Annotated in this window: 49 protein-coding genes and 1 pseudogene (2 of these 50 cut by a window edge); 19 read left to right on the top strand and 31 right to left on the bottom strand. The window is 60.8% G+C overall.

The window, feature by feature from the left end; genetic code table 11:
• Both H8F22_RS13920 and H8F22_RS13915 read left to right on the top strand, forming a co-directional pair.
• Positions 1–1070: the 3' portion of a DUF1254 domain-containing protein gene (locus H8F22_RS13920; protein WP_027924821.1), read on the top strand. 412 nt of this gene lie to the left of the window's left edge; the window shows 1070 of its 1482 coding nt (coding positions 413–1482); its start codon lies beyond the left edge, outside the window; it ends in the stop codon at positions 1068–1070.
• Positions 1071–1223: 153 nt separating this feature from the next.
• A complete protein-coding gene (locus tag H8F22_RS13915) occupies positions 1224–3224 on the top strand; it encodes a peptidase U32 family protein (protein ID WP_027924820.1) in 2001 nt (666 codons plus the stop codon).
• Between the two features lie 54 nt (positions 3225–3278).
• Here the strand turns inward: H8F22_RS13915 and H8F22_RS13910 are convergent, their stop codons facing one another.
• From H8F22_RS13910 to pdxR, 3 genes are all read right to left on the bottom strand, one after another.
• Positions 3279–4544: an MFS transporter gene (locus H8F22_RS13910; protein ID WP_027924819.1), complete on the bottom strand. Its 1266-nt coding sequence runs from the start codon at positions 4542–4544 to the stop codon at positions 3279–3281.
• A 33-nt stretch (positions 4545–4577) separates the two neighbouring features.
• Complete coding sequence (locus tag H8F22_RS13905; protein ID WP_194940331.1) at positions 4578–5648, bottom strand: sugar phosphate isomerase/epimerase family protein; 1071 nt, start codon at positions 5646–5648, stop codon at positions 4578–4580.
• A 112-nt stretch (positions 5649–5760) separates the two neighbouring features.
• Complete coding sequence (gene pdxR, locus H8F22_RS13900; protein WP_194940330.1) at positions 5761–7266, bottom strand: MocR-like pyridoxine biosynthesis transcription factor PdxR; 1506 nt, start codon at positions 7264–7266, stop codon at positions 5761–5763.
• Positions 7267–7453: 187 nt separating this feature from the next.
• Between pdxR and H8F22_RS13895 the strand changes: the two genes are divergently transcribed.
• A complete protein-coding gene (locus tag H8F22_RS13895; protein ID WP_027924816.1) occupies positions 7454–7891 on the top strand; it encodes a DUF6130 family protein in 438 nt (145 codons plus the stop codon).
• A gap of 457 nt (positions 7892–8348) precedes the next feature.
• Positions 8349–8741, top strand: coding sequence for a DUF6124 family protein (locus tag H8F22_RS13890; RefSeq protein ID WP_059182639.1), 393 nt, complete (start codon positions 8349–8351; stop codon positions 8739–8741).
• 63 nt (positions 8742–8804) lie between these two features.
• Here the strand turns inward: H8F22_RS13890 and H8F22_RS13885 are convergent, their stop codons facing one another.
• Positions 8805–9707 (bottom strand): LysR substrate-binding domain-containing protein, encoded by a 903-nt coding sequence (locus tag H8F22_RS13885; protein WP_027924814.1) that lies wholly within the window; start codon positions 9705–9707, stop codon positions 8805–8807.
• A gap of 106 nt (positions 9708–9813) precedes the next feature.
• Here H8F22_RS13885 and H8F22_RS13880 point away from each other — a divergent pair, with 106 nt between their 5' ends.
• Both H8F22_RS13880 and H8F22_RS13875 read left to right on the top strand, forming a co-directional pair.
• On the top strand, positions 9814–11211 hold the full coding sequence (locus H8F22_RS13880) for an MFS transporter (RefSeq protein ID WP_194940329.1): 1398 nt from the start codon (positions 9814–9816) through the stop codon (positions 11209–11211).
• Positions 11208–12482, top strand: a complete 1275-nt coding sequence (locus H8F22_RS13875) for a glucarate dehydratase family protein (protein WP_194940328.1) — start codon at positions 11208–11210, stop codon at positions 12480–12482. The genes H8F22_RS13880 and H8F22_RS13875 overlap by 4 nt, the downstream gene beginning before the upstream one ends.
• A gap of 59 nt (positions 12483–12541) precedes the next feature.
• Here H8F22_RS13875 and H8F22_RS13870 read toward each other — a convergent pair whose 3' ends face one another.
• From H8F22_RS13870 to H8F22_RS13845, 6 genes are all read right to left on the bottom strand, one after another.
• On the bottom strand, positions 12542–14101 hold the full coding sequence (locus H8F22_RS13870) for an amino acid permease (protein WP_027924811.1): 1560 nt from the start codon (positions 14099–14101) through the stop codon (positions 12542–12544).
• A 147-nt stretch (positions 14102–14248) separates the two neighbouring features.
• Complete coding sequence (locus H8F22_RS13865; RefSeq protein ID WP_027924810.1) at positions 14249–15409, bottom strand: iron-containing alcohol dehydrogenase; 1161 nt, start codon at positions 15407–15409, stop codon at positions 14249–14251.
• A 3-nt stretch (positions 15410–15412) separates the two neighbouring features.
• Positions 15413–16804 (bottom strand): aldehyde dehydrogenase family protein, encoded by a 1392-nt coding sequence (locus tag H8F22_RS13860; RefSeq protein ID WP_194940327.1) that lies wholly within the window; start codon positions 16802–16804, stop codon positions 15413–15415.
• A gap of 7 nt (positions 16805–16811) precedes the next feature.
• Positions 16812–18185, bottom strand: coding sequence for a glutamine synthetase family protein (locus H8F22_RS13855; protein WP_194940326.1), 1374 nt, complete (start codon positions 18183–18185; stop codon positions 16812–16814).
• A gap of 116 nt (positions 18186–18301) precedes the next feature.
• Positions 18302–18826, bottom strand: a complete 525-nt coding sequence (gene mug, locus H8F22_RS13850) for a G/U mismatch-specific DNA glycosylase (RefSeq protein WP_027924807.1) — start codon at positions 18824–18826, stop codon at positions 18302–18304.
• A gap of 8 nt (positions 18827–18834) precedes the next feature.
• Entirely contained in the window at positions 18835–19458 is a 624-nt protein-coding gene (locus H8F22_RS13845; protein WP_027924806.1) for a TetR/AcrR family transcriptional regulator, read from the bottom strand.
• A 227-nt stretch (positions 19459–19685) separates the two neighbouring features.
• Between H8F22_RS13845 and H8F22_RS13840 the strand changes: the two genes are divergently transcribed.
• From H8F22_RS13840 to H8F22_RS13820, 5 genes are all read left to right on the top strand, one after another.
• A complete protein-coding gene (locus H8F22_RS13840; RefSeq protein WP_059182651.1) occupies positions 19686–20819 on the top strand; it encodes an HlyD family secretion protein in 1134 nt (377 codons plus the stop codon).
• Positions 20819–22288, top strand: coding sequence for a DHA2 family efflux MFS transporter permease subunit (locus H8F22_RS13835; RefSeq protein ID WP_194940325.1), 1470 nt, complete (start codon positions 20819–20821; stop codon positions 22286–22288). The genes H8F22_RS13840 and H8F22_RS13835 overlap by 1 nt, the downstream gene beginning before the upstream one ends.
• A gap of 19 nt (positions 22289–22307) precedes the next feature.
• Positions 22308–23774, top strand: coding sequence for an efflux transporter outer membrane subunit (locus H8F22_RS13830; protein WP_194940324.1), 1467 nt, complete (start codon positions 22308–22310; stop codon positions 23772–23774).
• 31 nt (positions 23775–23805) lie between these two features.
• Positions 23806–24756 (top strand): aldo/keto reductase, encoded by a 951-nt coding sequence (locus tag H8F22_RS13825; protein ID WP_027924802.1) that lies wholly within the window; start codon positions 23806–23808, stop codon positions 24754–24756.
• A 76-nt stretch (positions 24757–24832) separates the two neighbouring features.
• Positions 24833–25771, top strand: a complete 939-nt coding sequence (locus H8F22_RS13820) for a LysR family transcriptional regulator (protein WP_194940323.1) — start codon at positions 24833–24835, stop codon at positions 25769–25771.
• Positions 25772–25822: 51 nt separating this feature from the next.
• Here the strand turns inward: H8F22_RS13820 and H8F22_RS13815 are convergent, their stop codons facing one another.
• Positions 25823–26095 carry a DUF2790 domain-containing protein gene (locus tag H8F22_RS13815; protein ID WP_059182654.1) on the bottom strand — a complete coding sequence of 91 codons (273 nt, stop codon included), beginning with the start codon at positions 26093–26095 and terminating at the stop codon, positions 25823–25825.
• Between the two features lie 224 nt (positions 26096–26319).
• Between H8F22_RS13815 and H8F22_RS13810 the strand changes: the two genes are divergently transcribed.
• From H8F22_RS13810 to H8F22_RS13795, 4 genes are all read left to right on the top strand, one after another.
• On the top strand, positions 26320–27333 hold the full coding sequence (locus H8F22_RS13810; protein WP_194940322.1) for a helix-turn-helix transcriptional regulator: 1014 nt from the start codon (positions 26320–26322) through the stop codon (positions 27331–27333).
• 131 nt (positions 27334–27464) lie between these two features.
• Positions 27465–29312 (top strand): amidohydrolase, encoded by a 1848-nt coding sequence (locus tag H8F22_RS13805; protein ID WP_194940321.1) that lies wholly within the window; start codon positions 27465–27467, stop codon positions 29310–29312.
• A 109-nt stretch (positions 29313–29421) separates the two neighbouring features.
• Positions 29422–30834, top strand: coding sequence for a purine-cytosine permease family protein (locus H8F22_RS13800; RefSeq protein WP_194940320.1), 1413 nt, complete (start codon positions 29422–29424; stop codon positions 30832–30834).
• A gap of 152 nt (positions 30835–30986) precedes the next feature.
• The gene (locus tag H8F22_RS13795) at positions 30987–31994 is read left to right on the top strand and encodes an Ldh family oxidoreductase (RefSeq protein ID WP_194940319.1); all 1008 of its coding nucleotides are present in this window, start codon (positions 30987–30989) and stop codon (positions 31992–31994) included.
• A gap of 114 nt (positions 31995–32108) precedes the next feature.
• On the opposite strand, the gene H8F22_RS13790 is transcribed toward H8F22_RS13795, so the two are convergent.
• The 15 genes from H8F22_RS13790 to H8F22_RS13720 form a co-directional block, all read right to left on the bottom strand.
• Positions 32109–33689, bottom strand: a complete 1581-nt coding sequence (locus H8F22_RS13790) for an aldehyde dehydrogenase (NADP(+)) (protein WP_194940318.1) — start codon at positions 33687–33689, stop codon at positions 32109–32111.
• A gap of 74 nt (positions 33690–33763) precedes the next feature.
• Complete coding sequence (gene abaF / locus H8F22_RS13785; protein ID WP_059182656.1) at positions 33764–35161, bottom strand: fosfomycin efflux MFS transporter AbaF; 1398 nt, start codon at positions 35159–35161, stop codon at positions 33764–33766.
• A gap of 70 nt (positions 35162–35231) precedes the next feature.
• Positions 35232–36149 (bottom strand): dihydrodipicolinate synthase family protein, encoded by a 918-nt coding sequence (locus H8F22_RS13780; protein ID WP_027924793.1) that lies wholly within the window; start codon positions 36147–36149, stop codon positions 35232–35234.
• A gap of 118 nt (positions 36150–36267) precedes the next feature.
• The gene (locus tag H8F22_RS13775) at positions 36268–37296 is read right to left on the bottom strand and encodes a trans-3-hydroxy-L-proline dehydratase (protein ID WP_027924792.1); all 1029 of its coding nucleotides are present in this window, start codon (positions 37294–37296) and stop codon (positions 36268–36270) included.
• A 134-nt stretch (positions 37297–37430) separates the two neighbouring features.
• The gene (locus H8F22_RS13770) at positions 37431–38153 is read right to left on the bottom strand and encodes an amino acid ABC transporter ATP-binding protein (protein ID WP_027924791.1); all 723 of its coding nucleotides are present in this window, start codon (positions 38151–38153) and stop codon (positions 37431–37433) included.
• Positions 38146–38796, bottom strand: a complete 651-nt coding sequence (locus H8F22_RS13765; protein ID WP_027924790.1) for an amino acid ABC transporter permease — start codon at positions 38794–38796, stop codon at positions 38146–38148. The genes H8F22_RS13770 and H8F22_RS13765 overlap by 8 nt, the downstream gene beginning before the upstream one ends.
• Before the next feature lie 10 nt (positions 38797–38806).
• Positions 38807–39472, bottom strand: a complete 666-nt coding sequence (locus H8F22_RS13760; protein ID WP_027924789.1) for an amino acid ABC transporter permease — start codon at positions 39470–39472, stop codon at positions 38807–38809.
• Positions 39465–41240: a cis-3-hydroxy-L-proline dehydratase gene (gene lhpI, locus H8F22_RS13755; protein ID WP_059182657.1), complete on the bottom strand. Its 1776-nt coding sequence runs from the start codon at positions 41238–41240 to the stop codon at positions 39465–39467. Before lhpI ends, H8F22_RS13760 begins: the two co-directional genes overlap by 8 nt.
• 10 nt (positions 41241–41250) lie before the next feature.
• Positions 41251–42069, bottom strand: coding sequence for an ABC transporter substrate-binding protein (locus tag H8F22_RS13750; protein WP_027924787.1), 819 nt, complete (start codon positions 42067–42069; stop codon positions 41251–41253).
• 233 nt (positions 42070–42302) lie between these two features.
• Entirely contained in the window at positions 42303–43052 is a 750-nt protein-coding gene (locus H8F22_RS13745) for an AraC family transcriptional regulator (RefSeq protein ID WP_027924786.1), read from the bottom strand.
• Positions 43053–43126: 74 nt separating this feature from the next.
• A complete protein-coding gene (locus tag H8F22_RS13740) occupies positions 43127–44383 on the bottom strand; it encodes an NAD(P)/FAD-dependent oxidoreductase (RefSeq protein ID WP_027924785.1) in 1257 nt (418 codons plus the stop codon).
• A complete protein-coding gene (locus H8F22_RS13735) occupies positions 44380–44616 on the bottom strand; it encodes a (2Fe-2S)-binding protein (RefSeq protein WP_027924784.1) in 237 nt (78 codons plus the stop codon). The genes H8F22_RS13740 and H8F22_RS13735 overlap by 4 nt, the downstream gene beginning before the upstream one ends.
• A complete protein-coding gene (locus H8F22_RS13730; protein WP_194940317.1) occupies positions 44609–45724 on the bottom strand; it encodes an NAD(P)/FAD-dependent oxidoreductase in 1116 nt (371 codons plus the stop codon). Before H8F22_RS13730 ends, H8F22_RS13735 begins: the two co-directional genes overlap by 8 nt.
• Entirely contained in the window at positions 45721–46653 is a 933-nt protein-coding gene (locus tag H8F22_RS13725; protein WP_027924782.1) for a 4-hydroxyproline epimerase, read from the bottom strand. The genes H8F22_RS13730 and H8F22_RS13725 overlap by 4 nt, the downstream gene beginning before the upstream one ends.
• 114 nt (positions 46654–46767) lie before the next feature.
• On the bottom strand, positions 46768–47439 hold the full coding sequence (locus tag H8F22_RS13720; RefSeq protein ID WP_027924781.1) for a GntR family transcriptional regulator: 672 nt from the start codon (positions 47437–47439) through the stop codon (positions 46768–46770).
• Positions 47440–47867: 428 nt separating this feature from the next.
• Between H8F22_RS13720 and H8F22_RS13715 the strand changes: the two genes are divergently transcribed.
• Together H8F22_RS13715 and H8F22_RS13710 are read left to right on the top strand one after the other, a co-directional pair.
• A complete protein-coding gene (locus tag H8F22_RS13715) occupies positions 47868–48227 on the top strand; it encodes a DUF6124 family protein (protein ID WP_059182660.1) in 360 nt (119 codons plus the stop codon).
• A 397-nt stretch (positions 48228–48624) separates the two neighbouring features.
• Positions 48625–50592, top strand: a complete 1968-nt coding sequence (locus H8F22_RS13710) for an alkyl/aryl-sulfatase (RefSeq protein ID WP_059182661.1) — start codon at positions 48625–48627, stop codon at positions 50590–50592.
• Positions 50593–50651: 59 nt separating this feature from the next.
• On the opposite strand, the gene H8F22_RS13705 is transcribed toward H8F22_RS13710, so the two are convergent.
• From H8F22_RS13705 to H8F22_RS13685, 5 genes and pseudogenes are all read right to left on the bottom strand, one after another.
• On the bottom strand, positions 50652–51359 hold the full coding sequence (locus H8F22_RS13705; RefSeq protein ID WP_059182662.1) for a potassium channel family protein: 708 nt from the start codon (positions 51357–51359) through the stop codon (positions 50652–50654).
• Positions 51360–51487: 128 nt separating this feature from the next.
• Positions 51488–52678, bottom strand: coding sequence for a cation:proton antiporter (locus H8F22_RS13700; RefSeq protein ID WP_059182663.1), 1191 nt, complete (start codon positions 52676–52678; stop codon positions 51488–51490).
• 339 nt (positions 52679–53017) lie between these two features.
• Positions 53018–53851, bottom strand: a complete 834-nt coding sequence (locus tag H8F22_RS13695; RefSeq protein ID WP_371258954.1) for a DUF2950 domain-containing protein — start codon at positions 53849–53851, stop codon at positions 53018–53020.
• 80 nt (positions 53852–53931) lie between these two features.
• Positions 53932–55509, bottom strand: a complete 1578-nt coding sequence (locus H8F22_RS13690; RefSeq protein ID WP_194940316.1) for a DUF3300 domain-containing protein — start codon at positions 55507–55509, stop codon at positions 53932–53934.
• Between the two features lie 132 nt (positions 55510–55641).
• Positions 55642–56643: pseudogene (locus H8F22_RS13685) on the bottom strand (tyrosine/phenylalanine carboxypeptidase domain-containing protein); the annotation flags it as partial.
• Between the two features lie 197 nt (positions 56644–56840).
• Between H8F22_RS13685 and H8F22_RS13680 the strand changes: the two are divergent.
• Both H8F22_RS13680 and H8F22_RS13675 read left to right on the top strand, forming a co-directional pair.
• Complete coding sequence (locus tag H8F22_RS13680; RefSeq protein WP_059182664.1) at positions 56841–57500, top strand: VIT1/CCC1 transporter family protein; 660 nt, start codon at positions 56841–56843, stop codon at positions 57498–57500.
• A 75-nt stretch (positions 57501–57575) separates the two neighbouring features.
• On the top strand, positions 57576–57671 hold the 5' portion of the coding sequence (locus H8F22_RS13675; protein WP_027924775.1) for a SulP family inorganic anion transporter. The gene runs 1668 nt beyond the window's last position; the window shows 96 of its 1764 coding nt (coding positions 1–96); its start codon is at positions 57576–57578; the stop codon falls past the right edge of the window.

Raw genomic sequence — 57671 nt, 5'->3', positions numbered from 1 at the left:
AGCGCTATTACTCGGTGCAGCTGATCGACGGCAACACCTATAACTTTGGCTACATCGGCAGCCGGGCAACGGCCAGCGCGCCCGGGAGCTATCTGATTGCAGGCCCTGACTGGAAAGGGGCGACACCGCCTGGCATCGATAAAGTGTTCACCTCCACGACCCCCTTTGCCCTGACGTTGATCCGGACCCAGTTGTTCAATCCAGCCGACATGCCCAATGTCGAGAAGGTTCAGGCGGGTTACAAGGTCCAGCCGCTTTCAGCCTTCCTCCATCAACCAGCGCCGCCCGCGGCCCCGAAGATTGATTTCGTACCGGCCACCACGGCGGGGATCAAGGACAATTTCTTCGAGTACCTGTCGGCCGCGTTGGAGTATGTGCCGCCATCGGCTGACGACAAGCAGATCCGGGCGAAGCTGGCCAGCATCGGCGTAGGCCCCGGCCGGCGCTTCGAATTCAAAGACCTCTCGCTCGAACACAAAGCGGTAGTCTTGCTGGGAATGAAGGCCGGCGATGAGAAGGTGGACCAGTTTCTCTCGAGCGGCATGAAAAACATCAATGGCTGGAACGTCGGTGCGTTCTTCGGCGACCAGGCGTTCTACAAGGCCGACTGGCTGATGCGTGCCGGTGCCGCGAAGGGCGGCCTTTACGGCAATGACGCCGTTGAGGCGATGTACCCCTATACCCGCACCGACGGCAACGGCCAGACGCTGGATACCAGCAAGCGCAACTACACGCTTACCTTCCCGGCCGGCAAGCTGCCGCCGGTCAATGCCTTTTGGTCGGTGACCCTGTACGACGGCAAGAGCCAACTGCTGATCAAGAATCCGCTCAACCGTTACCTGATCAATTCGCCGATGCTGTCGGCCATGAAGAAAAACACGGATGGCTCACTGACGATTTACATCCAGAAGGACTCCCCCGGCAAGGCCAAGGAAGCCAACTGGCTGCCGGCACCTGACGACACGGTCTATCTGGTGATGCGTCTCTACTGGCCGAAGACCGCACCGCCTTCGATTCTTCCCCCTGGCGAAGGCAGCTGGCAGCCACCGGCGGTGGTGGTATCGAAGTAGTGCGACCCCTTGCTGACACTCGCTGCAAGTGGGTGTCGGCAAGTGCTGCTTTTGCTGTGCAGGTGTGCAACAACCCTCATTCCGTCGCCCCACGTGCCCATCTCGTTTTTGCCCGCTACAATGCGCACCTACCGTGATAACCAGATAAAAAATATGTCTCTTCCCAAACATCACCTGGAATTGCTCAGCCCCGCCCGTGACGTGAGCATCGCTCGCGAGGCCATCCTGCATGGCGCCGACGCCGTGTACATCGGTGGCCCGAGCTTCGGCGCCCGGCACAATGCCTGCAACGAAGTCAGCGATATTGCGCAACTCGTGGAGTTCGCCCGTCGCTATCACGCCCGCGTGTTCACCACGATCAACACGATCCTGCATGACAACGAACTGGAGCCGGCGCGCAAGCTGATTCACCAGTTGTACGATGCCGGCGTCGACGCGTTGATCGTTCAGGATCTGGGGGTGATGGAGCTGGATATCCCGCCGATTGAGCTGCACGCCAGCACCCAGACCGACATCCGCACGCTGGCACGGGCGAAGTTTCTGGACCAGGCGGGTTTCTCCCAACTGGTATTGGCCCGCGAGCTGAACCTGCAAGAGATTCGCGCCATCGCCGACGAGACCGATGCCGCGATCGAATTCTTCATCCACGGCGCGTTGTGCGTGGCGTTCTCCGGGCAGTGCAATATTTCTCACGCCCAGAACGGTCGTAGTGCCAACCGGGGCGACTGCTCCCAGGCCTGTCGTTTGCCTTATACCCTCAAGGACGACCAAGGCCGCGTCGTCGCCTACGAAAAACACCTGCTGTCGATGAAAGACAACAATCAGAGCGCCAACATCCGGGCGTTGGTCGAAGCCGGGGTTCGCTCGTTCAAGATTGAAGGGCGCTACAAGGACATGGGCTATGTGAAGAACATCACGGCCTATTACCGTCAGCGTCTGGACGACGTGCTGGAAGACCGCCCGGACCTGGCGCGGGCCTCCAGCGGCCGCACCGCGCACTTCTTCGTGCCCGACCCGGACAAGACCTTCCACCGTGGCAGCACCGATTACTTCGTCACTGATCGCAAGATCGACATCGGCGCCTTCGACTCACCGACCTTCACCGGTTTGTCGGTGGGCGTGGTGGAGAAGGTCGGCAAGCGTGATTTGCAGGTGGTGACCTTCGAGCCGCTGTCCAATGGCGACGGCCTTAATGTGCAGATCAAACGCGAGGTGGTGGGTTTCCGCGCCAACATCGCCGAGCCCAAGGGTGAATTCCTCGAAGACGGCCAGAAGCGCTATCGCTACCGGGTCGAACCCAACGAGATGCCAGACGGGATGTTCAAGCTGCGGCCCAACCATCCACTGAGCCGCAACCTTGACCATAACTGGCAGCAAGCCTTGCAGAAGACTTCTGCCGAACGCCGTATCGGTTTGAGTTGGGTGGCCCGTCTGGATGAGCAGCGCCTGCAATTGACCGCCACGAGCGAGGAGGGCGTCAGCGCGAGCCTGTCGCTGGACGGTCCGTTCGGTCTGGCCAACAAGCCGGAGCAGGCCTTGGAGCAACTGCGCGACCTGCTCGGTCAATTGGGCACCACGGACTACCACGCCACTGCCATTGAGCTGGATGCACCCCAGGCGTTTTTCATTCCCAACTCGCAGCTCAAAGCCTTGCGTCGCGAAGTGATCGAGGCATTGACCGCGGCCCGGCTGCTCGCCCACCCGCGAGGTCACCGCAAGGCCGAAACCACGCCGCCGCCGGTGTATCCGGAGTCGCACCTGTCGTTCCTGGCCAACGTCTACAACCAGAAGGCCCGGGACTTCTATCACCGCCACGGCGTCAAGCTGATCGACGCGGCGTTTGAGGCTCATGAAGAAACCGGGGAAGTGCCAGTGATGATCACCAAGCACTGCCTGCGGTTCTCTTTCAATCTGTGCCCCAAGCAAGCCAAAGGCGTGACCGGTGTGCGCACCAAAGTCGCGCCAATGCAACTGGTGCACGGTGACGAAGTGCTGACCCTGAAGTTCGACTGCAAGCCTTGCGAAATGCACGTCATCGGCAAGATCAAGGGCCACATCCTTGACCTGCCACTGCCGGGCAGTGGTTCAGAGCCGGTGGTGGGTTACATCAGCCCTGAAGACCTACTGAAGACGATTCCTCGCGCGCCGCATTGAGTGACGGGCGAGGCAGAGGTCATCGTCAATGCCGATGACCTCTGCACTCGACGATCAGGCTTGCGCCGCACTCATGCCGTCAGTGGTCACGGATTTTTTGCGCACCGCTTGATAAAGCAGGCTCGACACCATGAAGCCCACGACGGCCAGCAGGCTCATCAAGGTGAAGACATAGTTGTAACCCTGTTCACCGGGGAAATGATCGAGGATCGCGCCGTAGATGACGTAGGCAAACATGCCGGGCGCATAGCCGATCAGGCAACCGATTCCGAAGGCCGAGCCGGTGATGTGTTGGGGAATGCCGACTTCACCCATGGGCGCCCAGAACACCCCGCGCATGGAGAACACGATCAAGGCGAAGGACAGGGTGGCAGCCATGCCCGCATAGATGAAGCCCGGGCTTTTCGGAATCAACATAATTACGCCCATCAGCGGCAACAGCGCCAGGAATGCCCACTTCAGGTAGCGACTGGTGCTCTTGAATTGCTTGTCGGCAATAAAACCGCCGGCAGGTCCGCCGAGGATCTTCAGGAAGTACTGGTTGATGATGCCGTAGGCGCCCACCAATGCCACGGGCAACCCGTACATTTCCTTGAGGTAGGGAATGAAATAGGTCAGGCCGCAATAGACGATGTAGACCATGAACACGTTGAGGCTGACCAGCCAGATGCCTGGAACCTTGATCGCTTCCATCAGGTTCGCCAGGCCATTCTTGGGCTTGGCCACCGACTGCGCGTTGCCGCTCTTGAGCAGGAACCAGGTCAGGGTGCCGGCCAAAATGTCGATGACCGAGTAGAACAGGATCGCCGACTTCAGGCCGGTTTCGCCCGAACCCATGGCGACGAACACGCCCAGCGCCGAAAACGCCACCAGTGTATCCACCACGCCACGCCCGCCTTCGAGCAGGCCGAACAACCGGCCTTGCTCCTGATCGTCACCCAGGTTGCGGATGGCTTTGAGCAGCGATGGCCAGAACAGGCAGTCGGCGCACACGGCTAACAGACTGAACACGATCAGTAAATTGCTGAAGGGCGGAAAGGTCGCCAGGTACAACCCCAGGCCACCGGTGCCGATCAGGCCGAGGGGGATCAGCTTGCGCGTGTCGTAGCGATCGGCGAGCAGGCCGCCCAGCACAAACAGCGCAGTGGCGATGATCGCGTTGGCACTGAGCAGCATGCCGATTTCAGTGTGGCTCAACCCCATGAATTCCTGCATGGGCACGTAAAAGGCGTCCTTGAGGTTGGCCAGTTTGTAGATGGTGCCGCCCCCGAGGATGAGGATCAGGAATCGGAGCCACTTGGCCTTGTTTTGAGTTGTCATTATTGTTCTCCGGGCGTAATCGGGTCGTCAGGGTCAGGCGTTGGAAGGGCTGGCCAGGGTCAGTTCGGCCAAGGTGCGCAGTTCGGCCAGCAGGCTACGGACATAGGCGACCTGGTTGTTTGCCCAACGGTGTTCATCGGCCAGCATTTGCTCCAGCGAGAAGCCGTTCGGGAGCGGCGTTTCGCTCATCTCCCGGTAAGCAATAAACGGATCAGCGGCCTCGATGCTCTGGCGGAAGGCGGGGGCCACGTAGTGGTTTTCCTGCTCGAGAATGAAGGCGATCACCTGTGGGGTGGCTTCGCCCAGCATCAACAATTCGAACAGCAGGCGGGCGCTGGGTAGATCGTCTTCGTCGCTGCCCTGCAGTACACCGTAATGGCCGAAACCGTTGTGTTCGGGGACGATGCGTACGCCTTTCATGTGCGTCTGGCGGATGTGCGGCCCCAGGTTGCGCAGGGCCTGCAAAGGCTGTTCGCAGGCATTGATCATGTTGCCGAAGTCGAACAGGGCATGCAGGCGAGGGTGGTTGAGGCGATTGAGCAGTTGCGCGATTTCGCCGCTCTTGAGTTCTTCATGCTGCTCGAAGTCAAAGAACAGGTCGTGTTCATCGGCTTGCTGCGCGAGGTACTGCAGGTCGGTTTCGATGATCTCCATGACCTGTGACAGCATGCCCTCGTAACGCGAGTAAACACGGATGTTGCGCACCCCCAGCGCCCTGGCGATGGCGATCACCTGGTTGACATCCTTTTTCCGCGTGCTGCTGATTTCCAGGTGTACATCCAGCCCCAGCGCCTTGGCCTTGGCGGCAAACGCCTGGAGTTGCACGGGTGACATCTGGCTCAGGCTGTTTTCCTCGCCGTCGAGCAAGTGCAGGCTCAGGCCTTGCAGCTCGTGGCGATAGGCGAAGTCCAGCAGGTCGGCCGGGGTCACACGGCCGTGGGTGAGGTTGGTCAGTAGCGGGTAGGCGTGGGCAAACAGACGCAATTGCCCCAGACGCTCAAGCAACCGCCGGGCCAGTGCATCCGTGAGCACGGGGACAGCCCCGTCTTCGACCACTTTATGGCTCAGCAAGGCGTTGAATCGTTCCTGGATCTTATTGTTCATTAGAGTCGTTCCTGGTTCAGACACCGGGTCTGCCGGCGCAGCCTTTATCGCGCCAGTCAGGAACTCTCGATAGATCCACTATCAGTTATTTGATAAGACCACTTGCCTCGCCTCAAGTGGTCGGCGGCAGATAACCCAATGCGCGCAAGGCTTGGGCCAGCGCCTCGACACGCTCCCGGGCCTGGTGTTCGGGTGTGCCGGCAAAGCCGATCAACAGCGCCGGCGGCAGGGCATGCTGGATGCGGTAGTCGCTCAAGGCGTAGGTGTGGATGTTGCGCTGGGCCAGTTGCCGGGCAACTTCGATGTCACTGAGTTCGGCGGGCAGCCAGGCGATCAGGTGCATGCCGGCGTCCGCCGGGGTGATCCTGAAAAAGCTGCCAATCTGCTTTTCAAGCTCTCCGATCAAGGCCTGCTGGCGCGCCTTGTACAGCGCACGCATGCGGCGGATGTGCCCCAGAAAGTGGCCTTCGCCCATGAAGTCTGCTGTCGTCGCCTGAAGCAGGGTGGGCGGGCTGCGATCCATCACCGCACGCAACGTGCAAAAGGGTTCGACCAGTGCCTGCGGCAGAATCACGTAACCCAGTCGCAGTGACGGGAAGAGCACTTTGCTGAACGTACCGACGTAGATCACCCGGGCCATCTGGTCCATGGCATACAGCGCCGGCAGGAGGCGGCCACTGTAGCGAAACTCACTGTCGCAATCGTCCTCGATGATCCAGCTCTGATGCTGCGCCGCCCAGTCGATCAGCGCCTGGCGCCGCGCATAACTGAGGGTGACACCCAACGGGTGCTGGCGCGACGGCGTACAAAACACCAGGCGGGCATCAGGGCACTCGGCCAGGCCTTGCTGGACGTCGATCCCCTGTTCATCTATACGCAAGGGAATCACCTGCGCCCCTTGGGCCTGCAACGCAATGCGCGCGGCGATGTGCCCCGGATCTTCCATCCAGACGCTGTCCTGCGGATTGAGCAGCAACATGCCCAGCAGGTTGAACGCTTGCTGCGCGCCGGAAACGATCACGACTTGCCCGGCATCGCAGTCGATGCCCCGCGCATCGAAAACGTATTCGGCAATCGCCGCGCGAAACGCCTGCAAGCCTTGCAATTCGCCATAACCCAGAATGGCCTTGGTGGGCTTGAGCAGATGACGGTTCATCAGGCGCCGCCAGATCGCCTGCGGGAAGGCTTCATAGGTGCTGTGGCTGGGCAGGAAAGAGGTTGGGGTCGCAGGGTCCCAGTCGGCATAGGACACCCCGCGAAAATGATCGCTGCGCAGCGACAGCATTGACTGGCTCAGGTCCGACAGGCGCGGTGGCTGGGACGTTTGCTCGTCCTCGATCCCCCGGTTTTCCCACTCCGTGCCGACGTACGTACCGGCACCGGTGCGCGAGGCCAGAAAACCTTCGGCAATCAACTGATCGAACGCATTGAGAATGGTGATCCGCGACAGCCCCAATTCCTGGCTCAAGGTCCGCGTCGACGGCAGACGCACGCCGCCCTGGATTCTGCCGTTGAGTATCTGTTTGCGAATTTGCAGATACAGTTGGCGGTACAGGGGAATGGCGCTGGTACGGTCCAGTTCGATAGCCGACAGCAGCAAACCTGCGGGGGATTTCATGACATGCTCGCCTGGGTGAAAGGGGCGTTGGGCTGGGAACTGGGAGGTAGGGTATCGAGCGATACTCGATAAGTCATCCATCGGGCGTTGAGGGTGTGCGGCGTTCGAGAGGATGCGGCACGTTCTGTGCCATATCGACAACTGCCAAGTTTGATCTAGCCTTAAGTTATCTCACGGGAGAACAATCATGCCCGTCGCGCTCAGAAATGCCTTGGCCGTTGCGTCGGGATTCTTTCTTTACATCGCCGCAAGCGGTCAAGGCATTGCAGCCCCCCAGCAGCCACCGGCAATCCTCCCGCTGGAATCCGAGGCGGTGCCCACGCTCATCGCCTATCCGCCGCTTGCCGAGCCGCTCGCCCGCGGGGTTGTCATCATCCAGTATCAAATAGAACACGCCAGGATCATGCCGGTGTTTGGCAAAACGGCTGCTGACGTATCACCCCGTCTCGCTCACCTGCATGTGACCGTCGACGACTGGAAAGGGACATGGGCGCACACCAGTGAAGATCCGATTATCGTGGTTGGGCTGACGCCCGGCACGCATAAGGTGCTGCTTGAAGTGGCGGATCCGACTCACAAGATTCTCACCCATACGGAAGTGAGTTTTGTCGTTCCGCAGAAGTGAGCGGCTTCAGACGGCAGGAACAATAAAGCCGTCCCCCTCGTCACAGGTTATTGATCATTCCCACGACAGGAGTCTTTAGGAACTACGTGTCGGCTCATTCAACAACTTTTGAAAGCGCGTGTTTAAACGCCCTCCAGGTTACGTCCTGAAAGCTACAAAACCTTGCGCCGTTGCCTACGGCTACGCCAGAATCCGCCGGCTTGTGCGCCTTGGGCTCCCTCGGTAATTTGATTCCCGTCACTGCCCATCAGTGATCGGGTTTAGTCGCCCGTTGATGTCAAGACGCACAGTGTCCCTATCAGTCAGGTATCCCATGCCTGCACTTGATGGCGGTTGTGCGCAGGGCGCTTCGGCGCGCCGATTTCTTGGCTCATCGGTCGACTAACCTGTGCACAGCTGCCTCCCTATCGTTTAGTCGCGAGCGGGTTGCAGCCTCACTCTTATGAGGTTAGAGCCAATGTTCAAAGTAACGCCCAATCCACCAGATACCGAATCGCCAGAAACCGATCCACCAGATACCGACCCCGCATCCCCATACGAAACCCTCGACTCCAAAAAACTCCACGCCGCCGCCGAGCGCGCGCTCAATTTTCACTTCCCGTCAAACGCGGACATCAAAGCCACCCAGCGCACGCGCAGTACGCTGTTTTCCGTGGACCCGGCGGCCACGACCGAAACCCTGGCCGTGTTTTTGGTCGAAACGTTGGCGTCGGTCGATGTGATGGTCCATCAATTGGTGGATCACCTGGAGGGTGAGTCACGCTACGCCTTGCTGGGTATTTCCAACAGCATCATGGTGGCGGAGATCACGGCGAACCGGGTGCTGGATAAGGTTGAGCCCTCTGTGTAACCGCTGATTGTGGTGAGGGGGCAAGCCCCCTTGCCACAGGTATTCATCGTTTGATCGATGCTTTCACACGCCCCATCCCTCCCTCACAGCCTTCCTGATCCCCTCCAGCAACATCGCAAACGCCGGGTTGTCATTGTTCTCGCGCCAGATCAGATGCAGCTCACTCTGCACGCCTTCCCCCAGATCGATATCCCGGAACACCACGTTCTTGAACACCACGCTGGTGGCGCAACGCGGGACCAGGGCCAGGCCCATTCCGGCGTTGACCAGCGCCAGAATCGTCAGTGACGAACCGAGCCATTGCACGTATTCCGGGGCCACGCGGGCGGAGCGCAGCATCCCGGTCAGCAGTTCGTTGAAGGGCGGGTAGGCGGCGTGGGAGTACATCAGGAACGGTTGCGCGTCGAGGTCCTGGACGGACACGGTGTCGGCAGTCGCCAGCGGGTGGCGACTGGGGACGGCGAGCACGAACGGCTCACGCACCAGGCACTCGGTGGCGTAGCCCGGTTCCAGCAAGGGCGCGCGGACGATGCCCAGATCGATCCGCCGAGCGCGAAGGGCTTCGTGCTGTTGGTAGGTGTTCATTTCCGACAGGTCGATTTTGACGTGGGGCTGTTTGAGCCGTGCTTCGGCGATGACCTTGGGCAGGAATTCGTACACCGCGCTCCCGACGAAGCTGATGTTGACCGAGCCGATGTCGCCTTCGGCAAAACGCCGGGCGGTGACGGCGGCTTGCTGGGCGCGCTCCAGCAGGTTCTGCGCTTCGATGAAGAAGGCACGACCGGCGGCGGTGAGGGCGACGCTGCGGGTGGTGCGGGTGAACAGCTCGACACCCAGATGGTGCTCCAACAACTGGATCTGTCGACTGAGCGGCGGTTGCGTCATGTTCAGGCGTTCGGCGGCGCGCCGAAAGTTGAGTTCGGTGGCCACTGTGGTGAAGCAGCGCAGTTGAGTCAGTTCGAACATTGATCTAATCCAGGTATCAATCGAATGCCAAGTTAGATTAGACGGGATCAATTGCCGCGTCCATGATCGGCTCGTCCCTAAAAAAACAATGATCGGGAGTTGCCTCTTGAATACCCTCCAGAATCCGCCAGACCCGAGTGTGCTCGCCCGCGCCGCGGCCAAGGTGAAACGCCACGTGCTGCCGCTGTTTGTGGTGATGTTCATCGTCAACTACATCGATCGGGTCAATATCGGCTTCGTGCGCAGCCACATGGAAACCGACCTGGGCATCGGCGCCGCAGCCTATGGCCTGGGCGCCGGGCTGTTCTTCATTGGTTACGCGATCTTCGAAGTGCCCTCCAACCTGTTGCTGCAACGCTACGGTGCTCGCGCGTGGCTGACGCGCATCATGTTCACCTGGGGCGCCGCCGCCATGGCCATGGCCTTCGTGCGCGGCGAAACCAGTTTTTATGTGCTGCGTTTCATTCTCGGCGCGGCCGAAGCGGGTTTTTTCCCAGGCATCATTTACTACTTCACCCAGTGGCTGCCGTCGACGGAACGGGGCAAGGCCATGGCGATTTTTCTCAGTGGTTCGGCCATTGCGTCGGTCATCTCCGGCCCGGTGTCCGGTGCGCTGCTGAACGTCAGCGGTTTCAGCCTGCATGGCTGGCAGTGGATGTTCCTGATTGAAGGTTTTGCCTCCATCGTGCTGTGCGGTTTTGTCTGGTTCTGGCTGCAATCCCATCCGCGTGAAGCCAAGTGGCTGAGCGCCGAAGAGAAGGACGCGCTGGTGGGCGCCATCGCGCTGGAGCAGCAGGCTCGAGAAGCCGCGCAGACAATCAAGCCGTCGATGTTCAAACTGCTGGCCGACAAGCAAATCGCGCTGTTCTGTTTTATCTACTTTTCCATTGCCCTGACCATCTATGGCGCCACGTTCTGGCTGCCGAGCATGATCAAGAAAATGGGCAATCTGGGCGACTTCCAGGTCGGCCTGTTCAACTCGATTCCGTGGCTGATTTCCATCGTCGCGATGTATGGCTTCGCCGCCATGGCCAACAAATGGAAACACCAGCAAGCCTGGGTGGCGTTGACGCTGGTGATTGCGGCGTTCGGCATGTTCATGTCGACCACCGGCGGACCGATCTTCGCCTTCGTCGCCATCTGTTTTGCGGCCATTGGTTTCAAGGCGGCCTCGGCGTTGTTCTGGCCGATTCCGCAAGGCTATCTGGATGCGCGCATCGCCGCCGCGGTGATCGCCCTGATCAATTCCATCGGCAACCTGGGCGGTTTCGTGGCGCCGACGGCATTCGGTTTTCTCGAACAAAAAACCGGCTCAATCGAGGGCGGGCTCTACGGCCTGGCCGCCACCTCACTGGTCGCCGCCGTGGTGATCTTTTTCGCACGCACCGCACCCCGTGGCGACGCCTTGCGCGCGCTGACCGGTAAACCCGCCACGACCCCCTTGCCGCAATCCACTGTCAGTCACACCGCTTTGAAACCAGATCCAAAGGGAGCAGCCTCTTGAAAATCACACGAGTCACCGTCACCCCCATCGCTTTCCGTGATCCGCCGCTGCTCAATGCCAGCGGTATCCACGAACCGTTCGCGCTGCGCTCGATCATCGAGATCGAGAGCGACAATGGCTACATCGGCTTGGGGGAGAGTTACGGCGACGCGCCGGCGCTGGCGATCCAGCAGCAATTGCAAGACAAGCTGATCGGCCTCGACCCGTTCAACCTCAATCAGCTGCGCGCCATCGTGCAGGCCACCGTGGCGGCGAACAAACCCGCGAGCATCGCCGGCGCCGAACTGGCGCCCGGCTCTCACGCCAGCAAAGCGGTGAGCAATGCCTACTCGGCGTTCGAAGTCGCGTTCCTGGATTTGCAGGCGCACTCGCTGAACGTGCCATTGGTGGACTTGCTGGGCGGTGCGATCCGCGACGAGATTCCGTTCAGCGCCTACCTGTTTTTCAAGTACGCCCAGCACATCGATTCCCCCTACAAGCCCGACAGTTGGGGTGAAGCGCTGAACGAAGAGCAGATCGTCGCCCAGGCTCGGCGCATGATCGAGACCTATGGTTTCAAGAGCATCAAGCTCAAGGCCGGCGCGCTGGAACCGGAGCATGAAGTGGCGTGCATCAAGGCGCTGAAAAAGGCCTTTCCGGGTTACCCGCTACGGATCGATCCGAACGCTAACTGGTCCCTGGAAACGTCGATTCGCATGGCCGAACTGCTGGGCGACGACCTGCAATATTACGAAGACCCGACGCCAGGCCTGGAGGGGATGTCCGAACTGCACAAACGCACCGGCCTGCCGCTGGCGACCAACATGGTGGTGACTGATTTCGATGAGTTCCGCCGCAGTGTGGCCTTGAACAGCGTGCAGATCGTCCTCGCCGATCATCACTATTGGGGCGGCCTGCGCGACACCCAGGCGCTGGCGAAAATGTGCCAGACCTTTGGCCTGGGCGTGTCCATGCACTCCAACTCGCACTTGGGCATCAGCCTGATGGCGATGGCCCATGTCGCCGCGTCGGTGCCGAATCTCGATTACGCCTGCGACACGCATTACCCGTGGCAGGAGCCGGACGAAGAGGTGATCAAGGGCGGCAAGCTGCCGATCGTCGATGGCTGCGTGAAAATTACTCGTGCACCGGGGTTGGGCCTGGAGCTGGATCACCATCAACTCGGCAAGCTGCATGACCAATACCTGACGTGCGGCATTCGCCAGCGCGATGATGTGAAACAGATGCAGCGTTACAAATCAGAATGGAAAACCATCAAGCCACGTTTTTGAGACGCTAACGCAATTTTGTAGCAGCTGGCGAAGCCTGCTGCTACAGGGTTCGTGTAGCTTCAGGCGCGTTTATTCAACGCCGCCTCTGCCGCCGCAATCTGCGCCTGGCGCTGGGCAATCACATCGCCCACCGGCGGCCCTTGGAAGCGTCGGGCTTCAAAGCCGAACCAGACAATCGCCGTCAGCACCAGGAAGCCGATGGTGATGTACAGCGCCCAATCGTTCGGTGGCTGAATGCCGATGATGAAAATGATCACCATCGACAGCACCGAGAGCAGGGCGAATACGGTGTACCAGAAGCGTCCCATGTTCCACGGCCCCATGGTCGGCCACTTCGAGGTCCCGTAGGTAAACAGGCCCAGCACGATGGGAATGATGAAAGAGAAGAACAGGAAGATCACCGTGCAGGACACCACGATCGTATACACCGGCGTGGCCCCGACCGAGATCACCGATGAGCCCCAGTCGAACAGCACGGCGAGGGTGGCACCCGTCCAGATCGCCGCCACCGGACTGCGAAAGGTTGGCGAGACCGAGGCCAGTGCTCTGGAGAAGGGCAGGCCGCCGTCGCGGGAGAAGGCGAAGATCATCCGGGACACCGAGGTCACGGTCGCCAAGCCGCAGAGGATCTGCGAGATGAAAATCGCCACATACAGCGCCACTTTCAGCGTCGGGCTGACCTGGGTGTTCATCGCCCAGAAAAACACGTTCCAGCCTTGCTTGGCCGCCTCGTCCATGTTCGGCAACATCAGCACGAACGAGCACAACATCACCCAGCCGAACAGCAACGACCAGACCACCGACATGACCATGCCGCGCGGCACGGAAATGGCTGCGTTGCGCGTCTCTTCGGAGGTGTGTGCCGAGGCGTCATAACCGGTGATGGTGTAGATCGGCAGCAGCAGGCCGAGCATGAACACCCAGCCGTTCGACACCGATGGCCAGACCGCGCCGCCGGCATCGCCGGAGTAGTTGCTGAAGGTCCACAGCCGTGCGAATTCATAGCTCGGTGCCGAGATCAGGCAGACGATGGTCAGCGCCAAAGCCGTGGCGAAAATCAGGTAGCCGGAGAAGTCGGTGAGCCTGGCGGTCAGGCCGATCCCCAGGTGGTTGCACAAGGCCTGAAGACCGGTCAGCACGGCGAGGAAAATCACCCGCACCGTGGTCGTGTCTTCCATGCCCAATGCCGGGCCGAACGCACCGAAAAAGAAGTAATAGGTGCCGACGTTGATCGCCCCCAGCACGGTGACCAATCCCAGGAGGTTGAACCACGCGGTCAGCCATCCGGTGAAGCGGTTGCCCAGAATCGAACCCCAGTGATACAGCCCGCCAGCGGTGGGGTACGCCGAGGAAATCTGCGCCATGGCCATGGCGAACACCCCGGAGATCAGGCAGCCGATGGGCCAGCCGATGCCGATGGACGCGCCGCCCGCGCCGGAGGTGCCCTGGGCGAGGGAGTTGATGCCCCCGGAGAGGATGCAGATGATCGAGAAGGAAATCGCGAAGTTGGAGAAAACGCCCATGCGTCGTGAGAGCTGCTGGGCGTAGCCCATGCTGTGCAGCGCCTTGACGTCCTCGTCATGCGAGGCGTCGGAGCCGGGCTGGCTTGCTGGATTCATGTTGTGTGCCCCTTCAGGTTTTGATACGCGCCCCTCCGGAATGCCGGACGAGCTGGCTTTCAACCCCTTGTCGTACTGCTCCTGTCTCCAACCGATACAACCTGCCGTGCGCTGCCTTCATGTGTCGAGCACCGACAGTCAACGGCTCTACAGGCGGCCGTGAAACGCCGCGTCGAAAATCTCTGCCGCACCGGCCTTGGTCAAGGGCAGCGGGTTGCCGCCGGCAGAAGGGTCGACCACGGCCATGTCCGCGATCAGATCAGCCTGTCGATCGTCCACGCCCAACTCGAACAGCGTGTGTGGCACGCCGATGTCTTTGCGCAGCTTGAGGATGAAGGCCAGGAAGCTGTCGAAGCCGGGGGAAGGCAAACGCAAATACGCGGCCAGGCGGGTGATGCGCTCTTCGATGGCCGGGCGATTGAATTTCAGGACATAGGGCATGAAGGTCGCATTGGTCATGCCGTGATGGGTGTCGTACAGCGCGCCCACCGGATGTGAAAGCGCGTGCATTCCGCCCAGGCCTTTCTGGAACGCGGTGGCGCCCATCGCCGCCGCCGCGAGCATGTTCGCGCGCGCTTCCAGGTCGCCCGGCGTGTGCACGGCGCGCACCAATGCGTTGGCCACCAGGCGCATGCCTTCCACGGCGATGCCGTCGGCCAAGGGGTGAAAACCGGGGGCGCAGTAGGCTTCCAGGCAGTGCGCCAGGGCGTCCATGCCGGTGCCGGCGGTGATTTTCGCCGGCATGCCGACGGTCAGTGCCGGGTCGCTGATGACCACGCGCGGCATCATTTTCGGGTGGAAGATGATGCGTTTGGTGTGGGTCGCCTCGTCGATGATCACCGCTGCACGCCCGACTTCCGAGCCCGTGCCCGCCGTGGTCGGTACCGCAATGACCGGGGCGATGCGGCTTTCATCGGCGCGGGTCCAGTAGTCGCCGATGTCTTCGAAATCCCAGACCGGCCGCGTCTGTCCGCTCATGAAGGCGATGAGCTTGCCCATGTCCAGGCCGCTGCCGCCCCCGAAGGCGATCACGCCATCGTGGTTGCCGGCACGCCAGGCATCCAGGCCTCCGGCAAGGTTGGCTTCGACCGGGTTGGGCTTGAGGTCGCTAAACATCGCCGCACCGAGGCCCGCTGAGCGCAAGGCGTCGAGGGTGGCGAGGGTCATCGGCGCACGCGCCAGGCCACTGTCGGTGACCAGCAACGGGCGCTGAATGCCCTGGGCGCGGCAGGTGTCGGCGAGTTCGGCGATGCGGCCGACACCGAAGCGGATGCTCGTGGGGTAATTCCAGTTCGCGGTCAGGCTCATGGCTCAGATCTCGTGGCGCAAATGGAAGGATTTGGCGCGGGTCAGGTGTTCATAACCGAGGCGCGACAGGGTGACGCCGCGTCCGCTGTTTTTTACCCCGGTCCAGGCCAGGGCCGGGTCCAGGTAATCGCAGCGGTTCATGAACACGGTGCCGGTGTCGATTTCATTGCCCAGGCGTTCGGCGGCGGCCAGGTCCTGAGTCCAGATCGAGGCACTGAGCCCGAATTCACTGTCATTCATCAGGGCGATGGCTTCGTCGTCACCGTCCACCGGCATGATGCCGACCACCGGACCGAAGCTTTCCTCGCGCATGACCGACATTTGATGAGTGACATCGACCAATACTTGCGGCGCGAGGTAGGCGCTGCCCGGTTCGTCAGCGGCAAATGCCGTGGGTTCAATCAGTGCCATGGCGCCTTGGGCCAGCGCTTCGGCGATCTGGCCGCGCACGAAATCAGCGGCGGCCGGGGTGACCAAGGGGCCGAGTGTGGTGGCTTCATCCAGCGGGTTGCCCAGCACGTATTGGCGAGTCAGGGCGGCGAAACGTTCGATGAAGTCCGGGTAGATTGTCTTGTCGACGTAAATGCGTTCGATGGCACAGCAGCTTTGCCCGGAATTGAAGAAACTGCCGTCCACCAGGTTTTCTACCGCGTGTTCAAGATTGGCATCGGCGCGCACATAGGCCGGGTCTTTGCCACCGAGCTCCAGGCCGACGCCAAGGAAATGCCCGGTAGCGGCGATTTCCATGGCCTCGCCAGCGCCGACGGAACCGGTGAAATTCACTTGCTGCACGCGTCCGGAGCCAATGATGTCGGCGGTCTGGCGGTGATCGAGCAGCAGGTTGTGAAACAGACCGGGCGGCAAGTTGGCATTGGCCATGGCCTCGGCGAACCGTTCTCCCACCAGCAGCGTTTGCGACGCGTGTTTGAGGATGACGCTGTTGCCGGCCATCAGCGCCGGAATGATCGTATTCACGGCGGTCAGGTACGGGTAATTCCATGGCGCAATGACCAGCACGGTCCCCAACGGATCACGTTGAATGTACCGACGAAATCCGCTGACGGGCGTGGGTTCAATCGTCGCCAGGGCTTCAGGTGCAATGGCGATCATGTGCCGGGCACGCTCTTCGAAACCGCGCAGTTCACCCGCGCCAAAGCGTACCGGGCGCCCCATTTGCCAGGCCAGTTCCCGCACGATGTCAGTTTTCATCGCCAGCATCGCGTCCACCACCGCACTGCAAAAAACCGCGCGCTCGCTCAGTGGCCGGCGTTTCCACTGTGCCTGGGCGGTGGAGGCGGCGGTCAGTGCCTGTTCGATCTGCGTGGCGTCGGCGTAGCGGCGCTCGGCATACACCCGGCCATCGACCGGGGAAATGAGTTGGATGGTTGCCGTCATGCTGACCTCAATAGCGCTCGAAGCCGCGCTGCAGTTCCCAGTCGGTGATCCGCCGGTCGTACTCTTTCTGTTCCCATTCGGCGGTGTGCACGTAGTGGTCGATCACCTCGTTGCCGAACGCTTCGCGCAACATGCTCGAGCTCTGGAGTGCGGCGCTGGCTTCGCGCAAGGTCTTGGAGACTTCGGGCAAATGGTCATCGACGTAAGCGTCGCCTTCAAACGGCGGGGCGAGGGTGAGCTTCTCGTCGACTCCGGCCAGGCCCGCCGCGATCAGGGCTGCGAAGGCCAGATACGGGTTGAGGTCGGCGCCGCCGATGCGGCATTCGATGCGGATGGATTTGCTGCTTTCGGCACACAGCCGAAAACCGGCGGTGCGATTGTCGCGGCTCCAGACCGCCCGCGTCGGTGCAAACGTGCCGGCCTGGAAACGCTTGTACGAGTTGATGTAGGGCGCGAGAAAACAGGTGATGTCGTTGGCGTACTTGAGCTGACCGGCGACCCAGGAGCGCATCAGGTTCGACATGCCGAATTCGGCTTTGGCATCGAAGAACAGCGACTTCTTGCCGTTCTTGTCCCACAGCGAATTGTGGATGTGGCTGCTGGACCCGGCGGCGTCATAACGCCACTTGGCCATGAACGTGATCGCCTTGCCTTGCAGTTGCGCGATCTCCTTGCAGGCATGCTTGATGATGACGTGGTGGTCGGCCATGGTCAGGGCATCGGCGTAGCGGATGTTGATTTCTTCCTGGCCGGGGCCCCATTCACCCTTGGAATTTTCCACGGGAATGCCGCTGGCCTGCAGGTGCTTGCGAATCGCCCGCAGCACCGGCTCTTCGCGGGTGGTCTGCAGGATGTTGTAATCCTCGATGTAATGGCCGGCGGTTTTTGGCTTGTGGTAGTTGCGCTTGTGGATCGCCTCGTAGCTCTCGTCGAACAGATAGAACTCCAGTTCCGAGGCGAACATGCCGGTATAGCCACGCTCGCGCAGGCGTTCGATCTGCTTCTTCAGGATCGCCCGCGGGCTGTGCGGCAAGTCGCGGCGATGGTGGTGATCGAGCACATCACAGAGCACCAGCGCCGTGCATTCCAGCCAGGGCACCCGGCGCAGGGTGGACATGTCAGGCTTGAGCACAAAGTCGCCATAGCCTTTGCTCCAACTGGCAGCGGCATAGCCCGGCACGGGCTCCATGTCGATGTCGTCGGCCAACAGGTAATTGCAGCAGTGGGTTTCTTCATGGCCGCTGTCGATGAAAAATTCGACCTGGAATCGTTTGCCGACCAGACGTCCCTGCATGTCGACCATGCAGACCAGGACGGTATCAATTTCGCCGGCAACGGCGGCACGCTTCAGTTCATCAAAGCTGAGAAGGGGCTCGGTCATCACGTCAGTCCTGCGTGAACAGTGTGGGCCTGTCTGAAATAGCTGTTGCAGACGCTCTTCAGAAACACCCAAACCCTGCCGGAGCGAGCATCGTGCGCAATAAGCTGATCCTTAGCTTAGCCTACTGTTGATTTGTGCAAGTTTTGATGGAGTTGGCGATACGCAGCCACCAATTGATCCAGCGAGAACGCCAGATTCCGCCCACTCGGATTGGGCAAAATCCAGACCTTGGCGTTGCCGAAGGTCTTGGGTTGAAGGCCCCAGGCAATGTCTCGCTGGCCGGTTAACGCGCTGTAGGCGGCCTTGCCGAGAAACGCGACGACACGGGGCGCATGGCGCAGGATCTTCTGTTCGAAGTCAGCAGCGGCGGCGATGAATTCGTGCAACGACAGCTGATCGGCGCGCGCTGTGGGCCGGTCGACCACGGCGGTCAATCCGCAGCGGTACTGCAAGAGGGTCCGGTCGTTTTCCGGGCGCACCTCCTCGGGGGTAAACCCGGCAAGGTGCAGCGTGCGCCAGAAACGATTGCTCCGGCCCGCAAAGTGATGCCCTTGGGCGGCGGCCGTCATGCCCGGATTGATCCCGCAGAAAATCACGTCGAGCTGATCGGCCAAAATGTCTTCAAGTCCTTCACCCGCCATAAAGCCTCTCAACCGCAGATCACGTTGACCGCGTTGCGTGCCAGTTCGGTCAGTTCCGCGCGGGATTTTCCTGCACGCGCCCGGATGGAAATGCTGTGCAGCAGGGAGGAGGCGAGCACGGCGAGGGCGGCCGGGTCGACGTTGTCTTTGAGTTCGCCGGCAGTCACGGCCGTTCGCAGACGCGCTTCGAGATCGGCGTCGAGTCGGCTCAGACGGTCCGACAGCACCTCACGGATTTCAACATCCTCGACGGCTTCGGTGGTGGCCGTGCCAATCGCGAAGCAGCCGCGGGGTTGGCCGTCTCCCGAGAAGTAGATTGATAGCTGCCCCTCATAGAAACGCATCAACGCCTCGCTCAAGGTCAGTTGGCTGTCCGTCAGCGCCGCGTGCATGTCGGCGGCGGCAAATTCCCAGTACTGCTCAAGCGCCTTGATGTACAGCGCGTGTTTGTCACCGAAAGCGGCATACAGGCTCGGGCGGTTCATGCCCGCTGCGGTGGCGATGCTGTCCAGCGACGCGGCGGAATAACCAGTACTCCAAAACACACCAAGCGCTTGCTGCAGTGCGGTCTGTGGGTCGTAGGCGCGTGGGCGTCCACGTCCTTTTGCTTCGGTAATCTTTTTTTGTGCCATGGCGTACAAAATCCTTGTGTGAAGGTAAGTCGAGGCATATTCTTACACCATCGCACAAAATTAAGGAACCAGAAGTTCCTCAATTTCAGGTTTGTTGAAGCAGCGCTCGAACGGGGTATAGCGGCGACGAAACAGGGTGCGGCGGAGTGATCCTTCTGACTGCGCACGGTATGGCTGTTTTTTATGGGTATTAGCCCCTGACTTCCCGGTTAAAGGTGTTTTCGATCATGACTAAACAGTTCGATATCCCGGCTTCACAAACCTTTGAGCACCCAGGGCCAAACCCGACAGCGCCCAACAAAAAAACGCTTAAAGAAACCGTACGGCCCCTGTTGATGGTGGGTGTCCCGGCGCTCTTCGCCGCGATCGGATACGCCCACTATGTTGCTGGCGAGCCTTACATCTCGACCGATAACGCCTACGCCCGAGTGGCCAAGGCCTCGATCAATGCGCGCACCTCGGGGCAGGTCATCGAGATCGCAGTCGAAGACAACCAGCCCGTTCGCAAGGGCCAGGTGTTGTTCCGCATCGACCCCAAACCCTTGCAGATCGCCGTTGACCGCGCACAAGCCCAGTTGAGCGTCGCGCGGTTGCGCATCGATGGGCTCAAGGCCAGTTACCGCCAGCAACAGGCTGAACTGCAATCGGCCAAAGAGTCGGCCGACTTTGACCAAAAGGAATTTGGCCGCAAGAAGGCACTGGTCGCGTCCGAGTTCGTGTCGAAGTCGATTTATGAGCGCGCCGACACCGACGTGAAAGTGTCACGACAACGTATTGCCTCCATCGAACAACAGATCGCCAGCACCGTGGTCGCGTTGAATGGCAATCCGAACATCGAGGCCGACAGCCACCCGGCCGTCCGCGAGGCCAAGGCGCAACTGGATGAAGCCCAGCTCTACCTCTCGTACGCCACGGTGTATGCGCCGGACGACGGCATCGTCGCCAAGGTTGATGATTTGCAGGTGGGTAATTTCGTCAACAACGGCGCGCCAGCCTTTGCGCTGTTGTCCGATCGCGAGGTGTGGGTGGAAGCCAACTTCCGCGAAACGGAGGTGACGCATATGCGTCCGGGTCAGGCCGCGACCATTCATCTCGACACCTACCCGGATCACGAATTCAAGGCCCACGTGATCAGCATGAGCCCCGGTGCCGGTTCGGACTTCGCCTTGCTGCCGCCGGAAAATGCCACCGGCAATTGGGTCAAGGTGGTGCAGCGGGTGCCGGTGCGACTCGAACTCGACGAGCTCGACCCGCAGATGCCGCTCTATTCGGGGATCAGTGCCACGGTCAAGGTCGATACCGGGCACCGCACGCCATGGTGGCAACCGCTCAAGGCGCTGTTGACCGCAGGAGCTTCCTGATGAACACCACTCCCGCGGGTTCATTGAGGTTGGCCGCATTGCTCGCGACGTATATGCAATCGGCGAACCTGCCTCTGCCCAATGCCGTGCTCAGACATATTCAAGGCAGTATGTCGATGACCGACGACCAGGCGGGGTGGATTTTCACCTCGTACCTTGCAGCGAGCGCGATCACCATGCCGGTCGCGCAATGGCTGGCCGGGCGTTATGGCTTGAAACGGGTGTACCAAACCGCGCTGGCCGTGTTCGTCCTGGGCTTGTTGCTCGCCACCCTGGCTTCGACGCCGCTGGAGTTTATCGGCGCGCGGATTTTCCAGGGCCTGGCGAGTGGCGTGCTGGCGCCGTTGTCGATGGCGATTGCCCTGGAAACATTGCCACTGGAGAAACGCGCGAAGTTCGGCGCGACGTGGACCGCCATCGTGCTGTTGGGCATCGTCAGCGGCCCGAGCATCGGCGGCTGGGTCGCCGAACATTTTGGCTGGCGCCCGATCTTCTACATCAGCCTGCCGCTGTCGGCGTACATCTTCCTGGTGATCGCATTGTTGCTCGCCGAGAAGAAGGCCGAGAAACGCCCAACGTTCGATTTCTTCGGTTTCGGCACCTTCACGCTGGGGCTGATCAGCCTGCAAATGTTGCTCGATCGTGGGGAACGCCTGGACTGGTTTGCCTCGACCGAAATCTGGCTGGAAGCGATCGGCTGTGCACTCGGGCTCTACCTGTTCCTCGTGCATGTGTTGACCGCGAAGGTGCATTTTCTCAACAAGCGTTTGTTCAACGACCGCAACTTCGTGTTGTCGACGGTGATCTTTTTTGCGGTGGGTTTCGTGCTGCTGTCGACCATGGCGCTGACGTCGCCGATGCTCGATGAAATCCTCGGCTATCCGCCGGACACCACCGGTTCGCTGACCATCCCGCGGGGCATGGGCCTGGTCGGGGCGTTTCTGTTGATGGGGCGTGTTCCGGAGCGTTTCGACCGTCGACTGTTCGTGGCGGCGGGCGTGGCCATCGTGGTGTATGCCAACTGGCTGATGCTCGGTTATTCGCCGCTGATGGACGGGTGGCCGGTGGCGCTGGCCGGGGCGATTCAGGGCATCGGCATCGGCCTGTTGATGCCCTCGCTGACCAAGGTTGCGTTCAGCACGCTCGACCCGACGCTGCGCCCGGAAGGCACCGGTCTGTTCAATCTGTCGCGTGTGTACGGCAGCACCCTCGGTGTGGCAATCGTGCAGTTGTATTTCTACAACAACACCCACGCGATGCACATGGCGCTGGCCAGCAACCTGACGCCGTATGGCGCGGCGGCGCATTCGGCGGCGACGTCCCTGCAAGCCATGGCGGGGCTCAACGAAATGATCACCGGCCAGGCGGCATTTATCGGCGTGGTCGGCCAATTCAAGATTTTGATGTTCGCGATGCTGGTGGTGAGCCCACTGGTGATCTTTCTTCGCAAGCCTGTTGCGACCAACTAGTTTTCGTGGAGTTTGCCTCATGAAATCCAATGCGCGTTTCATCAACAGACAACTGATCAACACCACGTTCGGTGCGGTCGCGGTGCTGGTGTTCCTGACCGCTTGCACGGTCGGCCCCGATTATCAAATGCCTGCGCCGAGTCCGTCGCAACACTACGATCAACAGGCCGAGCAGCGTCTTGGCCAGCGCATCGATTTGGGCAAGAAGGTCAACGGCGACTGGTGGACAGCGTTTCGTTCGCCCAAGCTCGACGGCGTTGTGCGCCGGGCCATCGAAGGCAATCTGGAACTCGTCGCGGCCGATGCCACCATTCGCCAGGCGGCATCTTCCGTCGCGGCGGCGCAAGGGGTGCTGTATCCGCAGGTCGATTTTGCTGCCCAGGCCGGTCGTCAGCGTACGCACAACGGACCGCAGCCCGTGGTTTCCAACTTTTATGCCATCGGGCCTCGGGTCGGTTTCGACCTGGATGTGTTCGGCGGCAACAAGCGCCAGGTTGAACAACAGCAAGCATTGACGGCGTTTCAGCAACATCGCTACGAAGCGGCGTACCTGACCTTGACGGGCAATGTCGCCAGCCAGGCGTTGTTGATGGCCTCGGCGAATGCGCAGATCCAGGCCGTGGAAAAACTGCTGGCCAATGACAGCAAAAACCTTGAATTGGTGCGCATGGCCCATGCCAACGGCAGCACCACGCAGATCGATGTGTCGCTGGCCGAAACCCGGTTCGCCCAGGACCGCACGCTATTGCCGCCTCTGGCTCAGCAACGTGATTCGGCCCGGCATGCGCTGTCGATTCTGACCGGCAAAGGCCCGGCCGACTGGATCGCGCCGGACTTCGACCTGAGTGAATTTGCCTTGCCGGCCAACGTGCCTGTCAGTCTGCCCTCGGAAATGGCCCACACCCGGCCGGACGTTTTGCAAGCCGAAGCGCAACTGCACATGGCCAGCGCCGCCGTCGGTGTCGCGACTGCCAACCTCTATCCCCATGTGGAGCTGTCCGCGTTTCTCGCACAGTCGGCGTCCGGTAATGGTGGCGCCGCGCTCTGGGGCTTCGCCGCCGGGGTGGCGGGGCCGATCTTCAATGGTGGAACCCTCAAGGCTGAACGCCAGGCGGCGGTCGATGGTTACAACGCATCGCTCGCTGACTACCAGCAGACCGTCATCCAATCGTTCGGTCAGGTCGCCGACACGCTGCAAGCCATCAACCATCACGCCGAAGAAAACCTCGCCCAGGAAGATGCATTGCGCGCCGCCGACAGCAGTTTTCGCTTGAACCAGCAAGCGTACGCCCAAGGCGAGAACAGCATTCTCCAGGTGCTGGAGGCCGAGCGCGCCTATGAGCAAGCGTTGTTGGGACAGATCAGGGTGAAGACCGCGCAGTACCTCGACACCGTCCAGCTGTTTGTCGCCCTGGGTGGCAATTCGGTTGGCGTGTTTGAGCAGCGAGTCGCCAGTCGCGAAGAATCCAAACGTTCATATCAGTAAAGGCTGCGGCCTCAGAGAGTGGAGTAACGACATGACCTACGAAGCCTTTCACGACGAACTTCGCGAGACAAAATTTGCACTGAACCACGGCTCGGCCGAGATGCCAGCCGTGGGCTTTGGCACCTTGTTCCGCGACCTCAGCGTCACCACCCAAGCGGTCACCCACGCGCTGGAAACCGGTTTCCGTCATTTCGACTGCGCCGAGCGTTATCGCAATGAAGAAGCCGTGGGCGTGGCGTTCAAGGCCTTCATCGACTCGGGCAAGGCCCGGCGCGAAGACCTGTTCATCACCACCAAACTGTGGAACACCAACCATCGTCCCGAGCGCGTGTTGCCGGCGTTCGAGGCCAGTTGCCGGCGTCTTCAAGTGGATTACGTTGACTGCTACCTGATCCACACGCCGTTCGCCTTTCAACCCGGTGATGACCAGGAACCCCGAGACCCGTTCGGCCACATGATCTATGACTCGGGCGTGACCTTGATCGAGACGTGGCGGGCGTTGGAACAGCTCGTGGATGAAGGGCGCTGCAAGTCCATCGGCTTGTCGGACATCACCCTTGAGGCGTTGAAGGCGATTGTCGAAGTCGCGCGGATAAAACCTGCCGTGGTGCAGGTGGAATCCCACCCGTATTTGCCGGAATGGGAGCTGCTGGAGTTCTGCAAACTGCACGGCATCATCGTCCTCGCGTTTGCGCCGCTCGGTCATGGCATGCAGCCTGCGGTGCTGGAAGATCCGGTGCTGACCGGCATCGCCAAACACCTGCGCAGAACCCCGGCTCAAGTCGCCTTGGCCTGGTCGGTGCAGCGCGGTGTGGCGTTTCTGACCACGTCTGCGACACTGAGCCATATTCAGGAAAACTTTGACATTACCACGCTGCCGCACCGGGCCATGCTTGAGATCAAGGAGGACATCACGACGCGGGTGCGCTTCAACTCGGTGGTGGAAACCGGTATTCCGGGCTTTATCCCGGGCAAAAGGTAACCCATGCTAGCGCGGCGGCCTGATCTCGGGCCGCCGCTTTTTTTTGACTGGTCAATTGTGCGCCGAGGCAAAACCGATGGATGTTTTCCAAACCATGCGTTGTTTCATCGCCGTGGCCCAGAGCGGCAGCTTCACGGCCGCAGCGGCGATGCTGGACACCTCGACCACTAACGTGTCCAAAGCGGTTTCCAGCCTGGAGGCGCGGCTGCAAACACGCCTGATCAATCGCACGACCCGGCGTCTGGCCCTGACCGAGGCGGGCCTGCGCTATTTGCAACGCTGCGAGAAGATTATCGAGGAGATGCGCGAAGCCGATGAAGAAGCGGGGACGGCGCAAACCAGGCCCGTGGGTCGGCTGAAAATTCATGCGATGTCCGCCGTGGGCAATCACTACGTGATCAACGCCATCGCTCGCTACAGAGAGACGCAACCATCGGTGATGTTTGATTTGACCCTGACCAATCGGCTGCCGGATTTGCTGGAAGAAGGCTATGACATGTCGATTGTGTTGGCGCGGGACTTACCCGATTCAGGCTTTGTCGCGCAGCGGCTGGGCATTACCTACAGCATTCTTTGCGCTTCGCCCGCGTACTTGAAGAAACGCGGAATTCCCCACGCACCGGTTGCACTGGGCGCACATGATTGCCTGCGGATTGTGAATACTGTGATGCCGGCGGAGAACTGGGTATTCGAAGGGCCCGAAGGCGTGGAGACGGTGAGCACACCGATGTCGCCGTTTCACGTCAACACCGCCGACGCGATGACAGTGGCGATCAGCAACGGAATGGGCATCGGCATTCAACCGATTGCGTCTGCCGTGGAAGGTTTGAAAGCGGGGACCTTGGTGCGGGTGTTGCCTGAGTATCGTTTCGAAGAACTGAATGTGTTCGCCATCTATCCGTCACGCAAATTCGTCGATGCGAAAATCAAGACCTGGGTGGATTTTCTCAAGGATTACATTCCGGTCCTGTTGGCCTCCGATGAGAAAATCGTCGGGTCAAGCAAAAACAGATAAACGCCAGTGCCGCCGGTATGGAGTGTCGACCCTCCATCGTCTGCACGGTATTCAACCGTTGGAACAGCCGGTGCCCATGACTTGGTATTGCAGGACGTGCTGTTGACCGCGGGAGTCTTCGTAGGTCATTTGCGCCGGTACCGGGCCACACTCATCGCCGACGTCTGACACGCTGATGACGCGTTTGATGTCGAGGTGGGTGTCGTAGGTGTAAGTTTCAACCGGGCTGTTGGCCGTTGCGGCCTTTGCAGAACTATCGTCAGCGAAGGCGGGGGCGCCGAGACTGGCCAGTGTCAGCAGAAGCGCGAATTTCGAAAGTTTCATGGCGTTCACCGTATCGTTTGAGGAGGGTTGGTTTTCTACCTTGTGAGCGGTTGGTAAATGCTCACCGGGCAGGAACGATGCTAGGGGTTTGCCCCGGCCTCAAACAGCGGTCGGAAGGACAAACACTGTTGCCGTTTTGCGCATGAATGCAGGGCTTGTGGACGCCATCGCTGGCCTTGTGGCATGGTCGAAAAAAATGCCAGGCAGCCAACAGGATCAAGATGATGGAGGAGGGGAGTGAGGTCGGCGGCACACCGTCGATGGCGACGCTGAAGGCATTCAATCAGTGCGTGTTGCACCTCGGGCGACTGGCTCGGGAGCGCGGCGCCTCGCAATTCATCGAAGACGGGCTGCAAGCCTTTCGCTCATTGGTGCCGTTCGCGTCGGCGTGGTGGGGCGAGATGTCCACGTCGGATGCCCATGTGGCGCCGAAAAGCTGGATGCACGGGCGCATCGACCTGCCCGAGTCGTTTGCCGCCGAATGGCACAAGAGCGCAGGCAGCGACCGGTTCTCCCATGACACCTTGAGTCAACCCGGCGCGGTGGTGCGTGACAGTGGCTACACCGATCCCCATGTAGAGGTCGACACGTTCGCTCGCCGTCATGACCTCTACCATGTGATCTGCATCACCTTCGAGTTGCCCGAAAGCGGTTTGATGTTTTTTGTCTGCCTGTATCGCGGCGAACACGCGCCGGGGTTCAACGACAGCGAGGCCGCATTGTTTTCGGCCTTCTGCGATCACCTGTTGCAGCTGTGGCGCTTCCAGGTGCAGGACATGATCCGCATCGACACCGGTAACGGTGCCAGCGACTTTGGCGTAGCGCGCATGGACGGCACGCTGCTGTACGTCGGCGCCAGCCTGTGTGCGGCGATCCAGCGCGAGGTGCCGGGGTGGAGCGGTTCGATGCTGCCGGCGCAAGTGATCGCGCAACTGCCAAAAGCGCCGAGCGTCATGCGTCTGGGCCGTTGTGCGCTGACCCTCAGCCCGAATGGCAAGCACGTCATTCTGTCCCTCGAAACGCAGTCACGCGGCGTGGTGCTGGCGCCACGGGAGCGGACGGCGGCGATGCTGTTCGCGGCCGGTCACTCGTATAAAGAGATCGCCAAGATCCTGGGCTTGAGCCCTGCGACGGTGCGCACTTATCTGCGCAACTGCTATTTGCAGCTCGGCGTGAAAAGCAAAGTCGAGCTGGGCGCTGTCTTGTCTGCACAGGCAACCCGCCGCGAAGCCCTCTGAATCACCGCCCCCTCCTCATTTGTGGAGGTCCATCCAACGCCCGCGCACGCTAGGGTATGCCTTGCATATCAGGGGCTTGCGCGCAGGCTGTTCGGGCCTCTTCCAAAACTATAAAAACAGAGGTGAGGCAGTTGAAATTCTCCAGGCTTTTTGTCGCCATTGCGGCAACCACGGCATTTTCCGGTCTGGCGCTGGTGGGGTGCCAGACCCAGGGTTCGACCCCGGCAGACATGGTCATGCGCAACGGCTATGTCTACACCGTCGATGGCCAGAACTCGGTGCAGCAGGCAATTGCCGTCACGGGCGGGAAGATCGTCTACGTCGGCAACGATGAAGGGGCGGCGTCGTACATCGGCAAACAAACGCAATTGATCGATCTGGCGGGGCGCATGCTGATGCCGGGCTTCATCGATGCGCACATGCACCCCGGTGACGGCGGCCGCGCCATGACGTTATGCGACCTGAAATACCAGACCATGACGCGCAAGGAATTCCAGACCACCATTCAGGCGTGCCTGGATGCCGACAAGGGCAAGGGGCCTGATGTCTGGCTCGAAGTCGGCAGCTGGGACCGGATGGGCATGGACGGCCTCGACGGCGACCCGGACAAATCGACGCTGGACGCCCTCAAGACCGACCGGCCGATTCAGGTGCGCTCCACCGATTTCCACACCGTGCTGACCAACTCGCGCGGCCTGGCCGTCGCCGGCATCAGCAAAAACACCGCCAACCCCGGGGATGGCAAGTACGTGCGCGACAGTGCCGGCAACCTCACCGGCATCTGCGAAGACGGCGCGGCCGACGCGATGGCCGCCGTGGTGCCGCCGGCCACCGACGCGGAAAAACTCAACCAGACCCGCGCGGCGCTCGACGCCATGCGCCAGCAAGGCATCACCAGTTTCTTCGATGCCTTGTCGGGGCCGGAGAACGGCAAAGCCTTCACCACCTTGCAGCAGTCGGGTGAACTGACCGCCCGGGCCTTGCTGGCGATCAAACTGGACCCGGCCGCCGCTGCAGCCGACCCGGCGAAAACCATCGCCGAGGCCAAGGCAATGGCCGCGACCTACGATCAGGGCGAAGCCAAAGTCGCGCCCGGCGTGAGCATGCGTCACGTCAAATTGTTCATGGATGGCATCATCAATGCCCCGGCGGACACCGGTGCGATGTTGACGCCGTACCTGCGCAACGCCGGCACCGAGAAGGCACCAAAATGGGCGCCGGGTAAAAACGTCGGTGAGCTGTATTTCCCGCCGCAAGTGCTCAAGCCGCTGCTGTTGCAAGCGGTGCAGGCCGGCCTCGATCCGCACCTGCACGCCACCGGCGACCGCGCCGTGCGTGACTCACTCGACGGCATCGAATACGTGCGCCAACAATTGCCCGGCAATGGCTTTCGCCCGACCGTCACCCACAACGAGTCCGTGGACCCCGCCGACTATGGGCGCTTCAAGGCCCTCGACGTGACCGCCAACATGTCCTTCCAGTGGGCGCAGCAGGCACCGTCCACCGTTGACGGCACCAGCGATCACCTCGGGCCTACTCGATTTGCGCGTATGGAGCCTTCGGGCAGCATCGCCCGTGCGGGTGGTCGCGTGGCCTATGGCAGCGACTGGCCGGTTGATCCGCTCGATGAGTTCCTGGCACTGAAAGTCGGTGTCACCCGTTCCGGTGATCCGACCAACCCGCACAGCTATGGCCCCCAATACGCGGGTCGCCTGAATGCCGACCCGGCGTTGTCCCGTGCCGAAGTGCTGCGCACCATCACCGTCAACGCCGCCGAGCAACTGAAGCTGGAGAACGTCGTCGGTTCGGTCGAGGTGGGCAAGTTTGCGGACCTGATCGTGCTGGATAAAAACTTCATGCAGGTGCCCGAGGATGAATTGGCCCGCAACAGCGTGTTGATGACCGTGGTGGGGGGCAAGATCGTGTGGGCCAAGGCGCCGTTCGTAGGCCAAGTGGCCATGACCGAACAACAAAAATAACCCACGCCTACTAATGCCGATCAGCTAAACAATTTCAGCTTCAACACAATTCTGTAGCAGCTGGCTGAACTGTTCGGCATGGTTTCTACCTTTGAAGAGAATAAAAATAATGACTCAGCTCCACGATAGCCAACAACGAAGTCCCCTGATTGAGACCCGCTCGATCGATTTCATCCCCGAGGCCGAGCGTCATGGCAGCCTCTACAGCCAGTTCACCCTGTGGCTCGGCGCCAACCTGCAAATCACCGCAATCGTCACCGGGGCATTGGCCGTGGTCTTGGGCGGGGATGTGTTCTGGTCATTGATCGGCTTGCTGATCGGCCAGTTGCTCGGCGGTGCGGTCGTTGCCTTGCACGCGGCCCAGGGCCCGAAACTGGGTCTGCCGCAGATGATCTCCAGCCGTGTGCAGTTCGGGGTCTATGGCGCGGCGATCCCGATTGTGCTGGTGTGCCTGATGTACCTCGGTTTCAGCGCCACCGGCGCGGTGTTGTCGGGGCAGGCGATTGCCCAGTTGATCAGCGTCAGCGACAGCACCGGCATCCTGATTTTCGCCGCGTGCATCACGTTCCTGACGATCTTCGGCTATCGGGTGATTCACTTGGTGGGGCGTGTGGCCAGCGTGCTCGGCATCATCGCCTTCGCGTACCTGTTTACCCGCTTGATGACCCTCAACGACATCGGCCTGCTCCTGGAAAACCGCCACTTTGGCTGGAGCACTTTCCTGTTGGCAGTGTCGCTGTCGGCGTCCTGGCAGATTGCGTTTGGCCCGTACGTGGCCGACTACTCGCGTTACCTGCCGAGCAAAACGTCGTCCTGGAAAACGTTCACCGCCGTTGGCCTCGGGACCGTGCTCGGCGCCCAGGCATCCATGGTGCTGGGGGTGTTTGCCGCCGCACTGGCCGGTGCCAACTTTCGCGGTCACGAAGTGGCGACCATCGTCGGCCTGGGCAGTACCGGGGTGATGGCGTCGCTGCTGTACCTGAGCGTGGTGTTCGGCAAAGTCACCGTGTCCACTCTTAACGCCTATGGCAGCTTCATGTGCGTGGCCACCATCATCAGCGGTTTCCGCAGTCGCCTGGAAATCACCGGCCGCCAGCGCATGCTGTTTGTGCTGCTGATCGTCGCGGCATCGACCACGCTCGCGTTGGTCGGCCAGTACTCGTTCCTCAACTCCTTCAAGTACTTCATCCTGTTTTTGCTGACGTTCTTCACCCCGTGGAGCGCGATCAATCTGGTGGACTACTACTTCATCAACAAGGAGCGCTATGACATCCCGGCCTTGTCCGACCCGGCCGGGCGTTACGGTCGCTGGAACGTGTTGGGGATCAGCGTGTATGTCAGCGGCGTGTTGATCCAGCTGCCGTTTGTCGACACGCATTTCTACTCCGGGCCGATGGTTTCGCAACTGGGCGGCGTGGATATTTCCTGGATCGTCGGGCTGGTGGTGCCGGGTGTTCTTTACTACCTGCTGGCCAGGAAATCGGCGGTGGTTGTGCCAGCGGTACGAAGCACGAAGGCCTGACCGACAGGGGCGACAGTGCAGGGATCGTCATTGCACTGTCGCGGGCACTTGGTGAAGCACCTGTGCTGATTTCGTCACTCCCTCCGTGCAAACCCATCAAGCCCTGTCGCCTCGAATAGACCACCCTGACCGGTCTGTTCAAGGAGATGACCATGATCCGACTGACCCTGATCGAAGCCCACGCGTTGGCCGAATCGATCCTGTTGCACAACGGTTTTAACCTGGCCCATGCGCGTGCGGTGGCGACGACGGTGACGGCCGGCGAGCGCGATGGCTGTGCCTCCCACGGTTTGTACCGGGTTCTGGGGTGCGTCAACTCCCTGCGCGCCGGCAAAGTCTCGGCCACGGCTGAACCCGAAGTGATCAACCAGGCGCCCTCGATTGTGCGGGTGGATGCCGGTGGCGGTTTTTCGCAGTTGGCGTTTCAGGCAGGTTTGCCGTTGCTGACGGAGAAAACCCGAGCCAACGGGATTGCGGCGTTGGCGATCAATCACTGTGTGCATTTCTCGGCGCTGTGGGTGGAGATCGAGCAATTGACTGCTGCCGGACTGGTGGCGCTGGCGTGTAATCCAAGTCATGCCTGGGTGGCACCGGCCGGTGGGCGCTTGCCGGTGTTCGGCACCAACCCCATTGCCTTCGGCTGGCCCCGTCAGGGACAGGATCCGTTCGTGTTCGACTTCGCCACCAGCGCCATCGCCCGTGGCGACATCGAACTGCATCGTCGTGCCGGCAAAGCGATTCCCGAGGGCTGGGGCGTGGACGCGCAGGGGCAACCGTGCACCGATGCCAACGTCGTCCTCGACAGCGGCGCGATGCTGACATTCGGCGGGCACAAGGGCTCGGCGCTGGCGGCCATGGTGGAGCTGATTGCCGGGCCGTTGATCGGCGACCTGACCAGTGCCGAATCCCTGGCCTACGATGCGGGCAGCAAATCGTCGCCGTACCATGGGGAACTGATCATTGCCCTGGACCCACGACGCTTTTTGGGGGATTCGACAGAGGTGCATCTGGCCAGGGCTGAAGCGTTGTTCCAGGGTATCGAGGGGCAGGGCGCACGTTTGCCATCTCAACGCCGATACGAAGCGCGGGCGCGTAGCCTGGTGGAGGGCGTGCAGATTCCCGAGGCGTTGTATAACGACCTCATGGCATTGCTGGCTTGATTCAAAAACTGTGGGAGCGAGCTTGCTCGCGATGGCGGCGGCACAGTCCACATCTCTGTTGACTGACACTGCGCTATCGCGAGCAGGCTCACTCCTACAAGGTTTTAGGTGTTTTCAGATCGGGTTTCGTTGGGTGTTGCCGTCGATTAGCCGCGCGATGCCCAGTGGGTTGGCGTTTTTCAGTGGGGCGGGCAGCAGCGCGTCCGGGCAGTTCTGGTAGCACACCGGGCGCAGGAAACGTTCGATGGCCAGGCTGCCGACCGAGGTGCCACGGGCATCCGAGGTGGCCGGGTAGGGACCGCCATGCACCATCGCATCACACACTTCGACGCCGGTGGGGTAGCCATTGAACAGCACCCGGCCGACCTTTTGTTCCAGCAGCGCCAGCAACTCTGCATGTTCATGCAAGTCCTGGGGTTCGCCAATCAGGGTGGCGGTGAGTTGACCGTGCAAGCTGTTCAGCGCTTGGCGCAATTCGGCCTTGTCGGCCACTTCGACGAGGAGGGTGGTCGGGCCGAACACTTCTTCCTGTAGCAACGGATCACCTTCAAGCAACAGACTCACGTCGGCCTTGAACAGATGCGTGCGCGCCTGATTGCCGTGTTGTTCATGGTCGGTCAGGTGGGTCACGCCTGGGTGATTAATCAAGGCCTGCACACCTTTTTCGTAGCTGCGCAGGGTGCCGGCGTTGAGCATGGTTTGCGCCGGTTGTTCAGCCAGCCGCGCAGTCAGGGTCTCAGTGAAGGCGCTGAATTGCACGGAGCGCATACCAATGACCAATCCCGGATTGGTACAGAACTGGCCGCAGCCGAGCACCACAGAGGCGGCCAGTTCATTGGCGATGTTCTCGCCGCGAACATCAAGGGCTTCGGGCAACACCACGACCGGATTGATGCTGCTCATTTCCGCAAACACCGGAATAGGTTGTGGGCGTGCGGCGGCCATGTCACACAACGCCCGGCCACCGTTGAGCGAACCGGTGAACCCGACGGCCTGGATCGCCGGATGCTTGACCAGCGCTTCACCCACGCCCGCGCCGTAGATCATATTGAACACACCCTGGGGCATGCCGGTCTGTTCGGCGGCGCGGATGATTGCATCGGCCACTTGTTCGGCCGTAGCCATGTGTCCGCTGTGGGCCTTGAACACCACCGGGCAACCGGCGGCCAGGGCCGCTGCGGTATCGCCGCCAGCGGTGGAGAACGCCAACGGAAAGTTGCTCGCACCAAACACTGCCACGGGGCCGACGCCAATCTTGTACTGACGCAGGTCGCTACGGGGAAGCGGTTGACGGTCGGGCAAGGCGCGGTCGATGCGTGCGCCGTAAAAATCACCGCGTCGCAGGACTTGGGCGAACAGGCGCATCTGGCCGCTGGTGCGCGCGCGTTCCCCCTGTATCCGTGCGCCAGGCAGTGCGGTTTCGTGGGTGACCAGGGCGACGAATTCATCATCCAGCGCATCCAGTTGTGCGGCGATGGCTTCGAGAAAATCCGCACGGCGTGCCGCTGGCATCGTGCGAAAGACCGGGAATGCAGCGGCAGCGGCCTCAGCGGCGGCGTGCACTTCGCCTTCGGTGGCTTGCACGAAAGCGTAGGGCAGCGCCTCGCCGGTGCTGGCGTCATGGCTGTGTAACGTGAGGCTGCCGGCAGCACTGCGTGTGCCGCCAATGTAGTTGTGGCCGAGGATCTGGGGCATGAAAACTCCTGTCAGGCAAAAGGTAATACATCCCCTGTGGGCGCGGGCAAGCCACGCGCCTACAGGTTTTGGGTTCACGCCAGCGAATCGCCTCGACGCGGGCTAACGGGAGCGGCGTTATCCAGTGCAGCCATGCGCGCCGCGGACTCGGCATCCACCGCGTGCAGCGACTTGCCGCGGGTTTCCCGGGTCAGCCCGACGGCAATGACAGAGATCAGCGAGGCACCGACCAGGTACCAGGCGATGGGCGTCGAGCTGTGGTACTTGTTGAGCAGCGTGATCGCGATCAGCGGAGCGAGGGAACCGGCGAAAATCGGCGCCACCTGGTAGCACAGCGAAAGGGCGGTGTAGCGCACGTGCGTCGGGAACATCTCGGCCATCAGCGCCGAATACGGGGCATAGGTCATCGACTCGATGGCCAGGCCCAGGGTAATGGCCGCCATGATCAGCCAGTTGTTGCCGGTGTCCATCATCGGGAAGCCGACGAACCCCCAAAATGCCGTGAGCACCGCGCCGACCAGATACACCGGTTTGCGCCCGACGATGTCCGACAGATACCCCATCAACGGGATCATGAAGAAGTGCAGCAAGTGAGCCCCGAACATCAGAAACAGAATCTCTGAAGTGTCCTTGTGCACCACCAGCTTGAGGTAGGTGATCGAGAACGTCACCACGGTGTAGTAGAGGATGTTTTCGGCAAAGCGCGCGCCGATACCCACCAGCACCGAACGCCAGTGGTGACGCAGCACCTCCACCACGCCCAATTGTTGTTGCTTGGTGTGAGCCTGACGCGCCTGGGCTTCCTTGAAGATCGGTGCGTCATCGACGCTGGTGCGAATCCAGTAGCCGATCAACACCACGACCGCCGAGAACCAGAACGCCACGCGCCAGCCCCAGGCGAGAAATTGTTGCTCCGACAGGTTCGACGACAACAGCAGCAGGGCGACGGTCGCGACCAGATTCCCGGCTGGCACACCGGCTTGCGGCCAACTGGCCCAGAAGCCCCGGCGATTGTCCGGGCAGTGTTCGGACACCAACAGAATCGCGCCGCCCCACTCACCACCAAAGGCGAAACCCTGAATCAGCCGCAACAGCACCAGCAACACCGGTGCCGCGTACCCGATCTGATCGAAGCCGGGCAGGCAACCCATCAGGAACGTGGTGATGCCGACCACCACCAGGCTCAGTTGCAGCAGGCGCTTGCGGCCGAATTTGTCACCGTAGTGACCGAACACCAGCCCCCCCAGCGGGCGGGCGAGAAAGCCCACGGCGTACAGCGCGAACGCGGCGATGATGCCGTCGACGGGGCTGTCGGTCTGGCGGAAGAACAGTTGGCCGAAGACCAGGGCCGAGGCCGTACCGTAGAGAAAGAATTCATACCACTCGGCGACCGTGCCGGCCATGGCGGCGGCCACGACGCGCTTGAGTCCGGAGGGCGAGGTTGCGCGTTGAGTGTCTTGATGATTGGGCATGCTGACGTTTCCTGTAGAGGCGCAAAAACAGGCAGCCGGGCCGGGCCTCCAAGGCCCGCCCGGCACTCACTCAGAGACCGACGTCCGGCAGCTGCGGACGGTTCGCCAGGGCTTTGGCCATGATCTGTTCGACGAACAGGCGATCTTCGTCCGGCAAGGCCAGGCGTGGCGGACGGGTCAGCGCGCTGCCGCGACCGGCAATGGCTTCACACAGTTTGATGCACTGCACCAGGTCGGCACGGGCATCCAGGTGCAGGATCGGCATCAGCCATTCGTAGATCGGCATGGCTTCGGCAAAACGCCCGGCCTTGGCCAGACGGAAAATAGTTTCACCTTCTTTCGGGAACACGTTGGACATGCCCGAGACCCAGCCTTCGGCGCCCACGGCGATGCTTTCCAGCACCACGTCGTCGAGCCCCGCGAACAACACGAAGCGGTCGCCGACTTCATTGCGCACGTCGATGAAACGGCGGGTGTCGCCGGAGGAATCCTTGAAGCACACCACGTTGTCGCAGTCGGCCAGGGAAATCAGGATGTCCGGGGTGACGTCGTTTTTGTAGATCGGCGGGTTGTTGTAGACCATCAACGGTACGTCGGCATGCTTGGCCACGTAGCGGTAGTGCTCGGCGGTTTCAAACGGCTTGGAGCTGTAGACCAGCGCGGGCATCAGCATCACGCCATCGACGCCCACCTTGCGCACGGCGTTGGCCACTTTGGCCGCTTGCACGCTGGTGAATTCGGCCACGCCACAAATCACCGGCACCCGGCCGCGAGAGGCATCGACCGCGACTTCGGTGACGGCGATTTTTTCTTCGGCGGTCAACGAGGTGTTTTCACCCACCGAACCACATACCACCAGGCCCGACACGCCATCGCGGATCACGTTGGAAATCACCTGGTGGGTCTTGTCCAGGTTGATGGTGAAGTCATCGTTGAATTGAGTGGTCACCGCGGGGAAGACGCCACTCCAGTTAATACGCTTGCTCATTTGTTGCCTCCGGGTCGTTAATTGTATTTCGTATACGATATTTAAAATGAAAAGATTCGGCCAGTGCTATTTCGGTTTTTTCAGGGGATTTTGTAGCCGTTGGTCCGGGTGTTTGGGATTAAGCCCCCGGCCAGGTATCGGACAAGCGATAGCCCTGCGGCCATGGATCGCTCGGATCGAGCAGCAATTGGTGAGTACCGGTGATCCAGGCCCGCCCGGAAATGCAGGGGTAGATGGCCGCGCGGCCGGCCACTTCGGTCAGCGAATCAATGCGGCAGTGGAACTCGGAACCGATGATCGAACGACCGATAAACCGTTCGCCCACCTGCATCAAGCCCTTCGCGTGCATCACGGCCATGCGCGCCGAGCAGCCAGTGCCGGTAGGGGAACGGTCGATTTTGCCGGGTTGAATCACCACCGCGTTAGCGCCGGTGGCAATGCCGTTCTCATGGACGATGGGCGCCGCAATCTGGCAGAAGGAAATATGCGACCACTCCGGATTCAGCGGATGCACGAAGCCCAATTGTTCGTTGGCGGCGCGGGTGATTTTCAGCCCGACCGCGACCAGATCGGCGGCCTCGTCGGGTCGGATGGAAAAGCCCAGCCCCTTGGCATCGGCGATTACGAAACTGTCGCCACCGTAGGCGGTATCGACCTTCAATGAACCGATGCCCTCGACTTCAATCCAGGCGTCCAGGCGGTCGGCGAAGGAAGGTACGTTTTTGATTTCCACCCGTTCAACCTTGCCGTCACGGCAATCGGCGACGGCCTCGATCAGCCCACCGGGGGCTTCCAGCACCAGCCGGGTTTGCGGCTCGGTCATCGGCAGGATGCCGCTGTCGAGCAACACCGTGGCCACGCACAGTGAGTTGGAACCGGACATCGGTGGCGTGTCCGCCGGTTCCATGATGATCCAGGCCATCTGCGCCCGCGGGTCCTTGGCCGGCACCAGCAGGTTGACGTGGCGAAACACGCCGCCGCGCGGTTCGTTGAGCACGAAGTTGCGCAGGGTTTCGTCCTTGGCGATCCAGCGTGATTGCTCCCACACGGTGGCACCGGGGGGTGGGGCGACGCCGCCGACGATCACGTCACCGACTTCGCCTTCGGCGTGGCAGCTGACCACATGAATGACTTTTGATGAGCGCATTGCCTACTCCTTGTTGTGTCTGTTCGGGCCCCATCGCGGGCAAGCCCGCTCCCACAGGTATCTGTGTTGGTCACCCACGTTGCGGACACCACCAAACCCTGTGCGAGCGGGCTTGCCCGCGATGGGGCCATCCGCTATTTCACCGATTTAAGAAACGCCGCCGTTTCCGCATGCACCGGATTGCCAATCACCTGATCCGGCGACCCAATCTCATGCACCAGCCCATTGCGAAAGAACGCCACCCGGTCGGACACATCGCGGGCAAAGCGAATCTCATGGGTCACCAGCACCATGGTCATGCCGTCTTCGGCGAGCATGCGCATGGTGTCCAGCACTTCGCCCACCAGTTGCGGGTCGAGGGCGGAGGTGGCTTCGTCGAACAGCATGTAGTCCGGCGACATCGCCAGCGCGCGGGCGATGGCCATGCGTTGCTGTTGACCGCCGGAGAGCTTGCCGGGGAAGGTCTTGAGCTTGTCGCCCAGGCCGACATGGGTCAGTTGTTGCACCGCCAGCTCCTCGGCCTCAGCCTTGCTTTTGCCCAGCACTTTGCGCGGCGCCAACATGACGTTTTCCAGCACCGTCAGGTGCGGAAAGGCATTCCATTGCTGGAACACGATGCCGATTTTCTGCCGCAGACGGTTGAGGTCGGTGGCGCTGTCATGAACCTCGACACCGTCCACGCGGATGTTGCCTTTCTGGATCGGCTCCAGGCCGTTGATGCACATCAGCAGCGTGGATTTGCCGGAGCCGGAGCCGCCGATGATCGACACCACCTCACCCTTGTTCACGGTCAGGTTCACGCCCTTGACCACTTCGAGGTTGCCGAACGATTTGTGTACGTTGTCGATCTCAATCATTTTCCTGCCACCTTCTTTCCAGACGAGCGCCGAGGCGTGCAACCACCAGGCTCATGACGTAGTAGATAAGGCCCGCGATGCACAGCACCAGCAATGGTTCCTGGATGCGGGTGACGATGGTTTGTGAGGCGCGCAGCAGTTCGACGATGCCGATCCACATCACCAGCGCGGTGTCTTTCATCACCCCCAGCACCAGGTTCAGCCAGCCGGGGAAGGCGACGCGCGTGGCCATCGGCAGGACGATCCAGCGCAGGTCCTGCAAGAAACTCAGGCCCAGTGAGCGACTGGCCCGGCGTACCGTGAAGGGCACCGCCAGCACGCCGCCACGCACGATCTCGGTGAAGTACGCGGCGGTGTACACGCCGAGCACGATGCAGCCGACGCTGAAGGCGCTGATGTTCAGGCCGACGATGCTTTTGAGTGAGTTGAACAGCACGAACTGGATCAACAACGGCACGCTGCGAAACACGTCCAGCACCCAGGCCAGCGGCAAACTGGCCCGTGGCAACAACGCCCGCAACAAGCCGAACAGCAGCCCGGCGATGGAGCCGAGGATGATCGACCAGAACGTCAATTGCAGCGTGACCCAGGCGCCATTGAGCAGGAACATCAGGTCATTCGAGGAAAAACCGGTGGCAAACATGGACAGCTCCTCAGTAACGGAACAACCGCCAGGCCATCAGCCGGGCCGTCGCGACGATCGTCTTGGCAATCGCGTAATACAGCACCGCAGCAATCGCGAAGTATTCGAAGGTGCGGAATGTTTTGACGTTGTAGTCCTGGGTCACCCCGGTCAGGTCATTGTTCAGCCCGACGATCACCCCCAGCGACGTCATCAGCACCGCCCAGACCATTTGGTTGGTCAGCGGGTAGAACACGATGCGCAGCAGTTGCGGGACGATGATCATGCGATAGGTCTGAAAGGCGCTCATGCCCAGTGACCGTGCCGCGCGCACTTGGGTTTGCGGCACGGCCTTGAGCCCGCCGCGAAAGTTTTCCGCGAGGTAGCCGGCGTTGTTGAACGTGATCCCGGCCAGCAGCGCGAGCCATGAACTGACGTGCATGCCCAGCGAGCCAAGGCCGAAGTACAGGATGTAGATCTGGAACAACGACGGCGTGTTGCGGGCAATCGATACCCAGCCGTTGCCGATGCCGCGCAGCAGTGGCTGTTTGCTTTCGCGCATGACCGTCAGGGCCAGGGCGATGAGCACGCCGAAGATCATCGACAGGGCCGCGGTCTCAAACGTGACCACGGCACCGGCGAGCATGTCCGGCAAGGCGCGCAGGGCAGAGCGCCATTGAAAGGTGTAGTCAAACATGCGCAGGGCTCTCCAGTTGGGCGGCGGGTTGCAGCCAGGCCGGCAGGCGTGCGCTGGCGATGGCGTTGCACGCGGTATCGACACACTCGGCAAGGCTGGCGAAATGCACCTTGCGGCCCACCAGTCCGGGTGCGTAGTGGGCGTACTTGCCCGAGTTGGTCATCAGCGTGGTGGCGGCGGGTGGAATCACCGGCTCGCCGAGCATGCACCAGCAGGTGTCGGTGACCAGCGTGGCACCGAAGGCCTCGATCACCGCGATATGCCCGGCCTCGCGGGCCTGCTCCAGCACCGCTCGGCCGCAGGTGATGGCGAGGACGACGTCCGGGTGTTTGTGCCGACCTCGGCACAGCCGCGCCAGATGCGCGAACTCGCTGAGGGAAAAATGCGGGTTGCCCAGCGACACCACATCCACGTGGTGATTGCGGGCACTGTTGAGCTCGCGCCAACTCACCAGCAGGTCTTTCAGGCGGATTTTTTCCACGGGGATCGACGCATCTGCTTCCAGCACCTGTAAAGGGTCAATCGCCTCCGGTGTAACCCCGGCGATATGAAACAGCGGCGCCGCCGAGGTGGTGGCAAATGCGGCACCAAAGGCTTTGAGATCGTCCAGGCTCGGCTGGCGATTTTCCAGACCCAGCACCAACGGCACGCGGCTGCCGGCCAGCGCACCGATGTGATAACCGAGCAACGGGTAAAACGCATCGTCCAGCTCACCGAGTACCGGCAACTCGATCTGCAACCGCGCCTTGCGTTGCGCGTCCAGGTGACAGCCGATCAGCGGGGCACGGCCGGTGAGGGCGATGCAAATGTCGAGGTAGTCCGGGTACTTCAGGGTGCGCGCACCGAGCACACTGTTGGCGTACACCACGGCATTCGATTCGGCCCAGACAATCTGCTCGCCGGCCTTGGGCGCACTGTCGAGCAGGTAGGGCGCGCAGGTGTAACTCAGTTGTGCGCCCATTTCCATATAGGCATCGCCCAAGGCACTGGCCGGCTCGCCGAGGGCCGGGTCGATGCCCAATTCACGCCAGCGGCGCTGGTCCACGGAAATCGAATTGAGGGTGGTCGGCACCCGCACTTTGGCTCCCCATTCCACCAACTGTTGGGCAAAGCGCAGGCTTGCAGGTCCGGTGTAGATGCAGCCATCGATGTGCGCCTGGGTGACATCCACCAGGCTTCGCGCCCCTTGCAGCTCGGCCATGCGCAGCACGATGTGCATGGCCATTTGCGCGGCTTGACCGTGCTGGCCGTCGAGCAATGCCTGATCAAACCCGGTGAGTTCGATTGAAGCACGGCTGTCGGTGGGCAACGGTTTTTCGAGTGCCTGCCAGGCATCGCCGGGCAGGTGTTCGAACAGGTTCAGCGTGTCGCCATCCACCCTGGCGAAAGGGTGATCGCGCAACGTCGCGAAGGCCTCCCGGCCGATGCACAGCACCGGCAGGGAACGGGCAAAAATGGTCTGCGCGACCAGCACGCCCAGGGTCAGGATCTCATCCGGTTCGGCCAGCACCAGTGCCGCCGGTGCATGGCCGTTGCTGATCAGTTCCATCAACACACTGCTGCCGGTGCAAGAGCCGCGTCCGCTGGGAATCGCCAGCACACACCCGGCCAGGAACTCACCGCTGAGCGGATGGTGGCGATCGATGACCTCACCACTGGCGGAATCAACGCCGCCCCAGAAACTCAACCCGACATCGGCGAACAACAGGGCGCCTTGAGCGGCGCCCTCGACCAGGCTGCGACCGGTCAGAGAAACAGACCTAGGCATGCCGGACACCTTAGTAGTAGACCTGTGGCACGGTCAGGTTGGCTGGGGAGATATCGGTGCCGACCCATTTGACGAACAGTTCTTTGTAACGCCCGGTGCGCACCTGTTGGTTGACGAACAGGTTGAGGTAGTTGAGCAGGCCATACTCGTTGCGCTTGGCGCCGAGGGACACGTAGTCGATGACGTACGGCGCGTTACCGGCGACTTTCAGGTTTTTGTATTTCCCCGATTTGAGGGTGGCGGCAGCGACGGTGTTGGTGACCACGGTCGCGTCGATGTGGCCTTGGGCGACGGCCAGCAGGGTGTCGTTCTGCGACTGGTAGGCCCGGAAGCTGCCGGTGCCCCAATTCTTCACGTCTTTCTCCAGGGCGATGGCTTCATAGGTGCCGCTGGTGTTACCGACGGGTTTGCCTTTGAGGTCGTCAAAGCCGTTGATGCCGGTGTCGTCGCGGGTCAGCACCACCATCTGGAACGCGAAGTAAGGCACGGTGAGGCCGACGGTCTTGGCCCGTTCGAGGGTGTCGGAGGTGGAGGCGACAATCACGTCGGCCCGCCCGGAGACCAGCGCCGGAATGCGGTCCGGGAACGGCGTCTCGACCACTTCCGCCTCGACCCCGAGGATCTTCGCCAGGTCGCGGCAATAGTCCACATCGAAACCGGCCGGGTTGTTACCGGCATCGCGGAAACCCATCGGCGGGAAGTCCAGGGTCACGGCGCAGCGCAGCTTGCCCGAACCGATGATGTCGTCGAGCTTGTCCGCCTGGGCGCTGGCGACAAAGGAGGTACTGAGAACAGCGCTGAGGGCTACGGCAAATGCGGGGTTTTTCATAGAGGCCTCGTTCGTGTGAAGTGCTGTTGAAAAAATCGTATTGAGGATTTCGTATACGATATTAACAATAGCAATCAACGTGCCGATTTCCAGTCAGAACCGTGAATTTAGCGTCAGCCCTTGAAGTAGAAGGTTTGCAGTGGCACAACACCGCGCCGGCGTTCTGCGTGCTGGTGTTACAGATGGGAGCAATGGTGGTGCGTGCGCCCCTTTAGGGAACACCGGTGACGGGCTTAACGCTGATTATCGCGGTACTGGCTCGGCGACAAACTGGTCAGTGCGCGGAACTGCCGACTGAACGCACTGTGGTCGGTGTAACCGCAGCGCAGGGCGATTTCGGTGATGGGCAAATCGGTGCTCAGTAACAGCCGCGAACCTTCTTCCAGGCGCGCCTTGTGAATCATCTGCCGCGGTGTGAGCTGGAACACCCGCTTGCAGTGACGCTCCAGTTGCGCGACGGAATAGCCGCCAATCGCCGTCAATTCAGAGAGACTGATGGGCCGCGCGAAGTGGCTGCGGATATGCGCATCCACGGCAGCGAGCTTCACGTACGCCGGGTGAGTGGACTGAGGCGTTGGCAAATCCCGGGAGATGCCGGCGAGGCCGACGATGTGACCCTGTTCGTCGTGAAGGGCCAGTTTGTGGGTCAGGCACCAGATCGGCTGGTTGCCGAAATACAAGTGCAGTTCCAGTTGGTCGGCGAGCATCCGGCCGCTGGATAACACCCGTCGATCCTGCTCGGTGTACAGCGGCCCGAAGTGTTCCGGGAACACCTTGTCGGCGGTGAGCCCGAGCAATTGATCGCTGTGTTTAAAGCCGCAGCGCCGCGCCAGCGTCTGGTTGACGAAGGCGTAACGGGCGTCGAGATCCTTGATGAAAAACACCACGTCCGACAGGGTGTCGAGCAGCGGCGCGATCGGCTGAAGGTTGCTTAATAGCGTCGGCAGATCGCAGGGTTTGAACGTGGTGAGTGAGGGGTACATAGCGCTGGGAGGTCCGAGGGCGACCTCCGGATCATAGAGGCTCGGTCGCATGACCGAAACCCCAGTCTCACTCATCACGCGGGCGGCGTGTCGTCCAGGCACATCAGCGTCTCGATCCGCGCCGGGCTGTAAGGTGGACGCGCCGCCGAAGGTTGCCAGCCAAACAGGTGCTCAACCGCTGCGCCGCACACTCGCCCCTGACAGGCGCCCATGCCGCAGCGGCTGGCGAGTTTGGCCGCGCGCCAGTCACTGTGTTCGGTCAGTGCGGCGTAGGGCACGTCTTCGCAGCGACAGACCAGGGTGTCGGGACGGGCCAGGGACTTGAGTTGCGGGTCGAGGGCGAAGGCCTGATTCAATGCCTTGGCGAAACCCTGCCAGCGTGCCCGGCGTGGCCACCATTGGCGGGCCTGTTCAACCTCACCCACGGCGCTGTGCCCGGCAATCGCACCTTCGGCCAGGGCCAGTTCACTGCCGCCGAACCCGGTGCATTCGCCTGCCGCGTAATGATCGGCCCGGGTGCTGGCTTGCCAGGCATCCACCTTCAACGCCTGTCCTTCGATGGCGTAACCCAATGCCTGACCCAACTGGATATTCGGGATCAGGCCGAACCCACAGGCCAGCCGATCACATTCCAGCTCGACGACTTTGCCTTGTTGTTGCAGGCGCACGCCTTCGAGTCGGTCGGTGCCAAGCGCAGCCAGCACATGAGTGCCTGCACGGTAGTGACGGTTGAACAGGCTGAACGATTGCAACCATTTCGCTGGCCAGCGTGGCAACTGCGCAGCGAAACCGACGACAGACGTTAATGAAGCCTGCTCGGCGATGCGCAGCACCGAGGCTCCGTGTTTTGTGGCAGTCGCCGCACTGGCCAATAACAATGGCCCGCTCCCGGCGATCACCACGCGTTCATCGCGCACTGACAGTCCGGATTTGATCAGTGCCTGCAAACCTCCGGCCCCGGTCACCCCAGGCAACGTCCAGCCGGGGAAGGGCAGCAATAACTCGCGGGCACCGGTACACAGGATCAATTTGTCATAGCTGATCAGCCAGCCATTTTCGTCGTCTTCGACCAGCAGTTGTTTCGGGCCGGGATTGGCAATCACCCGCGTGCCGCTGTGATGGCGGATATTGCCGTGGGACTGCAAGCGCTCACGCAACTGACGGGCCTGAGCGGGGAGGCTGGCTTGAGGGCCGTCGCGCCAGATCTGCCCGCCTGCAAACGGATTGTCGTCGAGCATGACAATGCGTGCGCCGCTGGGGGCCGCGGCCAATGCAGCGGCCATCCCGGCAGGGCCGGCACCGATGATCAACAGGTCGGCGTATTCGTTCATGGCTGTGTCTCCACCTGCATGCCGTCACGGCAAAGGGTCTGGCAAGCGAGGCGGCGGCGACCGTCGATGGTCACCCGGCATTCCTGGCAAATGCCCATGCCGCACAGCGGTGCGCGGCGTTGTCCGCTGACCGAGGTGCGACTGCAACCATTGCCGCCTAGCGCCAGGGCTGCGGCGACGCTGGTACCGTCGGCGACCGTCAGGGCATGACCGTCGAGCATCAATTCAGGCATACACAGATTCTCCGAGGAATCGCTGCGGCAGATAAGGTTGCGCGGCCAGTGGCGGGGTTTCGTTGAACAGTTGCGCGACCAGCAAATCCGCCGTGCCGGGCGCGGTGGTCACCCCCAGTCCTTCATGCCCGACCGCCAGCCACAAGCCCTGACGTTGCGGGTGCTGACCCACCAGCGGCAAACCGTCAGGGCTGGCGGCACGAAACCCGGTCCACGCGCGGATGCCATTCAGCCGGGCCAGCCCCGGCATGTAGCCGGCCGCACGCTTGAGCATCTTCGCAAGCATCCAGCCTTCGACTTGCGGGTCAGTCGTGCCGAATTGCCGCGAGGCACCAATGAACAATTGCCCGGTCGGACGCGGTTGAATATTGCAGGCCACCGACGGGCCTTTGGCATTGTGAGCGCTGGTGACGTAGCCCAGTTCCACCAGGGTGTGGGTGACGGTAGCGGGGTAGCGATCGGTGATCAGCAAGTGACCTTTTTTCGGCTCGATGGGCAACTCGGGGCACAATTGATTGGCCTGCGTACCGTTGGCCAGCACCACGGCGTCGGCACTCAACCACTGGCCGTCCTCGAGGCGTACCCGAGGGCCATCGACTTGCGCGACGCATGCCCTGCGCTGGCGGATGTTCGGGGTGTCGAGCATCCAGTTGGCTGTGGCCGGCGCATAGAGTATGCCGTCACCCTTGATCAGCAGTCCGCCTTCAAGTCCCTCGGCCAGCTCCGGCTCACGCTGGCGCAAGGCACTGGCACCGATCAGTTCACAGGCGATTCCCTGAGCCTGCAGGTTCAGGTATTTGCTCTGGGCCACCGCCATTTCCTCGGCGTTGGCGGCCAGCCAGAGCGTGCCGTTGTTGCGGTAAGCGCAACCGTCGGGCAAGCCCGGCCCGAGCTCGCGCCAACGTTGCAGGGAGTAATCACTCAAGGCCAGTTCGGCCGGGTTGTCGTCAAGCACCAGCAAGTGCCCCATGCCCGCCGCCGTCGCGTTGTGCAGGCCGGCATCGAGCACCAGCACCTGCAAGCCACGCCGCGCCAGCGCCTGGGCGCACGCCGCGCCGATGATGCCGGCGCCGATGACGATCACATCGGCCACACGGCTCTGGTTCATGGGCGAATGCCCCAGGCGAATGGATCGTCCTGTTCAATGATCAGGCGCGCCTCGGCACTGATGAAGGCGCGGCCACGGATGGTCGGGATAATGCGCTCACCTTGCCATTCGAAAGAGCCTTCGAACTCGCTGCCAATCACACTGGCCTGTCGCCAGATCTGCCCTGGCTGCAATTTGTCATCCGCCGCCATGCACGCCAGTTTGGCGCTGGTGCCGGTGCCGCACGGGGAACGGTCGTAGGCCTTGCCGGGGCAGAGTACGAAGTTACGGCTGTCGGCGTGATCGTCATCGGCGAACAGCTCGACATGGTCGATCAGGCCGCCGTCTTCACCGCGAATACCCTGGGTTTCCAGCGCTTGCTGTACGGCGTAGGTGTACGCGGTCAGCGTCTCAAGGTTGTCACCGGCCACCCGCAGGCCATGGTCGGCGATCAGGAAAAACCAGTTGCCGCCCCAGGCGACATCGCCGGTCACCTGACCGATCCCCGGTACCTGCAATGTCAGGTCCTTGCGATAACGATAAGCGGGGACATTGCGCACGCTGACCGTGTGGTCGTCGTGCAGGGTGGCCTGGACCGTGCCCACCGGCGTTTCGATGCTGTGCACGCCAGGCCCGATCTTGCCCATGTGCGCGAGCGAGGCCACCAGGCCGATGGTGCCGTGGCCGCACATGCCCAGATAACCGCTGTTGTTGAAGAAAATCACCCCGGCACAGGCGCTCGGGTCAACCGGTTCGCAGAGCAGGGCGCCCACCAACACATCACTGCCGCGCGGTTCGAGCACGCACGCTGCACGCCATGGGTCATGCTGTTCAGCGAGGATTTTGCGCCGTTCAGCCATGCTGCCGCGGCCCAGATCAGGAAAACCGGCGGTCACCAGACGCGTCGGTTCGCCGCCGGTGTGGGAGTCGATGACGGAGATGTGTTTCATGGGAGGGCCACGTCCATTCGGTTGAGTGAACGCTAGAGTGGCCCGTGCGGTCGGGTGGCGGCTTGATGGATTTAAACTGTGCCGATGACGAAATCGGCACAGTGCCCGCAGCGATCAGTGCGCGTGGGGCAGGTGCTCGAACAGGGTTTTGCAGACCCCGGCAATGTGCTCATCCAGCAGCTTCACCGCCAGGTCCACATCCCCGGCACGGCAGGCCGCGAGGATCTCGCGGTGTTCGTGATCGGCGCGCTCCTTGCCGGCCGACAGGCTCATCTGCATGCGCAGGTAGCGCTCCAGTTTATCGTTGACCGAACGGATCAGGCTCACCAGAAACGGTCGCTGCGCCGGTTCATAAAGGCAGGAATGCAGCTCCCAGTTGAGCTCGGCCCAGCGCCCGACGTCGTCTTCGCCGATGAATTCCTGGCAGATACGCTCGGCGCGGGCGAAGGTCTCTTCGGTCATGTTGGGAATGGCCAGGCGCAACACCTTGTCTTCCAGCAACATGCGCACTTCGAACATCTGCGCCAGTTCCGCATCGGAAATCCGCGTGACCATCGCCCCGCGATTGCGCTGGAACATCACCAGCCCTTCGGCCTCCAGCCGCTTGAGCGCCTCGCGCACAGGGATTTTGCTGACGTTGAACTGCCGGGCAATGTCGTCCTGGCGAATCGGTTCATCCTCGGCAAAATGCCCGGCAACAATCGCGTCCCGCAGATGGCGGGTGATGATTTCCGAGGTCGAAGGCGTATTGCCAAGGTCGGGAGCGTTGAGTTTGGGTAGGTTCACGTCGGCAGGTCGTTTGCAGTGAGATGGGGATAGGGTATACGAAATTCCTTGGCGAACCTCGCGATCCGTTGTTTTAAACAAGAAAAATCGTCTGCGTTTAAATGACGCTTTCCGTTACTACCCGGAGGCTACAACGCCTTGCGCCATCGCCTACGGGTAAGACAGAATCGGCCGGCTTGTGTGCCCTGGCCTCGGCCTCTATCGTTTCCCTGCCACTGCCCATCAGTGGTCGGGTTTAGTCGCTCGTAGTTTCTAGTGTGCACAATCTCTATCAGTCGGGCATTTCCACGCCTGCACTCGATGGTAGCTGTGCGCAGGGCGCCTTCGGGTGCGCCGGTTCTAGATCCCCGGTCGACTAACCTGCGTACAGCTGCCTCCCCTTTCGTTTAGTCGCAAGAGGGGTGGCACTCAATATCAGGATCTAGTTTATGTTCAAAGTAACACCCAACCCGCCGGAAACCGATCCGGCATCCCCGTACGAACCCGATTCAAAAAAACTCAACGAAGCCGCCGAACGCGCCCTCGACTTCCACTTCCCGTCGAACGCCGATATCAAAGCCAAACCCCGAACCCGCAGCACCCTGTTTTCCGTGGACCCACAAGCCACCGCCGAAACCCTGGGCGTATTTTTGGTCGAGACACTGGCCTCGATCGACGTAATGGTCCATCAGTTGGTGGATCATCTCGAGGGGGAGGCGCGCTACGCGTTGCTGGGAATCTCAAACAGCATCATGGTGGCCGAGATCACGGCAAACGGCGTGCTGGATAAAATAGAACCCACCGTGTAACCACCGCCCTGTGGCGAGGGACGCTGCTCCTTCGCCTCAAAACACCGATGAATCATTGTTCAAAGGAGACACACATCGCCTCGGGGCACTGTCTTTGCGGCGCTGTATCCAGAACGTCCAAGGGCGTTCCCCGCCCTCACTAACCGCATACACGATCACTGAACTATTTGATTTATCTCAACGCTGTCTGCTCTGGCTTCGTAATACTCCAAGGGTGCTGAGCGCGAAAATAATAGAGGCAGACTCGAGCACGGGGTCAATGGAGCGCAATCAAACTGCCTCCTCTGCGCCGTGCGGTGACGATTTTGCAACCTGCATTTTTCGTTGATTCGTACACATTATTCCCGACGTTAGAAGTGGTAGCGGGAGTGTGCTTGCCAACCTGAGGAGAAGCCCAATGCCAGCTCTACTTCCCAAACAACTGGTGCTCGCCGTTTTATCGACCTGTGTCGTCATCGGCGCGGCACATGCCGCTCCCAACGACGCCAGCGATGCAACGCGAAAAGCCAATGATGCATTGCTCAGCTACTTGCCCTTTTCCAACAAACAAGACTTCGACGATGCGAACCACGGCTTCATTGCCGATTTACCCAGTCCTGTGATCAAGGGCGATGCGGGCAATACCGTTATCGACCTGTCTCAGTACGACTACCTCAAGAAAGAAGGGCCAGTACCTGCCACGGTCAACCCGAGTCTATGGCGTCAATCGCAATTGTTGGCCATTCGAGGTTTGTTCAAAGTGGTGGACGGAATCTACCAGGTACGCAACATCGACCTCGCCAACATCACCTTCGTCCGCGGCAAGACGGGCTGGATCGTGATTGACCCACTGACTTCGGCTGAAACAGCCAAAGCGGCGCTGGCACTGGTCAACGACAAAGTTGAAAAGCTGCCAGTGTCTGCGGTGATCTTCACTCACTCGCATGTTGACCACTTCGCTGGCGTGCGTGCGATGGTCGATGAGGCCGATGTGAAGTCCGGTAAAGTTCCGGTGATCGCCCCTGAAGGCTTCATGGAGGAAGCGGTCAGTGAAAACGTGTTTGCCGGCACCGCAATGAGCCGTCGCGCTTCTTACATGTACGGCAATCTGTTGCCTAAAGACCCCAAAGGTACGGTCAGCGGTGGCTTGGGCATCACCACGGCTGCAGGCACCATCACTTTGCTTGAACCGAACAAACTGGTCGAGAAAACCGGAGAAACACTCACAGTCGATGGCATCGAGGTGGTATTCCAAATGGCGCCTGGCACCGAAGCGCCTGCCGAGATGCTGTTCTATTTCCCGCAATTCAAAGCCATTGACCTGGCCGAGGATGCCAACCACACCTTGCACAATATTCTTACCTTGCGAGGTGCAAAAGTTCGCAGCGCGCAAAAATGGGCCAGTGCTCTGGGGCAAACCATTGATCTGTGGGGAACGGACGCAGTGGTGTCGTTCGGTAGCCACCATTGGCCACAGTGGGGTAACGATCGCGTTGTGCAGCATTTGGAGAAACAACGCGATCTCTACAAGTACATTAACGATCAGACACTGCGCATGGCCAACCAGGGCATGACGATGAACGAGATCGCCGAGGCGTTCGTCCTGCCTGATAGCCTGGCCAAAGAGTTTTACAACCGCGGCTACTACGGCAATCTCAAACACAACGTGCGCGCGACCTATCAACTGTATTTGGGGTTCTGGGACGGCAACCCGGCAAATTTCGATCCGTTGCCGCCGGTGGAAGAGGCCAAAAAATATGTCGAAATGGTGGGCGCCGACAAAATGATTAAAACCGCCACGGCAGCCTACGCCAAAGGAGAGTATCGCTGGGCCGCAACCGTGGCCAACCAGGTGGTTTTTGCGGACCCGAAAAACCAGGCAGCGCGTGCAATTGAGGCCGATGCCCTGGAGCAGATGGGTTACCAGGCGGAGTCCGGGCCGGCGCGTAACTTCTACCTGTCCGGTGCGCAGGAGCTGCGCGGTGGCGTGAAAAAAATGGCCACGCCCAATACCAGTTCACCCGACATCATTCGCGGCATGACCACTGAAATGTTTCTCGACTTCCTTGCTATTCACTTGAATGGCCCGAGAGTCGGCGAGAAGTCCTATGCCTTCAATCTCAACTTCCCGGACACGCACGCCAAGTACGTGTTGACCGTACAAAACGGCGTCATGAACTACAGCAAAGACAAGCAATGGGATAAGGCCGACGGCACGGTCACTCTTAACCGAACCACCCTCGATGACATCGCCCTGGGCAAGCTGAAATTGGGCAATCTGTCGGAAAGCGGCGAAGTGACTATCGACGGCGACAAAGCCAAATTTAAGGAAATGCTGACCAACTTCGACACCTTTGACTTCTGGTTCACCCTTTCTGAACCTTAATCCAGGCAAACCCGGACCGGTATGGAGCGCCCCAGAGTTGGGGCGTTTAGCCACGAGAATCACTTCGCCTGATTCCTCTGATTCGACGGGTAAAGACCGGCAAGCCGCGCGATCACAACGCCAACGTAAAAGACGCCAGAAAATTCTTCGATCATCACCAGTGAACGGGCGTGGTTGGTCAATGGGATAACGTCACCGTACCCGGTGGTCGTGAGCGTCGTGAAGCTAAAATAGATCAGTTTGAAAAAAGTACCGGGCTGCATGAAGTCGAGGTGGCCGGGGCCGAATGAGCCAGTATTGGATATCTCCACCAGGGCAAAGACGAAGGACCACACGAAGGCCAGCATGATGTAACCCGCCAGCGCGCCATGCAGCTTGTCGGCTGTAATTGGCCCGCGCTTGAGCACGTAGCGCAGCACTCCGCTAAACGAGACGGCAAGAGACGCCGTATACGCTATCCCGGCAAGGTTAAAAATCGCGATGCTCTTGACCCACAACGACGTCCATAGAAGGCTGACCCCAAGAAACGCCAGCCCCAGCTTGAGGATTAGCCCCCATCGAGTCTGCCTGGTGGCGAAAGCGCCCACGAGCAGCACGATGGAAAACACAATGCCGAGCAACGTGCGAGCAAATATCCCTTCCTCAAGAAAGGGAAACAGCAGGATCAATCCTAATAAGAGCAGCAATAGATAAGTGCAGGGCCCTTGCCCTATTACCAGCTGAGCTAAATCTGCGTCGGACTCGTCGTTATCTTGCGAAGTGGTCATAGGGGTTTCCCAGAGTAATAACGCTCGATCCCCGACGTACTACTCACCTGCCTGAGCCCAAGCGGGTGCAATCACGGCCGGGTCGCCACCACATCCACCCGCCAAAGCTTTGCGGGTTTTGACCAACATCAATGATCACGATTGGCCAGCCGTGCAACCCATGGGTTGGCACTCAAACCATGTAACAACACGCTGAGTAAAACGGTACAGACAGCAGTAGCCACCACCGTACGACTGGCTTGTAGGGGGGAGGCCAATATCATGACGGCGAAGACAATGCTGGCCAGACCTCGCGGGCCGAACCAGCCGATGAAGAGGCGGGTTTCGAAATCGAAGCGGGTTCCCACCAGACTGATCAGCACAGGCAGGATGCGAATCACAGTCAGGCTGAGCACCGAATAAATCCAGATGTTCAGGGTGAGACTGCTCCAGGCCCAAGGAATCACCAGTGCGCCAAACACGACCCAGGTAATGACCGATAACAGGCTGGCAAACTCTTCGCTGGCCTTGAGAATCTGGTGCTTTTGTTCGGTAAACAGAAAACTTGCGAGCAACCCTCCGACGAACGCGGCGATGAACCCGCTACCACCGAGTGTTTGTGCTGTGGCAAAGCACAGAATGGCGAGACCGGGCAGAGTCAGCTGTGACCACATGGGCGTTTGCCAGTGATGTTTTGCGGAGTAGCGCTGCAACTGCCAGGCAATGAGCGTCAGAGCAATACCGCTGAATGCGCCGATGCCCAGCTCCTCGATCACTAACTCCAACGCCAGTGAGACAGGGGACTGTGTCGATTGCTCGACCAGCAATGCCACAAACATGAGCAACACGGGGACGCAAATCCCATCATTCAACCCGCTCTCGACGTTTAAGCCTTCACGCACGGGTGCCGGAACCTTGGGGTTGCTCACGACAGCCTTGCCTAGTGCAGCATCGGTGGGAGCCAGAAGGGTTGCCAGTATTGCCAGTTCCAACGGTGGGACCTGTGGGAACAACCAGAGGCCGACCAGCCAACCCCCCGCGATGGTCAGTGGCAGCCCGATCATCAGCAAGCGCAGCGGAAGTCCTTCATTGGCCCGCAAGACCTTCAGGTCGGCGTTGGCCGCATCGCTGAACAGCACAATCGCCAGCGTCAGCTCGGCCAGGAACTTGAGGCCATCCCTGTCAATCCGGGGTTGCAGAATGCCCAGAAATGCCGGGCCCAGAATTAGACCGGCCAGCATGAACATAAGCGGGCCATTGAGCAGACGTGACTCGAAGCGCCCCGCAAATATGCTGTAGGTCAGGAGAAAGGCGGCCAGTAGCGCTAAGTTCTGATACATCAATGACCTGCCTGTTCAGGGTGGGCAGTTAGAACACGCAGCCTTGAGGTAAAAGCTTGAAGGGGGCGGGCTTCAGGCGTGGCTGATGGTGCCTGATGTGGCGTGTGGTAAGCATAGGTGGTCGCCCTTTGAATGCGCATCTCAATGCGCTGTTCACCGCAACAACAGACGAACGGAAACGCCCACCTGGCTCCAGCAGGATGGATCGATCTCGATCAGAGAAAAAGCAGAGAAAAAGGGGACGGGTTTATTTTTCAAAAGGTGACGGAACAATAAATCCGTCTCCTTTTAACAATTCTTTAAGTCCCCTGTTTAAGTCGGATTTTGAAACGACACCGCCTACTCCGAATCTGCAGTCACTTCCTTCCAGCTGTCATCCGGATCAAAGCGTTTCATTGCCTTCGCCACTTTTTCACTGTCAGGCCCCAGGTCTTTCTCGAACACCTGTCCTTCATGACTGATCATGAAGCTCATCACGCCGGTGTCATTGTATTTTTCTGGCCAGGCGATCAGTGCAAAGCCTCGGCTCATCTTGTCGCCGATAAGGTAGCTGTAGGCGCCACCGGGTGCTGAAGGACCCTGGCCATTGAGAATGCGGAAGTGGTAGCCATGCCAGCCTTCGCCGGCAATGGTTTTGCCGAACTCAGGGCCTAGCGGGCTGATCTGGCCGCTGTCGTCGTCCGCCCAATAGAGTCCGTCATGGGTGCCGGGGGTGCTGAAAATATTCTGCGCATACTCCAGCGCGCCATCACCGTCACGATCCACTGAGGCGTAGTCCATCTGGGCGTCGTGATAGGCCAGCGCCGCTTGCACCGCGGCCAGTTCGTTGCGTCCAATTTGACGTGCCCGGACCTCGGCACTGCCGGCCTTGATGTCGAAGCGCCAACCGTTGGTGGTTTTCACGATGGGTATCGGCAGTGTCCAGTGGTTGCTGCCGACCGACAGAATCGCGGTGCGGTCGTTGGTTTTTTCGATGTGGTTTTCTTCGTGGTACTGCTTTAGAAACGCCTCCACGTCTTTACGCTCTGCGCCTTCGCGAGGGATGAAACTGCGCCATTCCTTACCCAGCAACTCGGTCAGGCGTTCGTGATCGGCGTGTGTCGTACCCAGTGCTTCGACGAACGCTTGAGCGGCTTTTTCCGGGGTTGGGAATTCCTGCTGTGCTGTCGCCATGCACGACCACGCCAAACCGGCGGTTATCGCCAAGGCCTGAAGAAGCACACCCAGGCGTGCCTTCAATTGAGGATAGTTATTCAACGACGGCCACCCCTTTGACTTTGACGCGCTGGTGGATTGGACGGCCGACTGACCTGATGGCCGGCGGCTCGCGAGGCACTGGGGCGCTGGGCGGATGCCTGGCTGGCCCGGCCACGACTGGCTTGTGCGTTGACCTGGGACGGAGAGCGCGCGCCGGCGAAGGCATTGTTGCGGGCACTGCCCTTGCTGGCGGCCGTCGTGGAAGGCCGGTTTTGCGTCGATTGACGCGCCTGCGCGTTGCCCTGTCGCTGATTTGTCTGAGCGGTCTGTTTTCTCGGCTGCTGATTCGCCTGATTGTTTCGGGCAGTCCCTTGGCTTCTGTCCGCAGCCTTGGCTCTGTCAGCGGCCTTCTGTCTATCCGCTGCGTTTTGTCTGTCGGAGGTCTGCGCTCTATTGGCCGTGTTCGGTCTGTCCGTACCGGCTTGCATCCGATTGCTGGCGTTAGCTCTGGAAGCATCACGCGCTTGATCACGGGCTTCGCGATTGCTGGTAGGAGGGCGTTCGATACCGGCCCTGTCCATTGAGGTACGGGCGTTTTCGCGGGCCTGGGCGCGCTGGGCATTGTCGCCTCGATAGGCCTGACGCTGACTGGCACCGTCCAGTTGGCGGCCGTATTGCTCGCGGCTTCGGTTATCGCGATAGGGAACGCCATTGCGGTGCGCGGCGTTGTGCTCCCACTTGTTCTGATTCACGTTGATGCGGTTGTTGCCATTGATGTTGTTGTAGCGTTCAACGTCGATATCGACGTCGTTGTCGTTCCAGTCACATTCACCCCACAACGCACCGACGATGGCCACACCGGTACCAAACGCCAGCCCGGCCATCAAGGCCTGGCCAGGGTAATAGGCGGGCGGCGGTGGGTAGTACGCTGGCGGCGAGGCCGGATACGGCCAGGTGCCGTAGGCCGTTGTCGGGTTATACGTGGGGACGTACACCACCTGTGGATCGGCGGGCTGAATGATGATGGTGGAGCTGCTGCTGGCAGGGGGCGCAGCTGCGGGCGCGGATTGCGCTGCGGGTGCGGGTGCGGGTGCAGGATTATTCTGAATGGTCACGTTCTGATACTGGTTGCTCTGCAGGTTGCCTGCTTCCTGGGCCTGACGACGCAAGCGTTGCACCCCGTTCATGACATCGTCGGGCTGCGCGAGGAAGGCATCACCCAGGCGTTGCACCCAGACGGGATCCTGCCCCAGCGTTGCCAACACCTGCGGGAAGGCGACAAGTGCCTGCACACTTGGGTCCCAGGGTTGGCTCGCCACCTGTTTGACCGCATCGTCGCCCTTGGCGTCCGGATGGGCTTTTGACCAGGTGACTGCTTCGGCGACCTCTCCGGGATACGTGGAGGCCATCAGTACCTGGGCCAGCAGTGGATCGGGATACAGCGCAATGGGCGCCAGCATTTGATCCAGCTGTTCCTGGGTAAACACGGGGTCTTTGGCAGGCGGCGTGACGGGAGCGGGGACCGGTGCCGTAGCGGCAGCGTTTGCCGGCGCAGGTGCGGTCGCACCTGCAATGCAGTTAGACCCGCTCAACAATAGGACAGCCGACAGCGCGTAAAATACTGGAATGCGCATTGCAACTCCCTGTAGTCAGGCAGGTTTGAAATAAGTGAATCAATGCCCCGGAAGTAGAAGCCGACAGTGCAAGCCTCAGGTCCTGACTTCGACGCCGCTCACTAAGCGTAGCAAACAAAAAATATCTGCCATTTATTTACGTTCACCCGGCCTGGCGCCACCACTGGCATCGGTTTCGTGCTCGTCTGCGAACGCCATGAGCACCTCTAGATCGAGCACGTCCAGCTGAATCCGAGTGATAAAGGCCGAGAAGGCGAGGTTGGCGGCGAGCAGGCGCAGATCGCTGGCCCAGGCCGGCAGATGGACCGGCGCCGTGAGCCAGCCGGAGTCGAACAGCGGCGCCAGGCGTACGGTATCCCCCAGGCTGAGGCGCCCGGCAAACAAATGGCCGACCAGCTCCGGCCGGTTGTCGCGGATCGCGATGCGCAGCAGGGTGTGCACGCCGAGCAAGCCGGTCAGGTACGCGGCATCCTTGGTGAACGCCGAACCGCCCCGCAGATCGGCGCCGCGGAATACCCGTTGGGTCGAGCGAAACGACTCCTCTTGCGACTGGCCTGCCGCCAGAAAACCTTCGAACACCTGAATGAAGTCGGCGCCATCCAGCGCTTGTTGGACCGCGAGCACGCGCAGGGCCAGGCGACGCAAACGGTTGATGTCCATGCTGCCGGTAAACAGCTCGGCCAGGGTGGCAATACCCTCCTGAGTCTGGGTTGTGCGTGGCGCGCCCAGGCCGAGGCTTTTGAGGTTGGGTTGGAGCGCGCCGTTTTGCGCCGTGGCGATATGCACGAACGCCTCGTGCTGCAGCAACTGGTTCTTGTCCAGTTCCGAGAACAGCGCGCTGGCACGCAGGCGGATGCGGCTCGCCCCGGCGATGGCTTTGGCGGCCAGGGTCGGATCGAGCACGACCGTGATCCGCCCCTCGCCGAAGAAACGGTCCAGTTCCGGCTGCATCCAGGCAGCGAAGGCCTGGGCCGGGATCTCGGCCGGGCTCGGTGGAATCCGCGTGCCGCCGAGCAGGGCGTCGGTGGTGTTGAGGAAAAACCGGGCGGCGTCGAGCATGCTCAGCTTCAGACGGTGGTAATAGAAGTCCGGACGCCGATACAGCGCTGACGAATAGTCGGTGAATGCTGGCGAAGCCTGCGTCCGGCTGCTACAGAGTGCGATTTCGCTCATAGGCAATCGTGTTGCTTTGGAGACTCGCGCACACCGGCAGCGACAATTTTTTTTGTCACTACAATGAAGTGAAATCGAAAAAGAGCGCCGCCTGAAAGCGCTGTGCTCTGGCCTTTGAAAGCTTGCACCGCACAGGACTTTTCAGCGAGGTAGGACGCATGCCGAACACAGGGGAACAAAAGCGGGCACGGATACTCGACCCCGTTGATCGTGTTACAGAAGTGATTTTCGGCTTGCTCATGGCGATGACGTTCACCGGAACGATCAGCGTGGCGACGTCGGGCCAGGAGGCGGAACGGACAATGATGTTCGCCGCACTCGGTTGCAACCTGGCCTGGGGACTCGCGGACGCGGTGATGTATCTGTTGCGGGCCTTGATCGACCGCACGCGCAAAAGCACCTTGTACGAAAAGCTCGGCGGGGCAGACGCGGCCACCGGCCAGACGCTGGTGGCGGCTGCATTGCCGTCGCACCTGGCGGCAGCGGCCAAGCCCGAGACCCTGGAGTTGTTACGCAGCCGTCTGGTCCAGTACCCGGCCACGTCGGTCCGGTCGGGCCTCGGCTGGGATGACTTCAAGGGGGCGCTGGGTGTTTTTCTGTTGGTGGTGGCCTCGACCTTTCCGTTGGTCGTGCCTTTCCTGTTACTCGAAGACACGGCGCTCGCCGTTCGCTTGTCCAACCTGGTCGGCCTCGCCGTGCTATTCATCGCCGGTTGGATGCTGGCACGATACGCCGGTGCAAAGCCGTGGCAGGGCGGCCTGGCAATGGCGCTCACTGGCGCTGTGCTGATCGTTGCGATCATCGCTCTCGGTGGTTGAAAACAGAGGAGGAAGCCATCAATAGGCGCTGCCTCCCATGCCAACATGCGCTGTACACCAAGGGGTTACAGTTCTATGAGCGATTCAGATTCTCCACCTTCCGCCCCGGAGCCGGGGCGCATTGCCCGCCGCGTTGCAGGCACCGATCAGAGCTTGCTGGTGCGCTGGCTG

This window comes from Pseudomonas mucoides (genome assembly GCF_015461845.1).
In the GTDB taxonomy this organism is placed as follows: Bacteria; Pseudomonadota; Gammaproteobacteria; order Pseudomonadales; family Pseudomonadaceae; genus Aquipseudomonas; species Aquipseudomonas mucoides.
The sequence above is the reverse complement of the archived record's forward strand: the minus strand, read 5'-3'. Positions and strand labels throughout refer to the sequence as shown.

Bases quoted from the DNA above. Each gene is read 5' to 3' on its own strand.
- H8F22_RS13915 (WP_027924820.1), top strand. From the start codon at position 1,224: ATGTCTCTTCCCAAACATCACCTGGAATTGCTCAGCCCCGCCCGTGAC.
- H8F22_RS13910 (WP_027924819.1), bottom strand. From the start codon at position 4,544: ATGACAACTCAAAACAAGGCCAAGTGGCTCCGATTCCTGATCCTCATC.
- H8F22_RS13905 (WP_194940331.1), bottom strand. From the start codon at position 5,648: ATGAACAATAAGATCCAGGAACGATTCAACGCCTTGCTGAGCCATAAA.
- pdxR (WP_194940330.1), bottom strand. From the start codon at position 7,266: ATGAAATCCCCCGCAGGTTTGCTGCTGTCGGCTATCGAACTGGACCGT.
- H8F22_RS13895 (WP_027924816.1), top strand. From the start codon at position 7,454: ATGCCCGTCGCGCTCAGAAATGCCTTGGCCGTTGCGTCGGGATTCTTT.
- H8F22_RS13890 (WP_059182639.1), top strand. From the start codon at position 8,349: ATGTTCAAAGTAACGCCCAATCCACCAGATACCGAATCGCCAGAAACC.
- H8F22_RS13885 (WP_027924814.1), bottom strand. From the start codon at position 9,707: ATGTTCGAACTGACTCAACTGCGCTGCTTCACCACAGTGGCCACCGAA.
- H8F22_RS13870 (WP_027924811.1), bottom strand. From the start codon at position 14,101: ATGAATCCAGCAAGCCAGCCCGGCTCCGACGCCTCGCATGACGAGGAC.
- H8F22_RS13865 (WP_027924810.1), bottom strand. From the start codon at position 15,409: ATGAGCCTGACCGCGAACTGGAATTACCCCACGAGCATCCGCTTCGGT.
- H8F22_RS13860 (WP_194940327.1), bottom strand. From the start codon at position 16,804: ATGACGGCAACCATCCAACTCATTTCCCCGGTCGATGGCCGGGTGTAT.
- H8F22_RS13855 (WP_194940326.1), bottom strand. From the start codon at position 18,185: ATGACCGAGCCCCTTCTCAGCTTTGATGAACTGAAGCGTGCCGCCGTT.
- mug (WP_027924807.1), bottom strand. From the start codon at position 18,826: ATGGCGGGTGAAGGACTTGAAGACATTTTGGCCGATCAGCTCGACGTG.
- H8F22_RS13845 (WP_027924806.1), bottom strand. From the start codon at position 19,458: ATGGCACAAAAAAAGATTACCGAAGCAAAAGGACGTGGACGCCCACGC.
- H8F22_RS13840 (WP_059182651.1), top strand. From the start codon at position 19,686: ATGACTAAACAGTTCGATATCCCGGCTTCACAAACCTTTGAGCACCCA.
- H8F22_RS13835 (WP_194940325.1), top strand. From the start codon at position 20,819: ATGAACACCACTCCCGCGGGTTCATTGAGGTTGGCCGCATTGCTCGCG.
- H8F22_RS13830 (WP_194940324.1), top strand. From the start codon at position 22,308: ATGAAATCCAATGCGCGTTTCATCAACAGACAACTGATCAACACCACG.
- H8F22_RS13825 (WP_027924802.1), top strand. From the start codon at position 23,806: ATGACCTACGAAGCCTTTCACGACGAACTTCGCGAGACAAAATTTGCA.
- H8F22_RS13820 (WP_194940323.1), top strand. From the start codon at position 24,833: ATGGATGTTTTCCAAACCATGCGTTGTTTCATCGCCGTGGCCCAGAGC.
- H8F22_RS13815 (WP_059182654.1), bottom strand. From the start codon at position 26,095: ATGAAACTTTCGAAATTCGCGCTTCTGCTGACACTGGCCAGTCTCGGC.
- H8F22_RS13810 (WP_194940322.1), top strand. From the start codon at position 26,320: ATGGAGGAGGGGAGTGAGGTCGGCGGCACACCGTCGATGGCGACGCTG.
- H8F22_RS13800 (WP_194940320.1), top strand. From the start codon at position 29,422: ATGACTCAGCTCCACGATAGCCAACAACGAAGTCCCCTGATTGAGACC.
- H8F22_RS13795 (WP_194940319.1), top strand. From the start codon at position 30,987: ATGATCCGACTGACCCTGATCGAAGCCCACGCGTTGGCCGAATCGATC.
- H8F22_RS13790 (WP_194940318.1), bottom strand. From the start codon at position 33,689: ATGCCCCAGATCCTCGGCCACAACTACATTGGCGGCACACGCAGTGCT.
- abaF (WP_059182656.1), bottom strand. From the start codon at position 35,161: ATGCCCAATCATCAAGACACTCAACGCGCAACCTCGCCCTCCGGACTC.
- H8F22_RS13780 (WP_027924793.1), bottom strand. From the start codon at position 36,149: ATGAGCAAGCGTATTAACTGGAGTGGCGTCTTCCCCGCGGTGACCACT.
- H8F22_RS13775 (WP_027924792.1), bottom strand. From the start codon at position 37,296: ATGCGCTCATCAAAAGTCATTCATGTGGTCAGCTGCCACGCCGAAGGC.
- H8F22_RS13770 (WP_027924791.1), bottom strand. From the start codon at position 38,153: ATGATTGAGATCGACAACGTACACAAATCGTTCGGCAACCTCGAAGTG.
- H8F22_RS13765 (WP_027924790.1), bottom strand. From the start codon at position 38,796: ATGTTTGCCACCGGTTTTTCCTCGAATGACCTGATGTTCCTGCTCAAT.
- H8F22_RS13760 (WP_027924789.1), bottom strand. From the start codon at position 39,472: ATGTTTGACTACACCTTTCAATGGCGCTCTGCCCTGCGCGCCTTGCCG.
- lhpI (WP_059182657.1), bottom strand. From the start codon at position 41,240: ATGCCTAGGTCTGTTTCTCTGACCGGTCGCAGCCTGGTCGAGGGCGCC.
- H8F22_RS13750 (WP_027924787.1), bottom strand. From the start codon at position 42,069: ATGAAAAACCCCGCATTTGCCGTAGCCCTCAGCGCTGTTCTCAGTACC.
- H8F22_RS13745 (WP_027924786.1), bottom strand. From the start codon at position 43,052: ATGTACCCCTCACTCACCACGTTCAAACCCTGCGATCTGCCGACGCTA.
- H8F22_RS13740 (WP_027924785.1), bottom strand. From the start codon at position 44,383: ATGAACGAATACGCCGACCTGTTGATCATCGGTGCCGGCCCTGCCGGG.
- H8F22_RS13735 (WP_027924784.1), bottom strand. From the start codon at position 44,616: ATGCCTGAATTGATGCTCGACGGTCATGCCCTGACGGTCGCCGACGGT.
- H8F22_RS13730 (WP_194940317.1), bottom strand. From the start codon at position 45,724: ATGAACCAGAGCCGTGTGGCCGATGTGATCGTCATCGGCGCCGGCATC.
- H8F22_RS13725 (WP_027924782.1), bottom strand. From the start codon at position 46,653: ATGAAACACATCTCCGTCATCGACTCCCACACCGGCGGCGAACCGACG.
- H8F22_RS13715 (WP_059182660.1), top strand. From the start codon at position 47,868: ATGTTCAAAGTAACACCCAACCCGCCGGAAACCGATCCGGCATCCCCG.
- H8F22_RS13710 (WP_059182661.1), top strand. From the start codon at position 48,625: ATGCCAGCTCTACTTCCCAAACAACTGGTGCTCGCCGTTTTATCGACC.
- H8F22_RS13705 (WP_059182662.1), bottom strand. From the start codon at position 51,359: ATGACCACTTCGCAAGATAACGACGAGTCCGACGCAGATTTAGCTCAG.
- H8F22_RS13700 (WP_059182663.1), bottom strand. From the start codon at position 52,678: ATGTATCAGAACTTAGCGCTACTGGCCGCCTTTCTCCTGACCTACAGC.
- H8F22_RS13695 (WP_371258954.1), bottom strand. From the start codon at position 53,851: ATGGCGACAGCACAGCAGGAATTCCCAACCCCGGAAAAAGCCGCTCAA.
- H8F22_RS13690 (WP_194940316.1), bottom strand. From the start codon at position 55,509: ATGCGCATTCCAGTATTTTACGCGCTGTCGGCTGTCCTATTGTTGAGC.
- H8F22_RS13680 (WP_059182664.1), top strand. From the start codon at position 56,841: ATGCCGAACACAGGGGAACAAAAGCGGGCACGGATACTCGACCCCGTT.